Raw genomic sequence first — 55,702 nt, 5'->3', positions numbered from 1 at the left:
TCCAGGGCGTCGAGCCCGGCCTCCACTCCCGCCAGGTCGTTCGGGGTACCGGGCTCCGCGGCTGTCGTCGAGCCGGGCTTCTCGGCGTCGACGCCGCTGTCAGTGCCGGCCATGGCGGCGGATCTCCCCACGCAGTTCTTCGGTGATCTCGACGGACAGCGCGGCGACCGCGCTGTCCTCGATGCGGCGCGGCTGCGGAATGCGGACCGTCCACTCCCGGGCGATCCGCCCCGGACGGGAGGACAGCAGCACGACACGCTGGGCCAGCCGTACCGCCTCGCGGACGTTGTGTGTCACGAACAGCACCGACACCCCGGTCTCCTGCCAGATGCGGGTCAGTTCGTCGTGCAGGACGTCACGGGTGATCGCGTCCAGCGCGGCGAACGGCTCGTCCATCAGCAGCAGCCGGCTGTCCTGGGCGAGCGCGCGGGCCAGCGCGACGCGCTGGCGCATGCCGCCCGACAGCTCGTGCACCCGCTTGCGGTAGGCGTCCTCCAGCCGTACGAGTCCCAGCAACCGTTCCGCTTCCTGCCGGCGCTCCGGCTTGGCGACCCCGCGCAGCTTCAGGGCGAGTTCGATGTTCTTGCCCGCGGGCAGCCACGGGAACAGGGCGTGCTCCTGGAACATCAGGGCGGGCCGGCCGTCGGTGTCGATGGAGCCGGCGGACGGCAGGTCCAGTCCCGCGACCAGGTTGAGCAGGGTGGACTTGCCGCACCCGGACGCCCCCAGGAGGGTGACGAACTCGCCCGGTGCGACATCGAGTGTGATGTCGTCGAGGACGAGCTGCTGTCCGCCGGGTGTGCCCGGCGCGGGGAAGGACTTCGAGACGTGCTCGATACGGGCGGCGTACGCCACCGCCGCGGTGTCCTCGGCCGTTCCGGCGATCGTGGTGGCCATGGGTGTCACCTCCTGGGAACTCATCGGGTCCGGTCGCCGCTACTCGGCGCCGAGACCGGCGTCGTCGACCTCGTCCTTGCCCTCGGCCTTGAGGACCTTGTCGAGCAGCGTGAGGTCGTAGATGCCCTTCAGATCGGGCTTGTCCAGGAGACCGGCCTTGACCGCGTGCTCCGCCTCGGTGTTGAGCGTGGAGGCCAGCGGATCGTCGAGGAAGGTGATCGACTTCCAGGCCGGGTCGAGGACGCCGGCGGGAAGCGCCTTGCCCGACAGCTTCTCCAGGGCCGTGTTGGCGACGGCCTTCGCCTTCTCCGGGTTGGCGTTGATCCACTCGTTGGTCTTCACCGAGCCGCGCAGCACGGCCTCGACCACGTCCGGGTGTGCCGTGAGGAACTTCTGCGACACGATGATGTTCGTGATCACGAATTTCTTGTCCGGCCACAGCGAGGACTCGTCGAGCAGTTCCTTCGCGCCCTCGGCGACCAGCTTGGACGCGGTCGGCTCCGGCACCCAGGCGCCGTCGATGGAGCCGGACTTGTAGGCGTCCGGGGTGATCTTGTTGTCCGTGCGGACGACGGAGACGTCGCCCTTGCCGCTCTGCGCGTCGACCTTCCAGCCCTGGTCGGCGATCCAGTTGAGGAAGGCGACGTCCTGCGTGTTGCCGAGCTGCGGGGTCGCGATCTTCTTGCCCTTGACGTCCGCCAGGGTCTTGATCTTCTTGGGGTTGACCACGAGCTTCACGCCGCCGGACGCCGAACCGCCGATGATGCGCAGGCTCTTGCCCTCGGACTTGGTGTAGCCGTTGATGGCGGGGGAGGGGCCGATCCAGCCGATGTCGATGGACCCGGCGTTGAGCGCCTCGATCTCCGAGGGTCCGGCGTTGAAGGTCGAGGTCTTGATCTCGGTTCCGCCGAGTTCCTTCTGGAACAGGCCCTGCTGGACGCCCACGAGAGCGGTGGCGTGCGTGAGGTTGGGGAAGTAGCCGATCTTCACCTCGTCGGCGGAGAGCTTCTTGGCGTCGGCCGCGACCTCGGTCTTCTTGCCGTCGTCGGTGGCGTTGGAACCGTAGCCGCAGGCGGTGAGCAGGAGGGGGAGGGCGGCTGTGACGGCGATGACGCGCAGGCTGGTGAGCGGTCTTGCGGCAGACACGGAGGTGTCCTCTCAGGGGGTGGGTCGGTTGGGTCGGACGGGCCGGTCGGGGAGAGACGAGAACGTGAGGCGACCGGTTGCAGGCGCGCACCGGCACTCCACTCCTCGGCCGTGGGTGGCGGGCAAGCCGTCGCGGGACGAGGAGCGGAACGTGGGCGTGCTCAGCCGAGGGTGCCCGCTCCGTCGAAGGGGACGGCGCGGCGGGGAGGCGACGCCGGATGCGCTGAGAGCGTCAGATTCCGCGGCGTCGGAGGGGGCGACAGATGGCGCTGCTCGTACGGCCGAGGTCGATGTGACGACGTGAGGTCAGCAGGGGCAGCATCCGGCTCGTACGGTCGAGCGTACGCATGGCCACCCCCTGGGCTGATCCCTAGTTTTCCTACCTGGCTGATAGGGATCGTGGCAGAAGGTGGCGCTCATCCCAAGGGGATGTTCGTATTATGGACGAGGCTCTCTCGGAATATGAGACGACGCAGGAAGAGCGGACTGCGCGGTGCGTACCGCGCATGGTCGGACGGTCAGACCGGCAGGCCGAACGGAGGGTGCGCACCGTTGAGGAAGTAGTCCCCGACGTCGCGGAGTCGGTGGGCGACGGGCTCGTACAGGGTGTGGGTCCGCGCATTGCGCCAGAAGCGGTCGAAGCCCAGCCGCGAGGAGGCGGAGCGGGCGCCGAGGATGTCGAAGACCCGTGTGGTGGATTCCTGCACGGCCCGGGAAGCGGCGGATTCGGCCATGGTCACGAGGACCGAGGTCTCCGCGTACTCGTCGTAGGTGAGGTCGTCGCCGCGGGCCAGTGCGCCGTGCACGGCTTCCAGGGCCTGCTCGGCGAGTGCGGACGCGGAGCGGGCGAGGACGGTGAGTTCGCCGTAGGCGGCCAGCACGTGCGGGTCCTGGGGAGAGCCGGCCGGCCAGCCGGGACGCAGGGGTGAGTGGCCGGCCCTGCTGTACTCACGGGCCTCGGCGAGCGCTCCCTCGGCCATGCCGAGAAGGAGCTGGACGGAGAGGAGTCGACCGACCGGGGAGGCGAGAGCCGTCAGGGGGGACAGGGCGTCCTCGTCCGCGGACAGGGAGCCGAGCGTGTCCTGGGCGGTGACCGGTACGGCGTCGAACTCCACGCTGCCGCCGGCCGCGAGACGCTGGCCGAAGGAGTCGGTGTCGCCGTCGATCCGCACGCCGGGACGGGCGGGATCGACGACGACGGCGAGGGGTTCGCCGGTGTCGGCCCGCTCGGCCCGCACGGCGAGCCAGTCGGCGACCAGGACACCCGTGGAATACGTGTGCCGACCGTCGAGCACATAGCCCCTGGCCTTCCTGGTCAGCGTCAGGGGAAGTTCCTGCCGGGCGAAACCACCACCCCAGCACCACTGCCCCGTCGCGGACGCCCGCCCGATCCGAGCGGCGCGCACGGGCTCGGTGAAGAACCTGGTGCTCCAGGACAGGAAGTAGTGGGAGCTGAGCAGCTGTGCGATCGCGCCGTCGGCAGCGGCGATCTCCCGGACGACGGCGTAGGCCGTGGGCCAGTCCGCGCCGCCTCCCCCGAACTCGCCCGGTACGAGGAGCGTCAGCAGTCCTGCCTCACGCAACCGGGACACCTCGTCCAACGGGAGCTTGCCCGCCTGCTCCCGGGCCACCGCGTCCGTGGCGAGGTCTTCCGCCGTCTCGCGCGCCACGCGCAGCCAGTGCGCACGGTCGGGCCCGGTCCGGTCGGATTCCGGGGCGGGGGCGGGGGCGGACGGCGCGGCGGCAACGCCCATGACGGTGGGTCTCCTCAACTTCGACGGCAAGGTGCGGTGCGGGGGTTCTCTTGCCGGCCGGGCACGTACTGGTGAGCCGCGTGCCTTACATGTGACACCAGGCGGCGCTGACGACGTGACCAAGGTCGACATGCCGACGACGAACGAGTCGTTGCTGCGTGTGGGCCATGTCCATCATCTTGTGCACCTGCTGGGCGGGGCGTCAAGGCTTTCCTAGTAAACCGATAGGAAAAGTAGGGAAGGTGATACGGGTGAGCTCACGGGACGTCGGCCGCGGCGCGCTCCGCCGTGGCCGGAGAGCAGGGCCGCGAGCCCGCGGAGTACGCGGGCCGGTGATTGCTGACGGTGCGTCCGCTCCGGCGGTCGCGTGGCGCGGACGCTGTCGGCTGCCGTCAACCGGCCGGGACCCATGGCCCCGTGCTGCCGTCCGGAAGGCCGATCAAGCGGTCTCACCTGGTGGTCGCTGTCGTTGACATTCGTTTCGGGACATGCATAACTTGCGGCGCAGCTCAAGGAGCCCCAGGGCCCGGCGAAATGATGGTGACAGCGATGTACGCAGCTGACGGGACGGCCGCATGGCGGCGCCTCGGCCGCGTCGCGCTGTGCGAGGACCGCTCCGTCGACCTGCTGCGCGTCAGCAGCGCCCTGTGTACGGCCGCGTGTCGCGCCGTCCGGCAAGGCTGACCGCTCTCTGAGTATCTGAGCGGCCACCGCTGCCGTCGCCCTCGGGGCAACGCACGGGTGCACAGGTGAATCTCCGGGCAGTGCTGTGCCTTCCGGCTCGACAGCGCCTGCCGAGGTGGTCCCACCCCCCACACTCCCGTCACGCCGGACCCGCCGACGTACCGGTTCGCGCGTCCGACGGTCCTCGACGGCTCGCTCATCAGCCTCGAAGCCACCCCGTACAGCGGCCTGCCCGCACGGCGTGGGACCCGAAACACGAGCGGACCGGGGATTTCCTCGGCCAGGTCCGCTGACTTCGCCGTCCGCTCCGCAAGACGACCCGCGGGACTCCTCCCCAAGCCGGATGCCCGCCGGCCCCCCCACACACACGCTCATCGCACAACCGACAAGGACACCCATGCGCACCACCCTCAGTCTCCGCAGCAGACTCCTCCGCGGCGTCACCGCGTCCGCCGCCGTCGCCTCCCTCGCCACAGGACTCGCCGCCTGCGGGGGCGACAGCGACGCCGTCACCAGGACCGACGGCGCGTCGGCCGGGACGGTCACCATCGGCGCACTTTCCAACGGCGCCGCCAAGGAGACCGAGCTCAAGGTGCCCGAAGTGAAGTCGATCAGCGCCGAGTTGCCCAAGGCGGTCGCCGAGAGCGGCAAGCTGGTCGTCGGTGTCGGCGCGCTGCCCGCCGGGTTCCCGCCGCTGGCGTACGTGGGCCAGGACCAGAAGACCCTCACCGGTGCCGAACCCGATCTCGGCCGGCTGGTGGCCGCGGTTCTCGGACTGAAGCCGGAGGTGAAGAACTCCACCTGGGAGAACCTCTTCGTGGGGATCGACAGCGGCAAGGTCGACGTGGCGTTCTCGAACGTCACCGACACCGAGGAGCGCAAGAAGAAGTACGAGTTCGCCTCCTACCGGCAGGACAACCTCGCCTTCGAGGTGCCCGAGAAGAGTACGTGGAACTTCGACGGCGACTACGAGAACCTGGCCGGCAGGACGGTCTCCGTGGACGCCGGCACCAACCAGGAGAAGATCCTGCTGGAATGGAAGGCCAAGCTGGCCAAGGAGGGCAAGAAGCTCACCGTCAAGTACTACCAGGACAGCAACAGCGTCTACCTGGCGCTGTCCAGCGGGAAGATCGACGCCTACTTCGGTCCCAACCCCGGCATCTCGTACCACATCACCCAGGTTGCCAAGACGCCCCACCCGACGCGCAACGCGGGCAAGTTCTCCGGTGCGGGAGCGACGCTCCAGGGTCTCATCGCGGCCACCGCGAAGAAGGACAGCGGACTGGCCGAACCGGTCGCGGACGCGATCAACTACCTGATCCGGAACGGCCAGTACGCCAAGTGGCTCGACGCCTGGAACCTCTCCAACGAGGCCGTCACCAAGTCCGAGATCAACCCGCCCGGGCTGCCGCTCGACAACTCCTGATCGCCGCACGTGCCAGGGACTCCGCCACGCACGGCGGAGTCCCGGCCGCGCCCCGTCGCTTCCGAGATACGGAGACTCCGCACCGCCATGTCCACCAGCGTCCACCCCACCCCCACCCCCGCCCCGAGCCCGACGCAACCGCACATCCTGGACAACGCCGCGTGGGCCGCGCTGACGGGTCCGCACGCCCATCTCGCCGAACGGGTCGGCCGGGCCGCCCGCTATCCCGCGGACGTCTCCCCGTTCACCGCCCTGGAGCACCCCGCCGATCCCCGCGCCTGGGACGACCTGGCCGCACTGGTGGGACCCGGCACCGTCACCCCGGTCACCGCGGTCGGGACCGTGCCCGGCGGCTGGGAGATCGAGAACAGCGGTGACGGGGTCCAGATGATCGACACCGCGCTGCACGCCGAACCGGATCCCGAAGCGGTACGGCTCGGCCCCGCCGACGTATCCGAGATCCTCGGCCTGATCGCCCTGACCCGGCCGGGACCCTTCCTGCCCCGTACCATCGAGCTCGGCACCTATCTCGGCATCCGCGACCGTGGGCGGCTGGTCGCCCTGGCCGGCGAACGCCTCCGCCCGCCGGGCTGGACCGAGATCAGCGCCGTATGCACCCACCCGGACCACCGCGGCCGTGGCCTGGCCACCCGGCTGGTGCGCGCGGTCGCGGCGGGCATCAGGGAACGCGGCGACACTCCCTTCCTCCACGCGGCCGCGAGCAACACCCACGCGATCCGGCTCTACGAGTCGATCGGGTTCACCCTGCGCCGCCGTACACGGTTCACGCTGGTCCGCACGCCGGCGCAGCGGGGAGAAACGCGGGGCCGGGACGGACGGGAAGCCGGCCGGCCGCAGTCAGAGGCATAGCCGCGCTGTCGTGCTCGCTGTTGTGCTCGCCCACGCACTTTCCATCGCTTCCGTCCCCGCCGGGACACGCCGACCACAATTCGCGGGTCTCACCGTCTGCGCGGGATCATGGGAACGTACCGCTTCCCAAGGAGCGAGCATGAGACGGAACCGACTGCTCACAGCGGCTGCGGCAGTGTGCGCGGCCGCAGGACTCGGCCTCACGGCCCCCCGCACCGCCACAGCCGCCCCCGCGTCGGCCGCCTGTTCCTACGTGGCGTCGCACCTCCGCCCGACGCTCACCTACGGCGACACGGGAGCGGCCGTCAGACAGGCCCAGTGCCTCAGCAACGCGTGGGGAGGCCAGCCACCCAAGCTCGCCACCGACGGGGTCTACGACTCCGTCATGCTGACGAAGATCAAGTGGATCCAGGTCTGCCACGGCCTGCCCCAAAGCGGAGTCATCGAGGGCCGCACCTGGCAGGTGCTCTACCACCCGGCCCTGGACTGCTACGTGTCCTATCCCGTCTGAGGCGGGCTGTCCCGGTGCCGCCGCGCCCTCGGGGGCGGCGGGGCCCGTGCCCTGTCACGGCGCGTCCGCGCCGCCTGCACGCAGGAGAGCCAGGGGCGCACATCGCCGTGCTCGCCCACCCCGAACCCGGCATCGCCGATCAGGTCCCCCAGCAGATCCACGCGGTGGTGAGCCATGGCGTGGCCGACCCCGCCGTGCACCAGACGGCGCCCCGGTCCGCTCTTCGGTGGCCGGAACTCCACGACCAGCAGTCGCCCACCCGGTCGCAGGACGCGGTGCATCTCGCGCAGCACCGCAGGACGCAGCTCCTCCGGCAGATGATGCAGCACGGTTCTGTGCCGTGGTCGAGGCGCCGGAGTTGGCCGGCCCCGGCACGGACGCGATCCTGGCGGCGATATCGGCCCAGCAGGAACTGCGGGAGCGGCTCGGTGTGGTGTTCGTCGCGGACCGGACGACGATGCGCGCCGACCATCACGCCTGCTCGCCGTCACCACCCTCACCAGGAAGGACTTCGACGACGACGAGGGGTACGCGGCCATGCTCGAGTACGGACGTGAATTCCGCACGGTGCCGAGTGCCGTCCACTCGATCCATGCCAACCTCGAACTGGCCAACATGGACTTCGAGGACTTCTCGGCGGGTGCGCACGAAGACCCGGACGGGGTCTACCGTTGCTTCTGGGCGGCCGGCTGATCCGGTCCAGCCGGCCTCGGCGACACCGACCGGGACAAGCGCACCCGCTGACCTGACCCGTTGGGCGCAGCGGCAGACGCTACCGGCAGACTTTCCCTGTCGTAGTCCCTTCACCAAGGATGAACCACGCATGATTACGCTCACCAAAGAAGACGGTCCCGCGGATCTGGACGGAGTGACCCATCTGTCGATCGGTGTGTCCTGGGATCCCACCGGGGGTGCCAGCGGCGGCATCATGGGGGTGCTCCGCCGCAAGGCCGGGACCGACCTGGACCTGATCGCCATCGCCATGCAAGGTGCGGACCCGGTGCGCCTGGCCGGTCTGGACTCCGTCGACCCGATGGGAAACGGCTCGCTCGTGCACAGCGGCGACAACCAGACCGGCCGGGGGGACGGGGACGACGAGACGGTGACCGTGGAGTTCGCCCGCATCCCGAGCAACATCACCTCCATCGTCTTCGTCGCTGCCGCCTTCAAGAAGGGCAGTTCCTTCCAGAAGGCGCGCAACATCAGCTTCAAGGTGTACGACGCGACCGGCGGAAGTTCCCAGCAGGTCGCTGACATCTGGCCCAGCCTGCTCACCCAGGACAACGGCTGCGCCGTGGCCAAGGCCGTACGAGCGGGCGACACCTGGAAGTTGGAAGTGATCAACGCGACCGGGAAGATCAAGCAGGGCGACGAGCACGCCTTGATGCGTTTCGCGATCAGCAAGTAGCGCACTGACCGCCCGTCGGGCCGATCGGAAGAGCACGCGGGACCCGGCGAAGCACCGGTGGGGGACTGTGCACTTCAGCTCGTTCCGGCACCGCGGCCCGCCGGGCCGGTCGCTCGACGATCCGGCCCGGACCGGCCCTTCCTCTTGCTCCGGCGCGGCCGGGTTCAGGAGGTGGTGTCGTCGTGGGTGACGGTGACGACGATCTTGCCGACCTGTCCGTTGGCCTCCATGTAGCGGTGGGCTTCGGCGATGTCGGCCAGATCGAAGGTCTTGTCGACGACCGGGGTGAAGGAACCCGAGGCGAGTCCGGCGTTGACGAACGCGACGGCGCGGCGCAGTCGCTCGGGGTCGGAGGTGATCTCGAAGAGGGTGTAGGTGCTGCTGTTCAGCGCGGGGAATGACTGGGCGTTGGGCAGCGGGGTGGTGCGCGGGTCGAGGGCGCCGTAGACGACCAGGTGTCCGCCGGGGGCGATGCCCTGTGCGATGGTTTCGACGCCGGGGCCGGCGATCGGGTCGAAGGCCAGACGGACGCCTTCGCCGCCGGTGATCTCCTCGATGCGCGCGGGCAGGTCCTCGTCGTCGGTGACGATGACGTCGGCCGCGCCGGCGTCCAGGAGCCGCTGCTTCTTGCCCGCGCCGCGGGTGGTGGCGATCGGGATCGCGCCGATGTGGCGGGCGATCTGGATGGCCGCGAGGCCGACACTGCTCGAGGCCGCGGTGATCAGGACGTGGTCGCCCGGACGCACCCGCCCGCTCTCGACGAGAGGGCCGTAGGCGGTGGTGTAGGCCATCCACACGGCCGCCGCGGTGGTGGCGTCCACGTTCGCGGGACGGGGGACGACGGCTGAGGCCGGCAGGACGACGCTCTCGCCGTAGGTGCCGTACTCGGTCTGCAGGAACGCCGGCACGACAGCCACCAGGTCGCCCTCGGCGAGGTCGGTGACACCCTCACCGGTCGCCTCGACGACGCCCGCGGCCTCGTAGCCCAGTGTGGAGGGGAAGACCGGCTGGTAGAAATAGGCACCTTCCCGGTACATGATCTCGGCCCGGTTCAGGCCGATCGCGTCGACCCGGATGCGCACCTCTCCCGCGCCCGGAGCGCGCGACTCGACATCGCGCAGGGTGAGGACCTCGGGCCCGCCGAGCCGGTCGAACTGTACGAGCTTTGCCATGGTGCACCAGTCCCAGGGAGTGGAGGGAGATCGAGAGGACACCGGACCGTCCCGGCGCACCATCCACCCTGCCCCAGACTTCGACCACGGTCAAATTACGATCCACATCAAAATATGTACCTGGTGTGTGCTGTCCGCCGGCAGGCGGCTCACGTCCCGTCGGCCGCCTCCGTGGCCAGGGCGGCCAGAACGGCCGACGGCAGGCCGGGGAACCGTTTCTCCAGTTCCTCGGTGCGCAGTGCGTTCATCTTCGTCGTCCCCACGTAGTACTGGCGGATCACACCCGCCTCGCGCAGCACGTTGAAGTGATGCGTCAGCGTCGACGGCGACACCGGCGCGACGAAGGCCCCGCAGCTCAGGTCCTCACCGGCGCCGGCCAGCTGGGCCACCACCGTCCGGCGCACCGGGTCCACCAGCGCCTCCAGTACCTGCTGCAGAGAGACCTGCGCCAGGTCGGGATGCGCCACTGTTCGAGGTGCGGTACGGGGGCGGGGCACGGTGACTCCTTGAGGCGGCGAACGGCGCGGTCACCCCATATTACGACCACCATCGAAGCAAGGACCGGACTTCACGCCCGGCCTGCCGGCCCGCTGCACTCCCGGGCGGCTCTGGCGGGTGCTCCGGACGTGCGGCAGGTGCATGGTCTTCGTCCTCCGAGGAGCTGTGCCCTGGCCATGCCGGTGTCCCCGGGGAGCGACGCCGGGCGCCGCTCCCCGGGGACACGGCGTACCCCTCAGCTTCCCGTCAGCCGGGCGCGCAGCCCGATCCCGTAGGCGGTCGGCGTGCCGTTGTAGTCGGAGATGAGCGACGGACCGGAGGAGCAGTCCCAGGTGTTCCAGGTCCAGCCGAGATAGCTGATGTTCTTGGCGTCCAGCCAGTTCATGAGCGTGTCGATGTACCCGTGGGCGCAGTCGTTCTCGCCGATCTCGCCGACGACCAGCGGGTAGGCGGCGGCCACCGGCGCGATCTGGGAGTCCCAGCAGCTCTGCGTGTTGCAGTAGTTGAAGTTGTACGAGTGCCAGGAGGCCACGAGGTTGTTCGCCGAATCGGACGGCACGTGGCTCAGCCACTGGGACAGGTCGTTGGAGTAGCTGATGCCGCCGACCATGACCGGGTTGGTGGCGCCGGTGGAGCGCACCGCGTTGACCAGGGTCTGCATCCCGGCCACCGTGTACGAGAAGCCGGTGCAGGACGATCCGCCGTTGCGCCAGCAGTTCCACGAGGCGTTGTAGTCGGACATGACGCTGTTCGGGAACGGCTCGTTGAACAGGTCGAAGATCACCGACTGGTCGCTCTTGAAGGTGCCGGCCACCGACTTCCAGAAGGCCGGGGCGTGATCGTTGTCGGGCATCGGCTTCTGGCAGTTGGCACCGTACGTCGAGCAGTTGGAGCCCGAGCCGGTGTACACGCCGTCGCTCCAGTGGAGCTCGAGGATCACACTCTGGCCGTAACTGCGCAGCAGTGAGACGTAGTTGGAGATGGCCGTACGGTAGTTGCTGCCGGAGTAGGCCGAGTTGACGCCGTTTATGCCGAGCCAGCAGTCCTCGTTGAGCGGGACGCGGACGACGTTGGTCTTCCACTTGGCGATGGCCTGGACGGAGGCGGCGTCGACGGGACCGTCGAAGATGCCCCTGTTCTGCACGCACATGAACTCGGCCCCGGACCGGTTGACCCCGCGCAGCCGCTGGGGCAGCGCCGCGGAGGCGTCCTGCGGGGCGAGCCCGACGAGGAGGAGCAGGGCGGCCAGGAAAGCGCCCAGGGCGAGGGATGGGGAGGGGCGTAATACTGAGCGGCTCATGGAGAACTCCTGGGATGGGGGGAGACCAGGCTGTGGCGAGCGGGCGGATCCCGTGCCGCGGTCACGTCGCCACAGGTCTGGGGGGAGAACGGCACCGTACGCCGGGCCGCCGAACCGCGTGGGTGCACGCCGTCGTGGTCCGGTGGACGGGGCCGTCATCGAGGTGCGCGGCCGAGTGGGTGCGGCGTCGCGCGCAGTGGCTGACGACCTCTCCGTGTCTCGGTGGGCGGTGAGGTCTGTGGTCGCGCTGGAAATGGAAGCACTGGACCGGTCAAGCGGTCAATGCCTCTGCTGCCCCTGGATCTGATGACGGATGCCGCTCTCGCCCCTGTGAGACGTGATCCGGTGCGGGAGACGGAACGGATGGTGTCCAGCGGATTGACTAAACCGTTTTAGTTGCGTTGTCTGTTCTCTGGGTCGCTCGTCATGTCATGCAATCGTCAGAATGGAGCGAACGTGCCGATCAGAGCCTCGCACCGGCCGGTCGCCGGGCTGACAGGATCACGTCGGGGAAGGGAACCGGAGCGAAGACGGGCCGGCGGCCCGGGCGAGGAGAACGTGCTCCGGCCTCGGTGAGAAACGGTAGACGTGGCAGCGGCAGCCGGGGTGTCGCCGAGACACGCTGCACGATCGAAACCCGCCGGACCGCCCCGGCTTCTTTCACCGCGACAGCCCTGGCCCAAGCAGGTCGTGCGCTCCTGCGTCCGCCCTCGAAAGACTTCGAGAGCCCCTCACTGAGTTGATTCCCGGACCACCACCTGGGCGCCGTGGTGACCTGCGGCCGGCGTGGTGGCCCCTTCCCCGGCCGAGGCGGCGGCTGCTTCCTCCGCCAGCGGGGCCACCAGCTCGCGGGCCAGGGCGCGCATGTCCACGCGGACGGAGGTGAGCCGGGGTGAGACGAGGGAGGCCAGGGGAATGTCGTCGACGCCTATGACGGCGAGCTCGGAGGGGACGGCGGTGCCGGTCTCGCGGGCGCCGGCCAGTACCGCCAGGGCGGTCTCGTCGTTGTACGCGCACACTCCGGTGCCGCCCGCGCCGGCCCACCCGGCAACCGCCTGGCCGGCCGCGCCGGATTCCATCGGCACCACCTGCTCGACGGGCTCTGGCAGTCCCGCCCGTGCGCAGCACTCCCGGACCCCCACCAGACGGGGCTCGTAGAAGGCGCGTAGCCGGTCGTCGGACGGCAGTGCGTAGCCGAGACGGGTGTGGCCCCGGCCGAGGAGGTACTCGGCCTGCTTCCGCCCGACGTCCTCCTGGGGGTTGCTGATCTCGCCGGCCCGGCGGCGGGAGCGGACCAGCCCCATCACTTCCACCCGGATGCCCTGCCGCCGCAACTGCTCATGGTGCTTGCCCGTCTGATCCTCGGGCCGTGGCGCCTTCGCCTCGATTTGTGGGCCACCGGGCGCGCCGAGCTGCCCGGACACCCCCGTCTCACCACATGGCGCTGGGACGGCACACCGCGGGCATAGCTCACGCGGCCGGGAGGTGTCCCCGCCGCCGTCAGGTCATGTGTCGCAGCAGTGCGGCGACCGCCGGTGGTGGCTCGCCGGGGGGTCGTACCACCATGATCTTCCAGTGCGGTGCGTGCCGGTCGAACCGGTATTGGGGCAGATCGGGGAAGCGCTCCGCGATGGACCTGGGCATGATGCAGACGCCCAGGTCGTTGCGGACCAGTTCGGCTGCCGCGCCGATGTCGTTCACCTCGAACGTCGTGCTGCGGTCGACCCCCGCTGCGCGGAAGGCCCGGTCGACCGCGTAGCGGATGGCCCAGCCGGGTGTGAAGTCGACCAGGGGCACCTGGGCGATGTCGGCGAGCCGGATCTCGCCGTGCGGTGTCGCTCCGGAGAGCACTCGCCGGGGTGCCGCCAGCAGCACCATGTCCTCCTGGGACAGCAGCCGGGTCGCGAGCCCGCGTTGCTGCTGGCGGTCCAGCGCCACCACGGCCAGATCCACCGTGCCCTCACGCAGCGCCTGCCGGATGTCGGCGACGGCCGCCTGCCGAAGCCGCACCACCACGCCCGGATGCTCCGCGCGCAGCGCGGCCAAGGCGTGGTGCAGTCCCGCCCACACCCCCTGCATCGTGCCGACCGTCACCCGGCCGCGCAGCTGCCCCCGTACGGCGTCGACGGCCTCCCGGGCCAGTTCGGCAGCCCGCAGCGTCGCGCGGGCGGCGGGGAGGAACGCCTCGCCGGCCGGGGTGAGGGCGACGCGGTGGGTGGTGCGGTCGAACAAGGGGGTGCCCAGCTCGCGTTCGAGGGCACGGACCGTGCTGGACACGGCGGACTGGACCACGTGCAGCCGCCGTGCCGCCGCCGTGAAACCGCCGGCTTCCGCCACCGAGACGACGACCTCCATCTGCCGCAGATCCATCATCCGCTCCCGGTCCGGCAACGCTCCGTCCAGTGCGGAGGCGACGGTCTTCGATCTTCGCTGCATCGTATCCGGGCGGTGGCGTCACGGGCGTCGACCGGGACCTGCTTGCCCCAGATCTTCGAAGCTCGGCGCGGGGACGTGCCGGCTGGGCCGGCCACTGGTGGCCGGCCCCGGACCCCGCAGTCAGGGACGCGGAATGTTGCGGAGATTGGCCCGGGCCAGGTGGATCATGCGGCCGACACCGCCGGTCAGGACCGTCCGGCTCGCCGACAGCGCGAAGCCGCTGATCTGCTCGCCAGTGATCTTGGGGGGAACGGCCAGCGCGGCGGGATCGGTGACGACGTCGACCAGCGCGGGTCCCTCGTGGGCGAAGGCCTCGCGCAGCGCCTCACGCACCTCGCCGGGCTTCTCCACCCGGATGCCGCGCGCCCCGGCCGCGGTCGCGATGGCGGCGTAGTCGGTGTCCGCGCAGGTCGTGCCGTGCGGGGCCAGGCCGTCGACCATCATCTCCAGGTCGACCATGCCGAGGGAGGAGTTGTTGAAGACGACCACCTTCACCGGCAGGCCGTACTGGACGAGCGTCAGGAAGTCGCCCATGAGCATGGAGAACCCTCCGTCGCCGGAAAGGGAGACGACCTGACGGCCGCGATCGAGGAACTGGGCGCCGATGGCCTGGGGCAGCGCATTGGCCATCGAACCGTGCACGAACGAACCGAGGATCCGGCGGCGACCGTTCGGAGTCAGATAACGCGCTGCCCACACACAGCACATGCCGGTGTCCACGGTGAACACCGCGTCGTCGGCGGCCTCTTCGTCGAGCACCGATGCCACGTACTCGGGGTGGATCGGGGTGTGCTTGTCCACCTTGCGGGTGTAGGCGGTCACCGCGCCCTCGAGCGCGTGGGCGTGCCGTTCCAGCATGCGGTCGAGGAACCGGCGCGAGGACTTCTCCCGCACCGAGGGGGTGAGGCAGCGCAGGGTCTCGCGTACGTCTCCCCATACGGCGAGGTCGAGCTGGGTGCGCCGCCCCAGCCGCTCGGGCTGCACGTCCACCTGGACCGTCCGCACATGGCGGGGCAGGAAGTCCGTGTAGGGGAAGTCCGTGCCGAGGAGCAACAGCAGGTCGCACTCGTGCATGGCCTCGTACGCGGCTCCGTAGCCGAGCAGACCGGACATGCCGACGTCGTACGGGTTGTCGTACTGGATGTGCTCCTTGCCGCGCAGCGCATGGCCGACCGGTGCCTTGACCTTCTCGGCGAAGGCCATCACCTCCGCGTGGGCCCCGGCGGCGCCCCGGCCGCAGAAGACCATGACGCGTTTGGCGGCGTCCACCAGCTCGGTGAGCCGGGCACGTTCCGTCTCACTCGGGCGGATGGCCGGCAGATCCAGGGGAATGACGAGCTCGGGTGCCGAGTCAGGGGAGTCCTCGGCGGCGGTGTCGCCGGAGAGCGCCACGACCGAGACACCCCGCCGGCCGACGGCGTGCTGGATGGCCGTCTGCACCACGCGCGGCATCTGGCGGGGTGAGGAGATCAGCTCCGAGTAGTGGCTGCACTCGGCGAACAGCCGGTCGGGGTGGGTTTCCTGGAAGTAGCCGGTGCCGATCTCCCCGCTGGGGATGTGGGCGGCCAGCGCGAGCACGGGCGCCATCGAGCGGTGGGCGTCGTACAAGCCGTTGATCAAGTGGAGGTTGCCCGGGCCACAGGATCCCGCGCAGGCAGCCAGCCGGCCGGTCAGCTGGGCTTCGGCACCGGCGGCGAACGCCGCGACCTCCTCGTGGCGGACCTGGATCCACTCGAGGGCGCCGTGGCGTCTGACCGCGTCGACGACGGGGTTCAGACTGTCCCCGACCACGCCGTACATGCGCCGCACACCGGCACGGGCCATGAGATCGACGTACTGCTCGGCAATGGTCTGCTTGGCCATGGCGTTCCTCGCAATCAGGCTTGTCCGCGGGTGCCGCCCTGCGAGGGCACCGCACGCCCGCTTCAGGCTTGGAACACGTTAATGAGACGGGAGCGCCCCACTTGCCGGTGCGTGCACGAGCTCGGTCCCGACAGCGAACTGATCTCCGGGGGAACGCATGACGAGGTGCGCTGGACGCCGGTCCGGCGCACCGCACGCTGCCCGGCAGTGACCGCACGACCGCGTCGCGGACGAGCCGCCGGGTCGTGCCCGGACAGTCAACACCCGGAGCGCTGGGCGGACATCCGGTGCCCGACCCTGCGGGAAAATGGCGTTACCCCTGGGCATGGACGGCCCGGTCCATGCCCAGGGGCAGCTGCTCCTGGTGTCGCCGTGTGACGGAAGGCCGCACTGTGCCCGGGGTCACAGACCGGCTGCGCTCGGCTTCGCCACCGCTTGACGCCGGCCTTCGGTGGTCCAGTAGAGGAGGGCGAGCAGAGGCAGGGCGGCGCCGAGGGCGGTGAGGGCGATCCAGCCTCCGGCGTGGTACATGACGGAGCCGAGTTGGGAGCCGACAGCTCCACCCGCGAAGAACGTGGCGATGAAGGCGCTGTTGAGGCGGGCACGGGCAGCGGGGTCGAGCTGGTAGACGGTGTGCTGGCCGAGGATCAGGGTGGTCTGTACCGCCATGTCGACGAGGATCGCGGCCAGAGCGATCAGCACGACGCTGTGTCCGCCGAACCCGGCGAGCGCGAAGGCGAGCGCGGCAACCACGAAAGAGATGCCCGTCATGGGGCGTACGAGCCCACGGTCGGCCCAGTGCCCGGCGAACGGGGCGACAGCCGCTCCCGCCGCGCCGACGAGGGCGAACACACCGACCCCGACCGAGGAGTAGTGGAAGCGGGGGCCGGTGAGGACGAAGGAGACCGTGGTCCAGAAGGCACTGAAGGCGCCGAACATCGCCGCCTGGTAGAGGCCGCGGCGCATCAGGGCCGGGTGCGTGCGCACCAGCCGCACGGTGGAGCGCAGCACGTGGTGGTACGGGATGGTGGTGGTCGGCGCGTGCTCCGGCAGAGCGGCGCGCAGGGCCACGGCGAGCACGGCCATCAGAGCGGCAGAACCGAGGAACACCGCGCGCCAGCCCGCGAGGTCCGAGACGAGGCTGCTCAGCGTGCGGGAGAGCAGGATGCCGGTGAGCAGGCCGCTCATCACCCGGCCGACGATACGACCGCGGGCGTGGTCGGGCGCGAGACCGGCGGCGAAGGGCACGAGGATCTGGGCGACGACCGAGGTGGCGCCACTGACGAGTGAGGCGACCAGCAGCATGGAGAAGCTGGTGGCGAGTCCGGCCGCGAGGAGGGCGACAGTGGTGACCGTCAGCAGGACGGTGATCAGGTTGCGCTTCTCCAGGCGGTCACCGAGCGGAACCAGGAAGAGCATGCCGATCACGTAGCCGACCTGAGTCAGCGTGATCAGTGCCCCGGCGGTGGCCGTGCTGGTGTGGAAGACGCCGCTCAGCGAGGACAGCAGGGGCTGGGCGTAGTAGAGGTTCGCGATCGTCATGCCGGAGGCCACGGCCAGGAGTGCGACCAGCCAACCCGGCACGCCCTGAGGGACCTCGGCGGTCTCGAACCGGCGCGAGCGTCGGACGTCGGACGATACGGACATCGTGCACCTTCTTGACGGGATGAGCCGGGTAGGCGGCTCGGACGGACGTGTACGTGGTCGGCAACTTCATCGGTGCCGTCACGCAGGCATCAGCGTCGGTCCGCCCTCGGCTCTTCCCCATCCATCGCGATGGTTCGGAATGTCAGTCATCTCGATCGGAGATCAGCGACAGGGCTGCGCCCGTACATGACGTACCAGCCCCTCCTGCCGGAGGTGACCGCGGGATCGGTCGAGGCACGGCATGCCGCTGTGTCGCTGCGACGGCACCTGCGCGGCACCCGGCTGATCGCCGGGAGCGTGACGGACATCCGGCACGCGGCCACCGTGCGTCCAGGGACCTCGGGCGCCGGGGCGCAGCGCTTCGGTAAGGCGCTCGGCCAGCGGTTCCGCGGCCGTGTGGACCGCGGCGAAGAGGGCGAGTCCCTCGGGAGTGATCTCCACCGCCCGGCCCCGCCGGTCTCCGGGTACTGCTCTGCGGACGGCCAGGCCCTTGCGTTCCAGGTCGTCCACGATCCGCATGATCCCGGCCTTGTCCGTGCCGGTGGCGGCGGTCAGGTCCCGTTGCACCGTGGGTCCGCGGTCGACCAGCACGATCAGCACGGCGAACGGTGAGCTGTCCTTCGCGGCGCCTCCCGGCTCCGCGCGCGGCCTGCACGCCGCGCGCGGAACCCTCAGGCGTCGAGCGTCTCCACGTACGGCAGGAGCTTCGCCCGGTTCATGATCCACATGATGCGGTCGATGCCCTCGGCCGACACCTCGACGGACAGCAGGGCCACGGGGTTCCCGTCGTGCGAGATCAGGACGGCGGCACGGCCGTTGGCCTCCACCCACCGGATCTCCGCAGCAGGCCAGAAGCGCGGCGCGAAGACGACCAGGTAGCGAGAGACGTGCTGACGGCCCACGACCGGGATCTTGGACGCCCCACGGATCCCGCCGCCGTCGGAGTAGCTGACGACATCCTCGGCCAGCACGTCCTCCAGAACCGCGAGATTGCCCGTCTGCGCCGCGTCGAGGAACACCTCCAGCAGCCGCCGGTGAGCGGTCGGACTGGCCGGCTCCCTGCGCCCGTCGGCCAGATGCCTGCGCGCCCGGCTCACCAACTGGCGCGTGTTGGCCTCGCTGGTCTCGAGGATGTCCGCGATCCGCTTGTACGGATAGTCGAACGCTTCGCGCAGCACATAGGCGGCGCGCTCCACGGGGTTCAGCTTCTCCAGCAGCATGAGCACCGCGAGTTCCACGGCCTCACCGCGCTCCGCGCCCACCTGTGGGTCGTGGCTGGTGTCGACCGGCTCCGGCAGCCAGGGGCCGACGTACGACTCTCGCCGCACCCGGGCCGACTGGGCGAGATTGATGGCCAGCCGCGCCGTCACCGTGGTCAGGAACGCCGTCGGCTCACGTACGCCCGAGCGGTCGGTGTTCTGCCAGCGCAGCCACGCCTCCTGGACGATGTCCTCGGCCTCCACCGCACTGCCGAGCACCCGGTAGGCGATACCGAAGAGTTGTGAGCGCGCCGTGACGAAGTCCTTCGTCGCCCGATCGAGGGAAGATGTGTCGTTCTCGGCGTGCATCAGCATTCCTTCCCGCTCCGGGCCATGCTACAAGCCGCACGCACCTGGCGCGTGAGCGGGATTGTGGGACCCCACCGGCCGACGCGGCGCACCGCCGGAACAGCTCTGACACCCTTCCGCCCCGGACCGGCGGACGCGGCGACCCGTGTCACGGACCGGTGGGCTGTGCGGTCCGAATGAGGTGAACACACACCGGTCATGGAGGGGAGCACACCATGGATGCGCGTGAGGAGGCCGCACGCGGCCTCGAGGACATAGGGACCTTCCTGTACCGCGAGGCTCATCTCCAGGCGGCGCATCGGCGCGTGGCGGAGTTCACGGCCCGCGCGACAGGGCTCACCCGGGAGCAGAAGGGTGAGATCGAACGGTGGTACCTCGACGAGCAGCGTTACGTGGCCCGCATGGTGACCCAGCACATCGCCGACAGCATCAGCACGGCCGAGCAGCGACAGCACGCTCGCATCGGACGGTGGCTGACGGGCACGCTCACCGCCATGGCCCTCATCACCGCGGCGTTGATCGTGGTGAGCGTCGTCGTCATCCTGGGCGCGACACATTGAACGCGCCGTCACCCGACCACATGCACAGTGTCTTCCGCGCGACACCGGGTCTGGTGATCAGTGTGACAACGAAGCCCCGAGCGACTGCACAGCGTTCCGGACACTCGAGATACCCGTCCCCAAGCGCGCGTCGCGTCCAGGACCCGCGGCTTCCGGAAGCAGACGCGCACCACCTCCAACGGCGCCTCGAACGACAGCGACGCCCCCTGTCACACTCTCGCCCCACGAGCGGTCATACGGGTGGAACAGCGAGCAATCCAGACATCCGTCGGCCCGAACAGCGCGGCCGACCCGAACCCCTGCCGTGACACCTGTGCGCAGGAGCACCGGCGGGAATCCCTTGTCAGCGAGCGATGAACGGTGGTGTCGGCATGAGCGACGGGAGCCCGGAACAGCGGGACGTGCCGGAGAGAGGCAAGCGGGAGCGGATCGCGGGCTGGGCGGCCATCCGCCTCGGCGCGCGTGACCGACTCAGGGCGAGCATGCGCGGGGCCTTTCCGGACCACTGGTCGTTCATACTGGGCGAGATGTGCCTCTACAGCTTCCTCGTGCTCGTCGTCACCGGAGTTTATCTGACGCTGTACTTCCATCCGCGGCGGCATTGACAGTGCAGGTTGTCGCTCCCATAGTGGGAGCGCTCCCACCCGCCCTCCTGAGAGAGCTGTCATGGACGCGACATTATTGCGCGTACGCAGGCGCTGCCTGCCGCTCTGGGCGTTGGTGATGACCGTGCTGGCGGTGGCCGTCCCAGCCATCGCGGCACCGCATGCGCAGGGCGCGGCCGCGGGCTGCGCGGTCACCTACACCACCAACGAGTGGACCGGCGGCTTCACCGCTCAGATCCGCGTCACCAATCTCGGCGCCGCCCTGAACGGCTGGCGGCTGGAGTGGACGTACTCCGGCGACCAGCAGGTCACGTCCGCCTGGAACGCGGAGGTCACCCAGTCGGGCAGCGCGGTGACCGCCGTGAATGTCGCGCACAACGCCGTGCTCGACGCCGGCGCGTCCGCGGACTTCGGGCTCCAGGGCACCTGGCGCACCGCCGACCCGGCTCCCACCGTCTTCGCCCTCAACGGGACGCCGTGCGGCGGAACCGGCACCGCCACGCCGACGGCGACCCCGACCGCGTCGCCCACCGCCACGCCGACAGCGACCGCGACGGACCCGCCGCCGGCCGGATGTGCCGGAGCGACGATCTGCTCCGACTTCGAGGACCAGACCGGCACCGTGCCCTCGGGAGCCTGGCAGACGACGGCACCCGACTGCCAGGGCACGGGGAAGGTCAGCGTCGACACGTCCGTCGCCTACAGCGGCACCAGGTCGCTGCGCGTAGACGGCGGTGTCGGCTACTGCAACCACGTCTTCGCCGCCTCCACCCGCGACCTGTCCTCCGTCGGTCCCGTGGTGTACGTGCGCATGCGGGTCCGGCACACCACCGCCCTGCCCACCAGCCACGTCACCTTCGTGTCCATGCCGGACGCCTCCCAGGGCGGCAAGGCGCTGCGCGTCGGCGGACAGAACGGCGCGCTGCAGTGGAACCGTGAGACCGACGACGCGACGCTGCCGGAACAGAGCCCGGCGGGGGTCGCCCTCAGCACACCGCTGCCGACGGGCCGGTGGCTGTGCCTGCGGTTCCAGATCGACACCACCGTCCAGTCCATGCGCACGTGGGTCGACGACCAGGAGGTCGCCGGACTGCACGTGGACGGGGTGCCGACCCAGAATGTCGACGGGCAGTGGCTCGCCCGTACGACCCCTCCACGCCCCACCGGCCTGCGCTTGGGGTGGGAGAGCTACGGCACCGGAGACGACACGCTCTGGTTCGACGATGTCGCCCTCGGCTCCTCGCCGATCGGCTGCTGACACCCGCGTGGGCCGCCCTCGTCCCTCGATCCCCCACCCCCGGGGGACGAGGAGCTGCCCCGCCCCTCGGACGGGCTCCTCGCAAGATCCTCCCGGACGTAGGCGGCTCTCGCCTGGGCGGGGCCGCCCTGCACAAGGGCGCCCGCCTGCTGCCGAGGTGTGACACCAAGTGCTGAGCGCTTTTCAACCTGGCCAACAGGCGGCCGTACCGATGCGGATACAGGGCTGGTCCCTGACGACGTCGCGGGGCAGGCCCCCCAAGCGGCCGGGCTCGAGAACCCGACAGGTCAGGCCTTGCTCGTGTACGCCGACGTCGAACAATGGCGTTGCTCGCTCGCGCCGCAGAGTCGACCCGGCACTGCACCGCTCGGCGGCAGCTCAGCGTACGGCGTCAGCAGCAAGCCGAAGCGCCGGGCCTCCCGGCTTGCAAGCGGTCTTCGAGGCCGGCACACCGCTCACCCCTTGCGACGGTGGCAGACCATCCACGCCACGACAACCGCACCGGCGGCCGCCAGCAGCAGGCCGCGCTTGTCACGGGCGGTCTGCGCACCCTGGGCTGTCCTCTCCCGCAGCACCTCGGGCGCCTTCTCCTGCCACAACCGGCCGGCCTGGAAGGCCGCGGCCCGAGCCTGGCCGGCGGTCTCAACCACCTTGTCCCGCACCGGATCGGGCAGCTTGTCCTGCAGTTGAGAGGGAGCCTGCGCCGCCTTGTCCTTCAGCTCCCCGGCCCTGAGGACGGCCTGCTCCTTCAACTCGCCTGCCGTGGTGGCGACCTGTTCCCTGGCCTCTGTCACCTTCTCCTGGGCACGGGCCTTGACATCGGTCCTCGCCGCGAGGGCCTCCACCGTCCGGCCGAGTTCCTCGCGGGTCTGCTCGACCTGTTCGCGCAGTTCCTCGGGGCTGTCGGCGGTGGGCTCGTCGTGGGGCGGCTGGGTCATCGGTGTGCACTCTCCTTGATCTCGGCCACATCGGCCTTCACGTTCTCGACCGTCTGCTCCGGCACGGGCGGTGCGGCCTGGTCGACCTGCTTCTTCCCACTCATGGCCATCACCGCGGCGATCACACCCAGCACCGCCGTGACGATCAGTGCGGCGGCCCACACCGGTAGCACGAGCGTGAGCGCGGCGATCACGGTCGCTACCAGAGCCTGCGACATCAGGAAGCCGGCCAGTCCGGCTCCGCCGAACAGGCCACCGCCCTTGCCGTAGCGTTTGCCCTTCTCCTTCATCTCCGCCTGCGCCAGGCGCAGTTCCGCGCGGACCAGTTCCGTCAGCTGCTGCGACTGATCGGCGCCGACGACTACCTCACGAAGCCGTTCGAACTCCGCGAACTCGTGCTTCGTCTCAGGGCACTCGACCGCAGACGCGCCCACAGCAGGCCACCCGTGCGAGAGATCGCAGATCTGCGGTTGGACGCGTTCCGCAGAGAGGTCTACCGCGACGGCCGCTATGTCGCGCTCACCAGGAAGCAGTTCGCCGTGCTGGAAGTCCTCGTCGCCGCCGAAGGCGGCGTCGTCAGCGCCGAAGAACTCCTGGAACGCGCGTGGGACGAGAACGCCGACCCGTTCACCAACGCTGTGCGCATCACCGTCTCCGCTCTGCGCAAGCGGCTCGGCGAACCCTGGATCATCGCCACCGTGCCGGGCGTCGGCTACCGCATCGACACGCACCCGGAAACCGGGCACGAGGGAGGCGAGTGTGGATAGGGCATCCGGGTTGAGCGTCCGTGTCGGACTCACCCTCAGCTACGCCGGTTTCCTCATGCTCGCCCCCCTGACCCGCATCACCCACGCCACACGCATGGCCACGAACGGATCGCTCTCCCACCGGATCCGGCTGCCGGGCCGCAAGGACGAGTTCCGCGAACTCGCCGACGCCTTCGACACGATGCTCGCGGGGCTCGAAGCACACGTCGCCGAACAGCAGAGGTTCGCAGCCAACGCCTCCCACGAGTTGCGTACCCCGCCGGCGATCTCGAAGGCGCTTCTGGACGTGGCCCGCGCCGATCCGGACCACGACACCGGCGAACTCATCGACCGCCTGCACACCGTCAACGCCCGAGCGATCGACCTCACTGAGGCACTGCTCCTGGTCAGCCGCGCTGAGCAAACGATCCCAACCGCGCGCGGATGTCATCCGGCAGGGCGGCTACCGCAGCCAGACCGGGCTCAGCAGCATCGACCCGCAGGGGCTGTTCCCGCTGCCGACGTTGAACGGTGGTGACGGCAAAGGGCACATCCCGGCCAACGTCTTGCTGTGGATCACGCGCAGAAGTCGAACCTGCGGGAGGCCGAGGGCGGTTCGATTCCCGGCCAGATGGGCAACCCGCTGGCGGCCGTGGACGGCTACTACGGCCACAGGAGAGTGGACGGGATCCGGATTCCAACGGGCGGATCCACTGGGAGAAGTCGGAATGCGGCTACGGCGTCGGGCAGGTCACTGACGGCATGCGCCTGGCCGGGTACGAGAAGACCGGGGAGACAAGCCGGTCACCGGCCCGGAGACGGACCGGGACTACGGGAAGCGGACCTGGAACGCCTGTCACCGCGGCCAGGTGTCACCCTCGGCGTCCGCCGCCTGCTGAACCCGGCTCGCTCGGCGATCCCGTCGATCTTGGATTCGGTAGGGCGAGGGCAACCCTGTGGGCGGGTTGTGAGTCTTCTGATCGGATCACGTTGTGATCGGAGCCACGAGGAGACCATCATCAACGTCATACGCAAGACCCTGACCGCCACCGCCGTCGTCGGCGCCGTCCTCGCGGGATCCGCCGCCTGTGGAACGGTGGAGCAGTTGTCCGCCGGCAAGAAGCTCGACCGGGCCTTCGAAAAGCTCGGCAAGAAGAACACGCTCTCCTTCGAGCTCGGGCTGGACACCGACGTCGCGTCCCTGAAGGCGCTGGACGCCGGGTCCGACCCCGCACCCGGCGAGGAGATCCCGGACGAGGCCGCCGAACTGCTCAGCGGCGCGACGATCACTGTGACCGTGCAGTCGAAGAAGCCGCTCGAGGATTCCGGTGAGACGGACCTCGTCGGCACGGCCATGAAGGTCAGCACCGCGGACGGCGACCTCGCCGAGTACCGGGTGATCGGCGACTACACCTACATCCGTGCCGACATGGACGCGATGGGCAAGACGATGGGCAGCCCTCTGCCGGACGCTGAAGATTTGCCCCCGGAGGCCGGGGCGATGAAGGACGTCATCGAGGGCAAGTGGGTGAAGTTCAACACCAAGGAGATGGACAAGGCCGCCGCGGAGGGTCAGGAGGCCGGGGGAGGTGCCGCACCTTCCCTCGACGCCAAGACGCAGAAGCGGCTGGTGAACGCCCTCCGCGAGGTCATCGCCCGTGAGGTGGAGTTCAAGACGGCCGACGGCGGGGACGGCACCGAGCACGTCACCGCCACGGCCCCCTTCCGCACACTGCTCACCGAGCTGTTCGGCGAGATCCGGCCCCTGGTGAAGGACCTGCCGCCGGGCATGGAGCTGCCGACGGACAAGGACCTGAAGGACGCTCCCCGTGCCAAGGTGACGGCGGACTTCATGCTCAAGAACGGCGAGCTGGCCCAGGTGGACGTGGACCTCGCCAAGCTGGCCGAGAACGCCGAGGTGAAGAAGCTCGGCATGACACTGCGGATGCGCGAGGGCGCCAGGCCCACCGCTCCGGCCGGTGCCACGACGATCGACCTGGGTGACCTCATGAGCGGCTTTCTCGGCGGGCCGGCGATGGGTGACGCCGACTTCGACATGAGCGGTCTGGCCGGCGAGGACGTCCCGCAGGACCAGCTCTGATCGCACCGAGCGCGGTCCCCACGACTCTCCGGGGGGAGACGGACAGGACCCGTACGGGGAGGACCCCCGGCAGGCGTCGGCCTGGCAGGGGTCCTCCCCGATTCGGCTGCCGCCGTACACTCCCGGTCCCCACCCCGTCGAGTGCGTATCTCCAGCCGCCCGAACTCTTCGGGCTACGGTGTGCTGGGCGGCGAAGCGTCGGGAGGCCGTGAGCCGGGCGGCACGCGGCGCGTCTTGGCCCCGGTGGGCCATGAGCATGAGGATCAGGTCGTCGACGACGAAGCCGGGGCGGAGTTCACCGGTCTCCTGGGCTCGGCGGGCCAGTTCGGCGATCGCCCGCGAAGTCCGCTCCCGGTCGGCGGTGAAGTCCATGGCCTCGGGGAAGGCCGTCATGAAGGCGTCGGCACATCCCCATCAGGGAGTTCGTGGACGCCGGTCGAGGACGTCGCGGTGCTCGCTCAGGGTTTGTGCAATACGCTCCTGCTCCGAGTCAATCATCGAAGCCTTGCATGTCCTGGTCCTGAAGAAGCGCCGGGAGCGCTCGGCGAGCAGCGAGGAGAAGACCGGATGAGCGAGGGCGTGGACCGGCACGAACTGAGAGCCCGTCAGCTCCGCATCCTGGCGGGCCTGCATCGTAAACGCGCGGCCGAACTGGACAAGATGGCCGAGGCTGTACTGGCTACGCGCTCGATGCGCCGCCTCCTGGACGTCCTGACTGAGGCGGAAGTGCGCGAGTTGGCCGAGCATCCCGATCTCGCCGAGCTCGACGTGCAGTTGGACGGGTTCTACGGTGACAGCCCCGACAGCCCAGGCGACTCGGGGCCCGGGCCCGGTGCGCACTGACGGGGAGCCCACCACACGAGTGAGCCGGAGTGAAGGGCCGGCCTGCGGCCTTCAGGGCAAGAAGCACATTCTCCTTGCACTCTCAACGTATAGCGCGCTGGGGGGCTTGCGGCAAGACCCGGGTCGCGGCGCAGAATCGTCGTCCAAGGCCACAACCTGCGGAAATGAGGACACGACGTGCGTGTGCTGTTGTCGGCGTACGGGGGACGCGGTGACGTCGAACCAGCGGTGGGGCCCGCAGTGCAGTGGGGAAGGCAACCACGGACGAGGACGGTCTCGTCGGCGCGACGGGGCACGGCTGCTCTGGAGGTGTGGCGATGACCGGGCAGCGGTATGTGTTGGACCTTCAAGAGATCGACGAGACGCAGGGCTCGGTCGTCGGCGGCAAGGGCGCGCACCTGGGCGCGCTGTCGCGGATCGACGGCATCCGCGTGCCCGTCGGCTTCTGCGTGACGACTGACGCCTTCAGGCGGGTCATGGCGGATGCGCCGTCGTTGGACGAGCGGCTCGATCAGCTGTCGCGCTCGAACCCGGAGGACCACGAGGCGATCCGCACGCTCAGCGCGCAGATCCGCCGGACCATCGAGGACATCGCCGTCCCGGCCGATCTCGCGGCGGCGATCACCCGCGCGCTCGCCCGGTTCGGCGAGCAGGCCGCCTACGCCGTCCGATCGAGCGCGACGGCAGAGGACCTGCCTACGGCTTCCTTCGCCGGGCAGCAGGACACGTACCTGAACGTCGTCGGGTCGGCGGCGATCCTCCGGCACGTCAGCCGGTGCTGGGCCTCGCTGTTCACCGAGCGGGCCGTGAGCTACCGTCAGCGCAACCGCATCGACCACCGTAGGGTCCGCATGGCCGTGGTCGTGCAGCGGATGGTCTTCCCCCGTGCGGCCGGCGTCCTGTTCACGGCCGACCCCGTCACGGGCAACCGGAAGGTCGCCACCGTGGACGCCGGCTTCGGCCTCGGCGAGGCCCTGGTCTCCGGCCTGGTGAACCCCGACCTTTTCAAGGTGCGACACGGTGAAGTCGTCGCCAAGACGATCGCCGTCAAACAGCGTGCCGTTCACGCCCTGCCGGCCGGAGGCACGCGGGAAGTGGCGATCGACTCGCAGCGGCAGGAGCAACCGGCGCTGTCGGATGCGCAGGCCGTGCGGCTCGTGCAGCTGGGGCGCCGGATCGAAGCGCACTTCGGCCGCCCTCAGGACATCGAATGGTGCCTGGTCGACGACGGCTTTCACATCGTGCAGAGCCGGCCGATCACGACGCTGTTCCCCATCCCGGAGACCGCCGACCAGGAGAATCACGTCTACGTCTCGGTCGGTCATCAGCAGATGATGACCGACCCCATGAGACCCCTGGGGCTGTCCATATGGCAGCTGACGGCCATGGTGCCGATGCACGAGGCCGGCGGGAGACTGTTCGTCGACGTCACCCGGCGCCTGGCCTCGCCCGCGAGCCGCGCCGGCCTCCTGGACGTCATGGGGAGAGGCGATCCGCTGGTCAGGGACGCGCTGGAGACCGTTCTCGACCGCGACGATTTCGTCCCGTCGCTCCCGGACACCGGTCCCGGCAGGCCGTCGGCCGGCGGCGCGTCCGCTTCGATCGAGACCGACCCGGCCGTCGTCACCGAGCTGATCGAGTCCAGCCAGGCGTCCATCACCACCCTGGAGCGCGGCATCCGGACGAAGACCGGACCGGCGCTGTTCGACTTCCTGCTGGAGGCCTTCGAGGAGCACAAGCGAGTCCTCAGTGATCCGCTGAGCGTACAAGTGATCATGGCGGGGATGGAGGCCACGTGGTGGCTCAACGACAACCTGCGGGAGTGGCTGGGCGAGAAGAACGCCGCTGACACGCTCACGCTGTCCGCCCCCGGCAACGTCACCTCGGAGATGGGACTGGCGCTGCTCGACGTCGCGGACGTGATCCGCCCGCATCCAGAGGTGGTGGCGTTCCTGCGGGACGTCGAGGACGAGGGCTTCATGGACGAGCTGGCGAAGCTGGCGGGCGGGACCGAAGCGCGCGACGCCATTGAGGCCTACCTCGACCGGTACGGCATGCGCTGCGTCGGCGAGATCGACATCACGAGGCCTCGCTGGCGCGAGCGCCCCACCACGCTCGTGCCCGTGATCCTCGATCACGTCAGGAACTCCGAGCCGGGTGCCGCCGAGCGGCGCTTCGAGCAAGGACGGCAGAAGGCGCGGCAGAAGGAACAGGACGTGCTGTCACGCTTGCGGGCCCTGCCGGACGGGGACCGGAAAGCCGACGAGACCAAGCGGATGATCGACCGTGTCCGAACCTTCATCGGATACCGGGAGTACCCGAAGTTCGGCATCGTCAGCCGCTCCTTCGTCTACAAGCAGGCCCTGCTGGAGGAGGCCGAGCGCCTCGTGCAGGCCGACGTGCTTGCCGAGAAGGAGGACATCTTCTACCTCACGTTCCAGGAACTCCGCGACGTCGTGCGCTCCCATGAGGTGGATGACCGGCTCATCCAGCAGCGCAAGGACGCGTTCGAGTCTTACCACGCGCTCACACCGCCCAGGGTCCTCACCTCGGACGGCGAGGCCGTCACCGGTGCGTACCGGCGCGACGACGTGCCGGCCCGCGCCCTGGCCGGCCTGCCGGTCTCCGGCGGGACCGTCGAGGGAAGGGCCCGCGTCATCCTGGACGTGGCGAAGGCCGATCTCGAAGCGGGCGACATCCTGATCACGACCTTCACGGATCCCAGCTGGTCGCCGCTGTTCGTCGGAATCGCGGGCCTGGTGACGGAGGTGGGCGGCCTGATGACCCATGGCGCAGTGATCGCCCGGGAGTACGGCCTGCCGGCCGTCGTGGGCGTGGAGCAGGCCACCCGTCTGATCCGGGACGGACAGCGGATCCGCGTGCACGGAACCGACGGGTACGTCGAGATCCTGCCGCTGACCGACCAGACCGAGGAGGACCATTCGTAGCCTCCGGCCAGGACAACAGCCTCTGGGCTCACTTGCGCAGTCGGCGGCCGTCGCGGCCGGCGCCGACGGCTGCGGCTGGAACCCGTGAGGGCCGTGGCCGGCCCGGTGATGAACGTATGACGCGGCGGACCGGCCCTTCGGGGCTGTCAGCGGGCGATCGAGACGGCAAAGGGCGCGAATCCACTGGACCGGATCACATGGGGTACGAACAGGATCGCGGCCTCGGCAGCCCGCGCGGTCTCGATCCCGCCGAGGTCCGTGATCCACTCCTGGTGCCAGCCGAGGTCCGCGAGAAGCCCGCGGACGGCCCGCTTGGCCTCCGGGTCCTCGCCGGAGAGGAAGGCGGTCGGCGTCCGGGCGAGCGCGGCGGGCGCGGTCATCACGGTGAAGAGCATCGTGTTGAGCGTCTTGACGACGTGCGTACCGGAAAGCGCCTCCTGGAGTTGTTCGGCGAGGCTTGAGCCTGGGTAGAGCAGGTCGGCGGGCAGTCCGTCCGGTCCGTCGACGGTGGCGTTGGAGACGTCCATGAGGATCTTGCCCTGAAGCTCCTCGCGCAGCGCGGTGAGCCGCTCCAGCGAGCCGGCGCCCAGCGTGGCGTTGATGACGACCTGCGCCGTCCGGGCGGCGTCGGCGGCAGAGCCTGGCGAGCGGTCCGCCACGGTCACCTCGTGTCCGGCCCGGGCGAGGGCCGTGGCCAGGCCGCCGCCGACGCGGCCGTTTCCGAGTACGGCGATCTTGGTCATGCTGATCCGGTCCTTCCGGTACCCGTGGTCTTTGTGAGTGGTCAGAGGGAGAGCGTGACAACGGCCTCGGCGTGCACGCCGGGGGCGGCGGCCAAGAAGCTCTCGCTCCCGGGGCTCCAGGAGCTGCCCTCGGCGTCGGAGATCCGTCCGCCGGCCTCGGCGACGAGCAGAGCCCCGGGAAGCAGGTCCGCGCGGGCCCCGGCGAACTGCCAGAAGGCATCGATCCGGCTGGCGGCCACGTTCAGCAGGTGCAGGGTCGCGGGCACCGAGGTGCGCACCACCAGCGCGTCGAAGAGCATCGCGGTGATCGAGGAGCCGACGCGCCGCACGACCTCCTCGTCCTCGTCCGGCCTGGCCTGGCTCGTGGCCACCAGGCTGAGGCCGAGGTCCGTGGTCCGGGACACGCGCAGCGGCCGGCCGTCGAGGTGGGCGCCGCCGCCCGCGAGCGCGGTGTAGGTCTCACCGGTCAACGGCAGGTGGACCGCGGTCAGCACCGGCTGGTTGTCGCGCACGAGGGTGGCGGTGACCGCCCATTCCGGCAGGGCGTGCAGGTGGTTGACGTTGCCTTCGGCCGGATCCACGATCCACCACTCGCCCGGAGGCAGGGCCCCGCCCGCGAGTTCGTCCTCCACCCAGCCGGCGTCCGGGCGCAAGACGGCGAGGCGGGGGCGCAGGATGTCGAGGGCCGCGTCGTCGTTGGCGGCGAGTGCCCGCATCAGCTCTTCTCGGGTCTCGTGGCGAACCACGTCGCCGAAGCGCTCCCGCAGCGCCGAACCCGCCGCCCTCACCGCTAGCGCGGTCTGCGCGAGCAGGTCCGCGTCGCGAGCGGGGTCGGCGGATGCGGCGACACTCATGCGCTGGATCGATGCGGACATGGCAGTACTCCCGACTGAGTAGGTGTGAGGCGGACGACCCCGGTTGAACCGTGTGCGTGTGCGCCCGCATCTCGAAGGTAGGGAGACCACTCGTTAACATCAAGTGCATGTAAAGCACGGCTAGGATGACTCTCATGCAATTGGATTTGAACCTGCTCGCCGCGCTCGACGCTCTCCTGGAGGAAGGCAGCGTGGCCGCAGCGGCCGAGCGTCTGCACGTCACCGCGCCCGCGATGAGCCGAAGCCTCGGCCGGATCCGGCGTACGACGGGGGATCAGATCCTGGTGCGCACCGGGCGCACGATGACCCCGACGCCGTACGCGATCGCAGTCCGGGAACAGGTGCACGATCTGCTGCAGCAGGTCCAGAGCGTGCTGGCGCCGAGCCGTGAACTCGACCTCACCGCACTCGAGCGCGTTTTCACACTCCGCTGGCACGACGCGCTCGTCGCGCTCAGCGGCCCCGCGCTCCTCGCCGCCGTGCGCGAGCAGGCGCCGGGCGTGCGACTGCGCTTCATCGCGGAATCGCACATCGACACCCCCGAGCTGCGTCGCGGCGAGGTCGACCTCGCCGCGGACGCGAACCTCCCGACCGCACCCGAGATCCGCGCCGAGCAGGTGGCCGAGGCCCATTACGTCATCGTCGTGCGGCAGGGGCACCCGCTCACCCGCGTCAAGGCCGTCACCGCCGTGCGGTACGCCGCGGCCGAGCACCTCACCGTCTCCCGGCGTGGAAGGCTCGGCGACCCCCTCGACGACGCTCTCGCTCGGCTCGGCCTCACCCGCCATGTGGTGGCGACCGCGCCCACCGAAGCCGCCGCATTCGAGTTCGTGCGCGGCTCCGACCTCCTCGTCACAGCACCCGAAGCCACCACACGCTCGGCGGCCGCGGACCTCGGACTGGCCCTGCTCCCCCTGCCGCTCGACATGCCGCCGGCCCCGGTCTACCTGTCATGGCATCAGCGCTACGACACCGACCCCGCGCACATCTGGCTACGGGATCTGGCGCGCACCGCGCTCGTCGGCAAGACCGGCCGCAAGTCCGCATGATGACTTTCACGTATCCCACTCCTACGGTCGCACGGGTGACTTCGCGTCGGACCGGCAGACGTACGGCGCCTCCTACGACCATCCCGGTGTCGCGATCGTCGCCGCGAGCGGCGACAACGGCTACGGCGTCTCGTTCCCGGCCACCCCGTCCGCCGTGACGGCCGTCGGCGGCACGAATCTGAGCGCCGACCCGGACAGCCCGCGCGGCTGGGACGAGACCGTGTGGAAGCGGGGCTTCTACGGCCCGGGCTCGGGCTGTGCGTCGTACCGGACCAAACCGGAGTTCCAGAAGGACAGCGGCTGCCCGGGGCGCAGCGTCGCCGATGTGTCGGCGGTCGCCGACAACGTTGCGCTCTGTTCGACGTTCGGCTCCCCGGGCACCGGCCGGCAGCGCTACGGCGGCACGAGTGGGTGCCGTCGAGGACCGCGTACATCCCCTCCGGCTTTGCCCGGCACATGGACGGTGCGCCCGTGGACCGCGACCGACACCGAGCGGGACGGTGGTGGTCGCGTCCAGGGCCCGCCCGCGGGCCGGGAACCCGCTGCCCCCGCGGGAACCGTCGGATGTCCGGTTGACCGGGCATCCGGGGATGTGCGGTCACTGCCGTGCCGTGATGTCCATGCTCGTCGACTTCGCCCGGACCGGCAGGATCGGTCCGCTCCACTGCGGAATGCCCCGGGCCGAGGCCGAACACCTCCTCGGCCCGGGGCGGCCCCACCCGGCCATCCTCATGAAGGGGCCCGACATGGCCTGGACGGACTGGGGGAGTCTCTGACCCGCCACCGGCGTGACGGCCCGGCCGGTGCCCGTGGGCGGCAGATCCGCAGGTGATTGCCGGTAGGCTGCGGTGGTGCGCACGGTCGAGCTTCTCCTGGACGAGGAGGCGGATCTGGCGGTTCGGGAGGCCTGGCGGCGGCTCGCGGACGCGGGGCTGCCCAGTCAGGCACGTCACCGCTCACCGACCAACTGCCCGCACCTCACCCTGGCCGCCTGCCGGGAGCTGACCGCCCCGATTCGCTGGGAGCTGGCCGAGGTGGCCGCCGCCCTGCCGCTGCCCGTGCGGTTCACCGGCGTGGTCCGCTTCGAGCGGCCGACTTCGGTGTTGGCCTGGGGGCTGGACCTCGACTCCGTGCTGGTCGGCTTGCACCGCAGGGTGTGGGAGGCGGTGGCCTCGGACAGCCCGCCCGAGATCCTCAGCCCATTCCACGAACCTGGGCGCTGGAGCCCTCACGTCACCCTCGGCCGTACGCGGCGGGCCGGTGCCTTCTCCGGCCGGCGGGTCCCCGAGCTGCTGCCGGCACCGCCGCTGTCGGTCTGGCTCACCACCCTGCGCAGCTACGACACCGAAACCGGCGCGCTGGAGGTGCTGGAGCCCCGTTCCTGAGGCACCCCTCCGGCCGGAGGCACGCCCACCAGCGCCCTCCGCCTTCACTCGGCCGTAGACAGCGGCCGCGCTCTGGGGCGTTTCGCGCCCGGTGGCCGGCACCGGCTCGACGAGGTGGTCTGCGATGTCGGCCGAACGTGTTGGTGACCATGTGTAAGCGTCAGTGGCGTATCGGCTCCACGCCGGCCAGGGTGCCCTTGCGGGTCCGACGGTGGACATTCCGGAGAGTGAGAGTCCACTCCGCCTGTCTCACGTACTGTGGCTTCGCATGACCGACTCCGAGATCGAGATCACCGCAGAGCTGGTGCACGATCTTCTCAAGGACCAGCATCCCGACCTGGCAGGGCTGCCCATCCGCGAGGTGGCCGGCGGCTGGGGCAACCAGATGTGGCGCCTCGGGGACGAGTTGGCCGTGCGCATGCCGCGTATGGAGGGTGCTTCGGATCTCCTGCGCAAGGAGTGCAGATGGCTGCCTGTCCTGGCCCCGCGTCTTCCGCTCCCGGTTCCGACGCCTGTGCGGATCGGTGAACCGTCCGCGCGCTTTCCGAGGTTGTGGAGCATCATGACGTGGGTTCGCGGCGAGCCACTGGACTAAGCCTCGATCAGCCGCAGCGACCACGCGGCCGACACTCTGGCGGGTTTCCTGAGGGCGCTCCATGTGGAGGCGCCCGCTGAGGCGCCGGCCGGTTCCGACCGCGGCGCTCACCCCAAGGAGTGCACGGGCAGCTTCGAGGAGTTCTTGCAAGCCATCGCCCCTGGCGGCATCGCCGCAGATGTCCGGGCCGTCCGGGCCGTCTGGGACGACGCTGTTGCGGCCCCCGGGTGGGAGGGCCCGCCGGTATGGCTGCACGGTGACCTCCATCCCGCGAATGTCGTCGCCTCGGACGGGACGCTCTCGGGTGTGATTGATTTCGATGCCGTGTTCGCCGGTGATCCGGCGTGGGACCTGGCGGCCGCGTGGGTGCTGCTTCCCGCCGGCGCGAGCTCACGGTTCTTCGAGGTGTACGCGCATGCGGACGAGGCGACGATCCGGCGCGCCCGAGGGTTGGCTGCCATGAAGAGCCTCTTCCTCATCCTGATGGGCCAGAACGGGGAGCAGGGCCTTCCGGGCGGCAAGCCGACGTGGGGACCCGCAGGCCGGGCAGCGCTCGGTCGTGTTCTGACATCCAGTTCGGGCTGCCCCTCTCCTGCACAGGCCCCTCCACCTGTCCGGCCGTGACGGGAGGCGGCGTGACTCTGCGTCAGCAATCGGCTTCGGCCTCACCGTCCCGGCCCTGTCTACGTCATGCGGCACCACCGGTACGAACGAACGGCGTTGGCGCACTCCATTGACGTCCTGTAATGCTCATGCCAGTCTCATCTCATCCTTACCGTGGGAGCGCTCCCAAACCCCACAATCCCCTCTGGAGCCGCTCATGCCCGCATTCGCCTCCCTATGTCAGCGCGGCAGGTCCTTCGCCACCGCCCTGCTCGCGAGTTCCCTCCTCCTCGGCGGCCTGCTGGCCAGTCCCGCCGCCGCGGCGGGGACCACCGCCGTCCGCGTCAACCAGGTCGGCTACCTGCCGGACGGTCCCAAGCGCGCGACGGTCGTCACCTCCAGCACCCAATCCCTCACCTGGCAGTTGCGCAACGCCTCCGGCTCGGTGGTCGCCTCCGGCTCCACGGTCCCGCGCGGCGCGGACACGCCCTCCGGGCAGTCCGTCCAGCTGGCGGACTTCTCGTCGTACAAGGACACGGGTACGGGGTACGTCCTGTCGGTGAACGGCAGCGACAGCGACCCGTTCGACATCCGCGCGAACCTCTACGACGGGCTGCGAGCCGACTCGATGGCGTTCTTCTACCACCAGCGCAGCGGTATCGCCATCGACGCCTCCTTGGTCGGCTCCGCCTACGCTCGCCCGGCCGGGCACCTCGGCGTCTCGCCGAACAAGGGCGACACCTCCGTCCCCTGCCAGGCCGGGGTGTGCGACTACACCCGGGATGTCCGGGGCGGCTGGTACGACGCGGGCGACCAGGGCAAGTACGTGGTCAACGGCGGCATCTCCACCTGGCTGGTCGTCAACTCCTTCGAGCGGGCCAAGCGTGCGGGCACGAACGCGGCGCTGGGCGACTCGACGCTGCGCATCCCCGAGCGCGGCAACGGCGTTCCGGACGTCCTGGACGAGGCGCGCTGGGAAATCGAGTTCCTGATGCGGATGCAGGTCCCCGAGGGCAAACCGTACGCCGGGATGGCGTTCCACAAGATCCACGACGCGGCCTGGACCGGCATCCCCACCCGCCCCGACCAGGACGCCCAGCCCCGCGAACTGCACCGTCCGTCCACCGCTGCGACGCTCAACCTGGCGGCCACCGCCGCGCAGTGCGCTCGCGTCTTCCGGCCGTACGACTCCGCGTTCGCCGACCGCTGTCTGGCGTCCGCCCGCCGGGCCTGGACGGCGGCGCAGGCCAACCCCGCGATGTACGCGCCCGATTCGGACGGCACGGGCGGCGGCGCCTACGGTGACACCCAGGTGACCGACGAGTTCTACTGGGCGGCCGCCGAGCTCTACGCGACGACCGGCGAGAGCGCCTACCGGGACGCGGTCACCTCCTCGCCCTGGCACACCTCGGCCGGCGCCTTCACCCCCTACGGCTTCGGCTGGGCGGACACGGCCGCGCTCGGCCGGCTCACCCTGGCCACCGTCCCCAACGGGCTGCCCGCCTCCGACCTGGCCCGCATCCGCTCCTCGGTGGTCTCGGCCGCCGACGGCTATCTGTCCACGATGACCGGGCAGGGCTACGCGGTGCCCATCCCCGCAGACGGGTACTTCTGGGGCTCCAACAGCGAGGCCGCCGACAACGCGGTGGTCATGGCGGTAGCCGGGGAACTGACCGGCGACGCACGCTACCGGGCCGGGGTACTGGAGGCGATGGACTACCTGCTCGGCCGCAACGCCATCGGCCAGTCCTACGTGACCGGCTACGGCGAGACGTCCTCGCACAACCAGCACCACCGCTTCTGGGCCCACCAGTCGGACGCGTCGCTGCCCAATCCGCCGGCCGGCTCGCTCGCGGGTGGCCCCAACAGCGCGCTGCAGGATCCGGTGGCGCAGGCGAAGCTGGCCGGCTGCGCGCCCGCAGCCTGCTACATCGACGACATCGGCTCGTACTCCACCAACGAGGTGGCGATCAACTGGAACGCCCCGCTGGCCTGGCTCGCCGCCTACGCCGCCGAACGGACGTCCGACGGCGGCGGTTCGCAGCCCACGGCCTCCTGCTCGGTGACGTACAAGGTGGACAATGCCTGGAGCGACGGCTTCACCGCGACCGTGACCCTCAAGAACACGGGCTCCTCCGCGGTGGACGGATGGCAGCTGACCTGGAGCTACCCGGGCGGCCAGCGGGTCACCAGCGCCTGGAGCGCGACCGTCACCCAGAGCGGCGCCGACGTCGTCGCCCGCAACACCGACTGGAACCGTGCGATCGCGCCTGGTGCGACGGTGAGCTTCGGCATGCAGGGTTCGCTCAGCGGAAGCAACCCGTCCCCCACAGCCTTCGCCCTCAACGGAGGCGCCTGCGACTGACCCGGCACCGTCCCCGGCGCCGCACCCCCGCTCCCGCACCGGGGGTGCGGCGCTGTCAGATGACGACGGGTGCGACGGCGGCGCCCTGCATCTGGTCGGTCACCTCCTGACCGATTGCGGCCGGTGGGAAACCCCTTCCCCCGACACCCCACCTTCCCCGCGCACTGTCTGACAGGGCCCTCGAGCCGTGAACACCCTTGAGCAGCAGACGAGTCGGTGATTTCCGGAGCGCATGCACCACTGATTATGATCTTGATCATGACAGTGCAGAACTTCGACAGATCCCTTTCCCGCAAGCAGAGGCTCCAGGAGAAGCAGCGCCGCCAGTTGGCGGTGGTCGATGCCGAGGCCAAGGTCCGTAAGGCAGAGGTCGAACTGGCTGTGGCTGTCACCGAGGCAGTGCAGGTGTTCGGTGACGAACTGTCCGCGTCCGAGGGGCTCGACATGCCGGTCGAAGCGATCCGGCGCTTCCTCGCCATGGCTCAGGACGAAGCGAGCAGTGCCGACAAAGCCGCCGAGGACACCGCATCCTGAGGCCGATCGTCATCCGGGCGCTCAGCAACCTGGCCCGGCCTGATCGAGCACACGGCGCGTACCGCCCTTCATGCCGCGGTGGACATCGTTGCCCTGCCCGGCGAGACGCCGGCCCGGGCAACGGGTGTGCGGCCCGGGGCGGAAGCCGACCTTCACCGATCCACGGATCCGCGCGGCGCCACGGAGCAACGGAGTTCCGTCGTTTCCAGGCCGGCGCCACCCTGTTCGCGGGCCTGTTACTGTGCGCCGATGTCGTCGATCAAGAAGTTCCAAGTCACCTTTGACTGCGCAGAACCCGAGCGTCTGGCTCGCTTCTGGTGCGAGGTGCTGGGATGTGCGGGTCGGCACCGGTCTCGTGGGTGAAGCGCGCCTCGCCGCACTTGAGGCCGAATGTGCGCGGCTGGTTCCGCTCGGGGCGGTACACGTGCAAACGCTGTTCGACGGCAATGATGCGCGCACCCCGATGCCGGACATCGAGGGCAACGAGTTCTGTATCGACTGAGCATTGTTCTCGACGCGGACTGCACGGACGAGACCAACGCTCCTGCTGCCGTCGCCGCATGGTAACAAGTGTTACCATGCGGGCATGGCGAAGACACAACTGGGCGCACGCGTGGACGAAGATGTGGCGGAACTCGCCAAGAAGCGCGCCGCCGACCTCGGGCTGAGCGTCGGGGACTACCTCGCCCGGCTCGTGCAGGACGACACCAGCGGACTGCGCGCCCGGGCGGTGGACGCGGCCGCCCGCTTCCTGGCCGAACACCAGCGCGTCTTCGACGACGCCGAACAGGCCGAGCAGACGACGCCGGGAGCGCGCGCAGCCTGATGCACCTGCACATCGAGGTTCCCTGGATCCTGCAGGTCGCCGAAGCCGCCGGAGCGGACGACCCGGCCCCCGACGACTACGGCGTCCCCGTCTCGGCGGTCGCACGCCACCGGGCCGAAGTGTTCGAGCAGCCCGTCTACGGCGGCCCCTACGCCAAAGCCGCCGCGCTGGTGCACACGCTGGGCCGGTGCCGCTGGCTGGAGCGTTCCAACCTGGCCGTCGCCGCGGCCACCGGCGTCATGTACCTCGAGGCCGCCGGGATCACCGTCAAACCCGCCCGCGAGGACGCCATCGCTCTCAAGGACCTGCTTCTCGACCCCGCCTGCACGGCCGGGAAGATCGCTGCTCTGCTGCGGACCTGGCCCGCCACCACCTGACGCCCGCACGCCCGGCACCACATCCCACGACGCCGACAGCAGTGCCGTTCAGCGGGGGTCACGTGTCTCGTCGGCGGACTGCCCGGCACCCCGGGGCCGCGGTGCGCGGCCGGTGCCGCCACGAATGAGCACGTGATCCGGGGTCCGGCCTGTGCCGGGGATCTCCTTCGCCGAGCCGCCGAACCGTGCCCACGCCGGGGAGGCGCCGCCGTACGCGGCGAAGGGGCCGTGGATCATGCCGAGCACCCGGCCGGCGAGCCGTGTGCGGCAGGCGGCACGCCTGCCCGGTCCCGCCACCGCCCGTGTACCGAAGACCGATTCGGCAGCACGAAGCGCACCCGCGCGGCGGCTCACACGGTTGGCGCCCTCCCCCCTGGCACTGCAGCGCTGCCACGATGCCCGATCCGGCTGACCGCCCTACGGTGGTGGCATGGCGGTGATCAACGGCAGGAGGCGGGGAGCGCGGGCCGGGACCGGTGTGCTGGAGGTGCTGGGCCCGGCCGGCCTGTTCGTGCTGTCCGTCATGGCCGCTTCCATCCAACCGCACGAGCACCGGTTTTCGTTGCGGTGGTCCGCCGTGGTGCTGGCGGGCCTCGGCTGCTGCGCCCTGGTCTGGCGGCGTCGCCATCCTTTCGGCGTACTGGCCTGCGCAGTCGGCTGCGGAGTGGGGTTTCTGGCGCTCGGCTTCCGGGAGAGCCCGCTGGTGATCAGCCCGGTTCTGGTGTCCGTCTACACCGTGTCCGTGCTGACCGACCGCCGTACCGCCTGGACCGCCGCGTCCGCCTCGGCCGCCGTTCTGGTCGGCACCGCCGTCGCATGCGCCCCGCACGCATGGCTGGACCCGGACAACGCGGCGATGCTGGCGTGGACGGCGCTGCCCGCCGCCGTCGGGGACGGTGTGCGCTCACGCCGCGCTTACGTGGCAGCCGTGGAGGAACGGGCGGAGCACGCGGAACGCACCCGTGAGCAGGAGGCGCGGCAGCGGGTGGCGGCCGAACGGGTCCGGATCGCACGCGAGTTGCACGACATCGTCGCGCACCACATCGCGCTGATCAACGCTCAGGCAGGCGTGGCCGCGCATCTGGTGGAACGGCGACCGGAACAGATCCTGGCCGCCTTGGAGGACATCCGGGACACCAGCCGGTCCGCGCTGGACGAACTACGGGTGACCGTGGGGCTGCTGCGGCAGTCCGGCGATCCGGTGGCCTCGCGGGATCCGGTACCGGGTCTTGCGCAGGTGCCGGCGCTGCTGGCGTCGTTCGAACGCGTCGGCCTGACCGTCAGCCACTCCCGGCGCGGCATCGCCGTACCGCTGGCTCCGGCGGTCGGTCTGGCCGCGTACCGCATCGTGCAGGAGGCCCTGACCAACGTCCGCAAGCACGCCGGTGCCGCGCACGCGCGGCTGATCATGCACTACCAGCCTGAGCGGCTGACGATCCTCGTCGAGGACGACGGGCGAACCGGGGGCCTGCCCCCTCCCGCGGGTACGGGGCACGGGCTGATCGGGATGCGGGAGCGGGCGGCCACGGTCGGGGGCCGGCTGCACGCGGGACCACGCCCCGGCGGTGGCTTCACCGTGCGGGCCGACCTGCCGCTGCGCCCCGGCCATATGTTCGACGAAACTCCGAGGAGAGACGGGCATGACGATTCGCGTGCTCCTTGCCGATGACCAGGCCCTGCTGCGGGGCACTTTCACCATGCTGTTCGACTCCACGGACGACATGGAGACAGTCGGCGAGGCGTCCAACGGGCAGGAAGCAGTGGAACTGGCGCGGGACCTGCGCCCGGACGTCGTCCTGATGGACATCCGTATGCCGGAGATGGACGGCCTCGACGCCACCCGGCTCATCAGCGAGTCGGAGGACCTCGCGGCAGTACGGGTCCTCATCCTGACGACCTTCGAGGACGACGAACACGTCGCCGAGGCGCTGCGCGCGGGTGCGAGCGGCTTCCTCGGCAAAGGCGCGCGACCCGAGGAGTTGCTTGAGGCCGTCCGCACGGTCGCCGCCGGCGAAGCGCTGCTGTCGCCGACGGCCACCCGGGCGCTGATCAGACGCTTCCTGTCGCAGCCGGAACCGTGCCGGACGGGGGTGCACGAGCGGCTGGAGCGGCTGACGCGGCGGGAACGCGATGTCATGGGGCTGGTGGCGCTGGGCCTCTCGAACGACGAAATTGCCGAACGTTTGTTCGTCAGTCCGCTGACCGTGAAGACCCACGTCAACCGGGCCATGGCCAAACTGGCGGCCCGCGACCGCGCCCAGCTCGTGGTCATCGCCTACCAGTGCGGACTGGTCGGACCCGCGGCCGAACCGGAGTGTCCACACGTGTCCGGGTAAGGGGCGTGGCGCCGGTGCTGCGTCCGTGTCTGTCCCGGCGGTAGACCGGCGGGCCGGGTACTGCGGCTGTGGTAGCCGCGAATCACTCCGGCAGGACGACGCGCGAGGGGCCGTTCCCGGGCGATGGTGGGATGGCGAACGGAGGTCTCACCATGACTGAAGCCCACGGTTCGGCCGAGACGTACGACATGACGGCCGTAGACGATCTGTCCTTCACCGCCGCAAGGAAGGGAACGGCCGCCCTGAACGGGCAGGACCGCTGTGCGGCCGTGGCGCCGCACCTGTCCCTCCTCCGCGACTCCCTGGCACGCGACGCCGGCCGAGACCAGTACGGGTACCGGTACGCCGGAGCCCCGCGCGGCTCCGTGCCGGCCCGTCGGGGCCGACCGGCCCGTACGGCGGCAACGGGTGGCCTGACGCTTGCCCAGTGGATGAGCAGGACCACGAGCGTCCGATGACCGGGCTGCCCCGGCGGAGAGGGGCCGTCCCGCCATCCACGATGACTGCTCGCTCGAGCACGGTGAGCCGCAGACAGCGCTGGGCGCGGGCCGGACCGCTTTCGACCAGGCGTTGCACGCCGTCGTCAACGCCTGGACCACCGCCCTCAGCCGCCTCCGCCTCGGCTGACCGCGGCACCCGTGCCCGTGAGCAGTGCACCCGCCGCACGCCTGACAGGTTTCCCGATGGCACTGCGCGGTTCTGACGTCCGTGTCACCGTGGAGTGCCGGGCCCGTCGCCTTCCCCCGTGGCGACGGGCCCGGCCTTGCCGCCGTGCCGGCGATGCTTGGCAACGGCTCTGTCCGCGGTCCCGTGGGTGATGTCGAAGTGGTGGCAGGCTGCGGCCGAATCGTCAGGGGTGCGGCGGGAGTGATCAAGAAGTCTGTCGGGTGGAGACGTCGGTCCCGCTTTGAAGCGATCAGTCACGACACCGGGCACCCGTCCTTGTCACGTCCCGGCGAGGACGGCCCGCAGTTCGTCGGCCACCGCGTCCAGGCAGCTGCCGAACCTCGCACGCCCCCTTGGCCCCGGTCCAGCGCCGGAAGGCGTTGTCGCAGGCCACCGTGGCGAGCTGCGCGACCGGTTCGGCCGTCCCGGCGTGGACCTGACGCTGTATCAGGACGTCACGGATCGCCTCGGTGATCGCGGCCGCCCTGGTCCGTTCACGCTCCTGCAGCTCCGGGCCGGCGTCGATCACCGCCCGGCGCTCCGTCGCGCCGTCCACGTGCGCGGCGAGCCGGGTGCCGACTCGCGCCGGCGCGTCGAGGGCGGCGGTGAGCGGAGCCGCGTTCGGGTCTGCCGTCAGAGCTGCCTCCGCCAGTGCCCGGGGCAGGTGCTCTGAGCCGGCGAACAGGACCTCGCGCTTGTCCGGGAAGCAGCGGAAGCAGGAGCGCCGGGTGGGTGGTCCCGCCCGCTCGGCGATGTGGGTCACCGTCACGTTGTCATAGCCGCCCTCCAGGTACAGCTCCAGAGCCGCCCGCTTCAGGCGCTGCTCGGCGCCCGGGTCCCACCGTGCCGCCTTGGCGGCCGGCATCGTGGACGTGCTCACCGTCGGCGGGCGCCGGTACGGCAACGGTCGGCTGACGACGGCGCGCCTCGGCGCGGACCCGCAGCGACTCGCCCTCCGGACGGGGAGTCGGCGAAATCGGCAGGTGGGGTTGTCCCGGGCCCCGTCGGCGACCGCCTGGAACGACAGCGACGGCTTTTTACCGTACAGTCACCGGGATTTCTTCTTTTCCGAGGTTTACCGGCGTCTTTCGCATCGGTTATGGGTCGTTGGCGCGCCGCCGTACGAAACAGCGCTTCTGTTTCCCGGCTGCTTTTCCTGGAAGGGAAACCCGCCGACAGAGGGGCCGGGGGTGACTGGAATAGGCCATGAAGAGTGATGAATCGGCCATTCCGTAGAACGGAGCAGTCCGTTCCCGAGGGGCGCTGAAATGCGGGATGGTCCGCACCCGGGTATCCCTAAATATCCGAATTATTTTCACGTAACGAGCGCGGGGTGGGCGCCGGTCCATGGTTGACATGATTGTGGAGGCGCTATGACCATGCAGTGGCGATCATGTCGATGATCCACCCGGTCCCGAAGCCGGGCATCGGCGGCTTTCGCCCTTGCCCGCCCGTCACGTCCGCCTGCGAGACATCTCCAGGCCCGAGGAAGGAACCTGCCGGCGCTCCGCGTTCACCTGCGGCTTTCGGCGAATGAAGAGTTGTGTCCGCCTGTGCGGTCCCGTGCGGACCCCGGGCCGGAGGCCTTCATTCGGCCGCCACATCCGTCATCCCACCGTGACACCCGCGATTCCGGCTTCCCGGAGGCGGGTGACGAAGGAGTGTGCACATGACGTTCAACGCCCTGCTGGGCACATCCCCGAACGGCGACCGACTGTTGCCGGCCGGTGCCACCGCGCGGCTCCACGCCGTGATCAACGGACACTGGCCGTCGGACGTCCTGCTGCGTCTGAGCCTGCGGCAATGGCCGGACCCGGCGGAACCGCCGTTGGAAGGCCATGAGGTGGTCGCCCTCGACGACGGCGGCTACGCGCACACCGTGGACACCGGAGCGGGCTTCGTCACGGTGCAGTTCACACCCGAGCCCGACTCCGTGCCGCACGCCCTGGAGCACAGCGATCCCCCCACCCCGCGCTGGCGCGCCGCCGTGCTGACGGAGTGCGTCCAGCCGGACGCTTTGCGGCCCGCCGCCGTCGCACAGGCCCTGACCGAGGCCCTGCGGAGCGAGGGCGCCGCCTTCAGCGACACCGAGGTGGCGACCTTATGGGAGGCGATGCCGCTGCTGCGCCGGTACGCCACCGAGGACAGCGCGTTCACCGACTGGGCCCTGATATTCCGCGACCACTACGTGGAGAACAGCGTCGGCTTCCTGCTGGCGGCCGAACGCGCCGGATTCTCCCCCCAGTGGATCTACGCCCTGGACAAGGGTGACAAGACGTTGCGCCGGGACCGCGTGCACGGATGGTTCCTGTCCCGCGGCTACCGCAGCGCCACGCTCGACAACTCCGTCGTGAACGGCACCGCCACCGACGAGGAGGTGGCCCACGCGCGCCATGTGGGCTCCGACGTCGACGCCTTCATCCGGAGGGCACATGCCGAGGGCAGGCGCGTACTGATGGTCGACGACGGCGGCATCATCGCCCTCGGCTCCGCGCGCGACCGTCTGGTCACCGAACGGGTCGACGCCGCACTGGAGTTGACCGTCAGCGGTCTCAAACGTATCTCGGCGGCCGACGACATGCGTCTTCCCGTCTTCAACATGGCACGCTCCCAGGTCAAGACACACCTGGCCTACAACGAGATCGCCGACTCCTGCGTCCGCCGGCTGCGCGCCATCGTGCCGGGGGAGAAGTTCGTAGGACGACGGGTGCTGTCCCTGGGCTTCGGCACCCTCGGTGCCCGCATCGCCAGGGCCCTGCGCGCGACCGGATGCCGCGTCACCGTCGTCGACACCGACACGCTCGCACTCGTACGCGCCGCGGAAGAGGGGTTCGACACCAGCCGCTCGGCCCGGGAGGCGCTGCTGCGCGCCCGCCCCTTCCTCGTCCTCGGCACCACCGGCGAGGACGCCCTCACCGAGGCCGACCTCGCACTGCTGCCCGACGGTGTGCTCCTGGCCGGATTCGCCACCCGGGACTTCAGCCTGCTCAGTGAGCGCCGCGTCGCCACGACGACGTCGGACGTCCCGGGCGTGGGCGTCCGCCACACCCTGCCGGGAGGCCACTCGGCGACCCTCCTCGGCGACGGCCGGTCACTGAACCTCTACACCTACGAGGGCATCCCCAACCGCGGCTACGACGCCTACCGCGCCGCCACGCTGATCGCCGCCAAGCACCTGTGCCGTTCCGCGACAACGCTGTCGTCCGGGGTCCATCTGGAGACCGTGGACCGGGTGGTGCGGGACGCGGGGCTGTTCGACGCCTACTACGACACGTACCTCGCCGACAGCGCCGGGCCCGCCGCGCGCGCAGAGGACGGTGACGACGCCGATGCATGACCTGCCCCGCGTCTGCGTCGTCGGGTACGGAGTGGCCGGCCGGCTGCACCACCGGCTGCTGGAGGCCGCAGGACTGCGCGTCTGCACCGTCGACCCGGCACTGACCGGTGTGCCCGCCGGTGCTTACAGCCACCGTCCGGTCGAGCACCGGAGCGACGTGGCGGACGTGTCCGCTCCCGTGGACCTCTGGTCGCTCTGCACACCCACACACACGCACGTCGACACGCTGGCGGCGATCCTGACCCGCGATCCGCGGGCCCGGGTCATCATGGAGAAGCCGGCCTGCCGGGCGCAGGACGTCCCCCGGCTCCGCGCACTGCTGGAGCAGCATCCCGAGGCGCGCGTGGTGGTGATGAACCAGTACCGGCACGCCCACGCGCTGCGCCTGCTGGACGACCTGCGCCGCCGGCACATGCCCTCCCAGCCGGTGACGGCGGTGCGCGTCGCCTTCAGCAAGGACCGGCGCTCCGACATGGAGGCGGGCCGGTTCGTCGACCGGGACCACGGTGTCTTCGGTTACGAATGGCCGCACATGCTGGCGGTGGTGAGCCGGCTGCTGCCCGCCGACGCCTACCGCGCCTACGTCGAGAGCCCGGTCCAGGACGTGCGTGGCGTCGTCCATCCCGATTACTTCGTCACGGCCGCCCGGGAACGGGCCACGGTGGCGGACGGCGTGGCGCTGGAGCTGTACTCCTCGGTCGTCGGTGACCCACCGGGTGACGCCGACGTCCCCGACTGGACCCGCGGCTTCGGACACTCCACCGGCGGCCGCAGGCGACTCGCCCAGATCCAGGCCGGCCCCGCGCTGTTCACGGCCGAGATGGACCCGGTCGCCCTGCCGGACGGCGACCGGCTGCCCGGCAACACCCACCGTCTGACCGCCCACCTGCCCACCGGCCGCCAGGAGACACTGGTGAACGACTCCCCGATGGACAACGCCCTGCGCACCGCGGTCGCGCAGCTGCTCGGCGACCTGCCCCTGCCCCCGGTCGACCTGCGGCCCGTACACCGCATCAGCGCCCTCGCCGGGCACTTCGAGCGTGGCCGTGCCACCGCCGCGGCCGGACATCCGGGCGGAGGCGCGGTATGAGCGGGCTCCGCTTCGGAGTCGTCGGCTGCGGTGTGATCGGTGGTCTGCACGCCCGCGTGCTCAGCGCCTATCCGCCCCTCGCCGCACGGGCACGACTCGTCGCCGTCGCCTCGCCCTCACCGGAGCGCGCCCACCGGCTGGCGGCGGAGACCGGCAGCGAGGCGACGGATGTCGCCACTCTGCTCGACCGTGGCGATATCGATGTCATCAGCGTGTGCACACCCAGCGGACTCCACGCCGAAATCGGACAACGGGCCCTGGCCGCAGGCAAGCACGTCATCGTGGAGAAGCCCGTCGAGGTGACCGCCGAGGCGGCGGACCGGCTCATCGACTGCGCGCGGAAGGCCGACCGCACCCTCGCCGTCATCAGCCAGCGCCGCTTCGACCCCGCCTCGCGCATGCTGCGTTCCGCCCTCGACGCGGGAGAACTGGGCACGCTGACGTCCGGACTCGTCGAGGTCCCCCTGTGGCGTGGCCAGGCGTACTACGACTCGGGTGACTGGCGGGGCAGCCGTGCCCTGGACGGCGGCGGCGCCCTGCTCAACCAGGGCGTGCACGCCGTCGACCTCGTCCAGTGGCTGATGGGCCCGGTCGTGGAGGTCGCCGCGCACACCGCCCTGCGGGGGCACCACGGCATCGAGGTCGAGGACGTCGTCACCGCCACCCTGCGGCACGCCGACGGCGCCCTGACGTCACTGCTGGCGACCACCGCCGCGTACCCGGGACGCACCACACGCCTCGCGGTGCACGGCGACCGGGGCAGTGCCGTGATCGACAACGACGAACTCACCTACTTCCATGCCGCGGGGCCGGCGGACGACACCTCCGCCTACGGCGCCTACGGGGCGGGCAACCAGGCGGCCGAGCGACGCCCGGCCGCCCCCGCACAACAGCGGGACGCCAGCGGCCTGCTCCCCTCGCCGCACGGGGACCAGCTCGTCGACTTCTGCGACGCGGTCACCGAGGGCCGGGCGCCCAGCGTCGACGGCGAGGAGGGCCGCAGGGCCCTGCTGACCGTCCTCGCCGTGTACGAGGCGGCACGCACCGGCACCGTCACCCGTGTGCCGTCGGCCCCCGCATCTGCCGCTGCCACGTCCAGCACCTCCTCCGCATCGTCCGCCCCCGTCACCCCGGAGCCGGCATGACCACTGTCACCTTCGTCGTCGCCGACGACGAATTCGAACGCGACTTCCTGCAGCTTCCCCTGGACGTCGCCAACGCGGCCGCGCTGCTGCGGCAGGACGGGATCCGCGTCGCCGTCTGGGACCGCCGCCTCAGTCCCGTGGCACCCGGGGTCGACGCGGTGGACGTGGCCGTCGTCGTCACGGCGATCGCGGACCGCGCCCAGTGCTATCCGCTCGATCTGCACCCGGTGCGCACCGCCGTGGAACAGGTGCGCCGGACCTGGCCGGGTGCCACGGTCCTCGCCGTCGGCCCGCACGCCACCCAACTGCCCGCGGCCACCCGGCGCGAGCTGGGCGTGGACCACGTGGCGCGCGGTGAGGCGGACGCGGCGGCTGTGCACGGCGTCCGGGACCTGCTGAGCGGCAGACCCGTGCTCGGCGAGCTCCCGCTGAGCGGCACCTACCCGCCACTGGTCTTCGACGACGCGGCGCCTCTGCCCGCCTACGACCTGCTGGACCTGACCTCCTACACCGCCGAGACGTTCAGCGGCGGCCGGGTCAGGCGCGGACCGTGCGGTATGGCGCTCGGGGTGCGCGGCTGCACCTACGGCTGCACGTTCTGCCACCTGCCGTTCGGTACCCGGATGCGTCCCCAGGCCGTCGGCCGCACCCTCGCGGAGATCGACGCGATGCGCGAACGCGGCGTGGACTCGCTGTTCTTCCTCGACTACGTCTTCGGTCTGCACCCGAGCTTCTACAAGGACCTGTGCACCGGCCTCGCCGCCCGGGGCGGCATCGCCTGGAGTGGTCAGAGCAGGGCCGAGGTGGTGCTGCGCCAGGACGTCGACCTGTGGGCCGCCGCAGGCTGCAACGGCATGTGGCTGGGTGCCGAATCACCGACCGTCGCCGAGACCGGCGTCGGCAAACGGGTCCCGGCGGAGAAGATCGACGCGGCGATCCGCAGGCTCTCGACGGCCGGCATCACGCCCTTCGCCTTCATCCTGCTGGGCCTGCCCGGGGACCCGGCCTGCCTGAGCGGCGAAGTGGTCGACTGGGCCGCCTCGCTGCCCGGGTACTTCGGACTCAACCAGCTCTTCCTGCGCCCGGGCACCCCGCTGTACGACGAACTGGCGGCCGACTACAACGACGGTGCCGAGCCGGCCACATGGGCCGAGGTGGAGGCGGTCACCCGACGCTACCGGGAGCGCTACCCGGTCAGTCTGGACGACCTGTGGGACCGGCTCGTCAGGCTGCCGAACTACATCGGCAACGCGATGGCCGCCGTAGCCGAACGATGACCACCGGCGCCCGGAGCGCGGCGCGCGAGGCGGCCGACCCGAGGCCGGCGCTGCCGCGCGCGTTCTGGTGGCTGTGGACCGCCACGCTCGTCAACCGGCTCGGCGGCTTCGTGGTCGTCTTCCTGTCGCTGTACGTGACCCTGGAGCGGGGCTACTCGGCGTCGTTCGCCGGTCTCGTGGCCACACTCTACGGAGCCGGCGGCGCGGTCGGCGCGGTCGGCGGCGGCATGCTCGCGGACCGTCTGGGCAGACGGGTGACCCTGCTGGGCGCCCAACTGCTGAGCGCCGTCACCACCGGGGCGCTGGCTTTCGCCCAGGGCCGGGTGGCGCTCGCGGTCACCGCGTGCCTGGCCGGCCTGGCGGGCAACGCCTCCAGGCCGGTCGTCCAGGCCGTGGTGACGGAGGTGGTCGCCGCGAAGGCACGGGTCAGGGCGTTCTCCCTCATCTACTGGGCCGTCAACATCGGTGTCGCCGTCTCCGCCGCGCTCGCCGGGATGCTGGCGCAGCACGGCTACCTCCCGCTCTTCCTCGGCGAGGCGGCGGTGACGGCGCTGTGCGCGCTGGTGGTGTACCTCACCGTCCCCGAGACCCGCCCCGGCCCGGCACCTCGGGGCAGTGCCGACCCGCCCGCGCAGACCCCGCACGTGCCGCGGCGGCGCCGGTTCCTGGCCTTCGTGGCCGTGACCTTCCTGGTCGGGCTGCTGATGCAGGAAGTCAGTACCGCGCTTCCGCTCACCATGGCGGGGGCGGGGCACACCGCCCGGGACTACGGTCTGGTCATCAGCCTCAACGGCCTGCTCGTCGTGGCGCTGCAACTTCCCGCCGGCCGGGTCCTTGCGCGGTACCGCCCCGCGGGCCCGCTGGTGGTCGGGGCGCTGCTGCTGGGCGGGGGGCTGGGGCTGACCGCCGTGGCCGGATCCCTCGCGGCGTACGCCCTGACCGTGGTCATCTGGACGGTCGGCGAGATCGTTCTGGCACCGACCTCCATGGCCACCGTGGCCGAGCTCGTACCGGACCACAGCCAGGGGCGTCACCAGGGCCTGTACAGCTTCGCCTGGGCGGCGGCGGCCTGCGTGGCCCCGGCGGTCTCGGGATTCGCGCTGGACACCATGGGCCCGGCCGCCCTGTGGGGTGCGAGCGCGACGCTGGGCGTGCTGGCGGCGGTGGGCTACTTCCTCATCCTGTACGGAACGGCGGGCGCGGACGGGCGCCATGACCGACGAGCGAACTGACGAGCAGAGAGAACCAAAGGATGGCCGATGGCCGATGACATCACGTTCTGGGACTACTCGAGGTCGCAGGTGCTCAGCCGCTACAACGGTTCGAGGATCGGCGTGCGGGAGATCGTGGCACTGTGCGGTATCCGCAAGGAGGCGGAATCGGTCGACCTGCAGCTCCCTTCCCCGGACGAGATGGCGGGAATCCATCCGCTGGCGCTCAGACGGCCGCGCCGGTGGGAGGCGGCGATCGCCGCGACCATCTACGCCTTCAGCGGCCAGATCGCCGCGCGACAGGAAGTAATCAAGGCGAGGGAGCTTCTGGACCGGCTTCCCAGGACCGACCGAAGTGCCCTCACCGTGCCGCGCATGCTGGCACTGGTCCCCACCATGATCGCCGGATTCCGTTTCAGCCGGCAGAGCGAGACGTTCAACCCGGAGGCGAACCGTTACCTGGAAGGCGCGCGCTTCCTTTCGGCGCTGCTGGCGCAACGACCGTCCCTGGACGTGGAGATCGGTCTGTGCGCGCACCGGGCCGGTGTGAGCGATCCGGTTCTTCCCGAGCACGTCAGCCCGGCCGGCGCGAGCCGCATGGTGGCGTTCGTCGGTTCGCTGATGGACAACTCGCTCGCCAGGAAGCGGACGGTCAGCGTGTCCCAGCAGACGGCGACCGACCGGGCCGCCGGCACGGTGAACTCCCTCGTCTTCACCCACTACGCCCTCGAAGGCAGAGTGGAGTACCTCCTGCGCACGCTCGACCGGCATGCCGACGACATACGGACCCTGCTGGCACGGCACAACGCCGTCTCGGACACCGTGTTCCGGTTCGCCCCGCTCGACCCCTTCAGCGATGCGGTCGAGCGTGACATGACAGAGGTGTTCGGCCCGGACTGGTCCGGCGCCCCCGCCGATCCGCGATGGAGAAGCGGGGGAACACTGCACTCGGCCGTCGAGGAGGCCAAGGGAAAGATGGCGCGGTTCATGCGGCACGAGCCGCTCGGCCTCGACCGTCTGCTCAGGCTCCACAAGAACTCCGACCACCCCACCGAGCGTGGCGTGTCGGCGCTCCAGTGGTTCGACCGGCACCAGCGGCAACCCCTGGAGGTCCGCGCCCGCTACGACGTCGCCTTCCACCATCGCCTGGCCCTGACCACCTTGCGGAAGGACGGCGTGGGAATCGGCATGGAGCGGGGCTGGGACGCGTACCAGTGGCTCGCGTGGAGCGCGGCCTACGACCAGGCCCGGACGGGGATGCCACTGCTCTACGCCAGGAGTTCGACCGAGCCCGCGAGCCATGTCTCCTTGAGGTCCTTCAACCTCCGGCAGTTCTGGTGAACTTCACGCACCAGCCGCGGCGTTGCTGTCGACGGAGAACCTGTTCGCCCACTTCGACGACCGGGACGGCGGGAAAGCGCCCGGAGAGGATCGTCACGGACACCGCCTCGTGCAGTGACGTCGTCTTCGGCCTGCTCACCCTTCTGCGCGTGCGCGGACGGCTCCGGTGTCCGCGACGAACAACGAGGTGCGGCGGGCACGTTCGGCCGTGCCCGCCGCTCATGCCGTCGCGGAAGCCCGTCGATCGGCTACCCACTGGGTGGGTTCACGCGCGGCCCGTCTCGGCCTGCACGGTCCGGGCCCGGATCACGAAGGGCCGGGAGAAGACGGTGACGGCGACGGAGATTGCGGCCGCAGCGGTGATGGCCGTGCCGGGGGTGAAGTGCTGGGCAACACCGCCGGCGATCGCGGCGCCGATACCCTGCCACGTCATCCGGCCGGCGGACTCGACTCCCTGGACCTGGCCACGGACCGAGTCGGGGGTCAACTCCAGAAGCTGCTCCTGGAGCGGCAGGGTGGCGGCGAACCCGGCACTGGCGACGAACACCGCGGCAATCGCCACCAGCACTGGCGGGTGGACGGCGAACAGCAGGTAAGGGACGGCGAGCAGCAGTCGCAGGGCGAACGCACGGCGGCGGCGCTGCTCGGCGGTGAGCAGCCGCCCGACAGTCAGGTCACCGAGGAGCATGCCTGCCGATCCGGCGGCCAGCAAGTCGCCGGCGTGATGCGGTGCGTAGGAGATGAACAGAGCCTCGCAACCGACGATCAGGCCGTTGGGCACCCAGAGGTTCAGCAGCAGCGCGCGTTGGCCGGAGTGGGAGAAGAGCGCGATGTTCGTCGTCCAGGTCTGGCGCAGTCCGGGGCGGCGGGTCAGACGGATGGAGCGTTCCCGGACCGTCACCGCCACAACGATCAACCCGGCTCCGGTCAGGGCCGACGCGGCGACGAAGACCTCTTGCGGGCTCAGGTACCGCAGGAGTACGGCGCCGATGGCGTAGCCGAGGACGGCCATGCCACCCGAGGTGATGTTCATCAGCGAACGTGCCAGTGCATACGTGGAGGTCGGCACCACCTCGGCGAGCAGCCCCATCCGCGTTCCGGTACCCAGAGACTGGAAGAACCCCGGCACAAGGAGCAGACCGAACCTGGCAGTGAGCGGCAGCCCTGGAACCGCCTGTGCGGCAACACCGAGGAGCGAGAGGCACTCGAGCGCGACGAGGGTCCGGCGCGGACGGCTTCCGTCCGCGACCGACATCAGCGTCAACGCGCCGAGCACCGTCGCGAACGTGGCGCCGTACATGCTCACGGCCGTCAGGAACGGAGATCCGGTCTGCTGGTCGACCAGCGTACCGAGTGCGAAACCCGACAGGGTGCTCGCGGCGGTCGTCAGGGTGAAGCCGGCATACAGCCCGGCGAACTCGCGGTTGCGGAGCAGGGCACGGTAGCTGGTGGTGGGAGGCGTGCTGGACGCAGATGTGTCAGAAGGCATGAAAAAAGCCTTCGAGCACACCCGTCGGGGCGCCGAAGGCCAACGCGTGCATTGTAGCAGCCGGCCCACGAGAGAAGCGTCCGGGCCTCACCGCCCCGTGGCATCGAGCGGCTGTCCGGCAGGGGTGTCCGCAAGGTCGGTGCGCCGAGCCTGCCGCCACGGCACAAGCTGTACGACGCCGAACGCCACCTCGACGACAAGGAACAGCCACAGCCGGCCCGGGGCACCGTGCGCCGGCGCGTACGCCTGCCACGCGGCGAAGAGCACGCGCGCCACGCCGTCGAACAGCCCGTGCGCCGGCAATGGCGTGACGATCCGGAGCAGCGCCCGGACGAACGCCTCAGGGCCGGGCCGGGCCCTGAGGCTTCCCGTCGTCCGCGTCGAACACCTTGGTGAAGGTGGCCCCGCACCGGCAGCGGGAGTGCTCGATCAATTCTCCTTCGGCCGACACGCTCAGCCTCTGGCTGAGACGCACGTGCACATGATCACCCATGAAGAGCCGCCTTCCTTGGCCTCGTCCGATCCGGTCATCGTGGAGGCCGACCGCGTGGACCGACAAGGTCGCAGCTCACACGTGAGCGTCGCTCGTGTCCAGCGCCGCGGCCGTGCCCGCCCCGGACGCGGAGGACGGGCGCTCCGCTGCTCCGAGCAGCTCGGTGCCCCGCACGAGCCGGAGCCCGGCCGCGTGTGAGCAGCACGGCTGAGGTGCGATGGTCACGGCCTGGGGACGGGATCCGCACGGACCCAGCGGTGGTAGGCGTCCATGTCGACGTTGCTGCCGCACACGATGGTGGCCACGTGCCGGCCGGCGAAGCGGTCACGGTCTTCGAGGACCGCCGCGACACCGAGTGCGGCCGACGGTTCGACGACGAGGCCGGCGTGATCGAGGAGCATCCGCATGCCGGCGATGATCGACGCCTCCCGGACCAGGACGGCGTCGTCGGCGACCACGAGGAGGTCGTCCAGGACGACCGGGATGGGACACCGGCCGGCCACGCCGTCGGCGATGGTGTCGGTCGAGCCGGTGGTGACGACCCGCCGCCGGCGCCACGAGTGTGTCATCGCCGGTGCGCCCAGCGGCTGGACGCAGATCACCTCGACCCCGGGCGCCAGAGCCTTCACCACATGCCCCACACCGGTGGCCAGCGCCCCGCCGCCGAGAGCGACCAGGACGGCGTCGAACGCCGGCCCGGTGTCCACCAGTTCCAGGCCGATGGTCGCCGCGCCCTCGCAGGTCTCGATGTCCAGGCTGTCCTCGAGCAGCCGGATGCCGTCGTGGCGCGCGATGGCCGCGGCCCGCTCGCGGGCCGTCTCGTGGTCGCCGTCGACCAGTTCCAGGCCGGCGCCCAACGCGCGGATGCGATCGAGTTTGGCACGGGTCGCGAAGCGGGACGCGACGACGGTGACGTCGAGCCCCCGGGTGCGACCGGACCAGGCGAGGGCCTGGCCCAGGTTGCCCGCGCTCGCGCACACCACGGCTCGCGAGCCGTGTTCGGCCAGTCGACTCGCGACGACCTCGGTGCCGCGGGCCTTGAAGCTGCGGACCGGGTTCGCCGTTTCGAGCTTGATGCTCACGGTGCACCCGAGGCCGGACTCCAGCGCCTCGCAGCGGTACAGGGGAGTGTCGAGAAAGACCGGATCGATCACCCGGCGAGCTGCCCGGATCCGGGCGGTGTCGAGACGCGTCTCCTGCATGACACGGCAGTGTAGGGCTGCCGGACGCTGTTCCGTCGGTCCACCGTACCGGTCTCGTCGGCAGCCCATCTGTGAGGTGGTGTGCGAGGTGCAGCAGAACTGCCAGGTGCATCCAGCCCGGAGTACGCCACTCATGGTGGTGCGCAGGGCCCGCCTGCGGCGGATGATCCCGCCTCGCACCGACGGCTGCGTGGCCCTGTCTCCCGGCCCGGCCCACCGGCCCACCGGACCGTCGACGGCGAACGCGTCCCGTCTACGGAGGTGAGCCCCCTGAGAGCGAGAGTGTCACTGCTCGGGTCCTTCGACAGGCAGGACGGGGGCCTCGAGAACTTCGTCGCGATCGCACACGAGGGTGCCTGCGCCCGCCCGCAGGCGGGCGACCTGGATCGAGCTGCGCCGGTCGTCGTAGCCGCTGTGGTGCGCGGTGCCCTCGGCGGATCGCCCCGGGTGGGTGAAGTAGAAGACGAAGGCGCCGAGCCGGCTGGTGACGACGTCGGCGTGGAAGCCGTATGACGTGTCGTCCGCACGCTGCCCGGGGCGGTCGAGGACGAGTCCCTGCCGTTCCCATGTCCGCAGGTCCCGTGAGTGAAGAACCCTCAGGCCGTGCCATTCGTCGACGAGCATCCAGTAGGCGGCGAAGGCGAAGACGTTCGGGCCTTCGTGCGCGGCGCCCTCGACAGCGGGTCCTCGCACGGTCCACCGCGTCAGGTCGTCGCTGTCGGCGGCGTAGGTGTACTGGTGATGGGCCTCGTCCTTCTACCACATGCGGTAGCCGCCCGTCGGCAGCGGCAGGACGCAGGCGTCGATCACTCTCTCCGACGAGAGCGACAGGGTGGAACGGTAGGTCCACGACAGGAGATCGTGGCTCGTGTAGTGCCGTATGACCCGTGCGTGGCCTTCCCACCGGGCCGGGACACCCTGGATGACGCTGACGAACATGTGGTATTGGGTTCCGTCGTCGACGATCTCGGGTGCCCAGTACGTGTGCCGCCCCGGCTCGATGTCCAGTCCTTCGGCGATTCCCCGGTACAGCCAGGTGGCTCCGCCGTCCGTGGAGGACGCGATCCCGATGTCGGTGCCGTGCACCCAGCTGACGTCGTTCGACGGGGGCGCGTCGGCGCGGCGGCTCGTGTACAGCATCCACCATTGGCGGGTGTGCCGGTGCCAGATGACGGTGGGATCGGTCGCGCCGTCGTGCACGGGGTCCCGGAACGGGTCTGTACGGTGAGCGGTGTAACTCCCAAGCTGGAAGCGACAGTTGATGACTGACGTGATGAGTCACATCGAGGCCGGGGAGGCCGCTGTGAGTGGGACGAGCGCCGTGGACGACGGGCTGGTCGCCGAGCTGGTTGCCCGGGCTCAGGCCGGCGGGGTGAAGCTCACCGGGGAGGGCGGCCTGCTGCAGCAGCTGACCAAGCGGGTGCTGGAGTCCGCGCTGGAGGGCGAGCTCACCGATCATCTGGGGCACCAGCCTGGCGAGCGGGCCGAGGGCGGCCGGGACAACTACCGCAACGGGCACCGCTCCAAGACGGTGATCACCGAGTCGGGGCCGGTCGAGATCGCGGTGCCGCGGGACCGGGCAGG

52 protein-coding genes and 8 pseudogenes (1 of these 60 cut by a window edge) are annotated in these 55,702 nt (G+C 70.4%); 33 read left to right on the top strand and 27 right to left on the bottom strand.

Features of this window, described 5'->3' with window-relative positions; translation table 11 throughout:
• From ABZX30_RS19830 to ABZX30_RS19810, 5 genes are all read right to left on the bottom strand, one after another.
• A protein-coding gene (locus tag ABZX30_RS19830; protein ID WP_355935064.1) for an ABC transporter permease crosses the window boundary here: on the bottom strand, nt 1-113 show its 5' portion. 814 nt of this gene lie to the left of the window's left edge; only the first 113 of its 927 coding nucleotides appear in the window; its start codon is at nt 111-113; its stop codon lies beyond the left edge, outside the window.
• Nucleotides 100-897, bottom strand: a complete 798-nt coding sequence (locus ABZX30_RS19825) for an ABC transporter ATP-binding protein (protein ID WP_355935063.1) — start codon at nt 895-897, stop codon at nt 100-102. The genes ABZX30_RS19830 and ABZX30_RS19825 overlap by 14 nt, the downstream gene beginning before the upstream one ends.
• 39 nt (nt 898-936) lie before the next feature.
• Complete coding sequence (locus tag ABZX30_RS19820) at nt 937-2,043, bottom strand: aliphatic sulfonate ABC transporter substrate-binding protein (RefSeq protein ID WP_355935061.1); 1,107 nt, start codon at nt 2,041-2,043, stop codon at nt 937-939.
• Between the two features lie 232 nt (nt 2,044-2,275).
• Nucleotides 2,276-2,365 (bottom strand): putative leader peptide, encoded by a 90-nt coding sequence (locus tag ABZX30_RS19815; protein WP_355935107.1) that lies wholly within the window; start codon nt 2,363-2,365, stop codon nt 2,276-2,278.
• Nucleotides 2,366-2,561: 196 nt separating this feature from the next.
• Complete coding sequence (locus ABZX30_RS19810; RefSeq protein ID WP_355935060.1) at nt 2,562-3,797, bottom strand: acyl-CoA dehydrogenase family protein; 1,236 nt, start codon at nt 3,795-3,797, stop codon at nt 2,562-2,564.
• Between the two features lie 549 nt (nt 3,798-4,346).
• Between ABZX30_RS19810 and ABZX30_RS19805 the strand changes: the two genes are divergently transcribed.
• From ABZX30_RS19805 to ABZX30_RS19790, 4 genes are all read left to right on the top strand, one after another.
• The gene (locus tag ABZX30_RS19805) at nt 4,347-4,481 is read left to right on the top strand and encodes a hypothetical protein (protein WP_355935059.1); all 135 of its coding nucleotides are present in this window, start codon (nt 4,347-4,349) and stop codon (nt 4,479-4,481) included.
• 397 nt (nt 4,482-4,878) lie between these two features.
• The gene (locus ABZX30_RS19800; protein ID WP_355935058.1) at nt 4,879-5,907 is read left to right on the top strand and encodes an ABC transporter substrate-binding protein; all 1,029 of its coding nucleotides are present in this window, start codon (nt 4,879-4,881) and stop codon (nt 5,905-5,907) included.
• Nucleotides 5,908-5,994: 87 nt separating this feature from the next.
• Nucleotides 5,995-6,777 carry a GNAT family N-acetyltransferase gene (locus ABZX30_RS19795; RefSeq protein ID WP_355935057.1) on the top strand — a complete coding sequence of 261 codons (783 nt, stop codon included), beginning with the start codon at nt 5,995-5,997 and terminating at the stop codon, nt 6,775-6,777.
• 139 nt (nt 6,778-6,916) lie between these two features.
• Nucleotides 6,917-7,288 (top strand): peptidoglycan-binding domain-containing protein, encoded by a 372-nt coding sequence (locus tag ABZX30_RS19790; protein WP_355935056.1) that lies wholly within the window; start codon nt 6,917-6,919, stop codon nt 7,286-7,288.
• Here the strand turns inward: ABZX30_RS19790 and ABZX30_RS19785 are convergent.
• Complete coding sequence (locus tag ABZX30_RS19785; RefSeq protein ID WP_355935054.1) at nt 7,276-7,617, bottom strand: methyltransferase domain-containing protein; 342 nt, start codon at nt 7,615-7,617, stop codon at nt 7,276-7,278. The two genes, ABZX30_RS19790 and ABZX30_RS19785, sit on opposite strands and share 13 nt — an antisense overlap.
• A gap of 208 nt (nt 7,618-7,825) precedes the next feature.
• Between ABZX30_RS19785 and ABZX30_RS19780 the strand changes: the two genes are divergently transcribed.
• Both ABZX30_RS19780 and ABZX30_RS19775 read left to right on the top strand, forming a co-directional pair.
• Nucleotides 7,826-7,981: a hypothetical protein gene (locus ABZX30_RS19780; protein WP_355935052.1), complete on the top strand. Its 156-nt coding sequence runs from the start codon at nt 7,826-7,828 to the stop codon at nt 7,979-7,981.
• Nucleotides 7,982-8,111: 130 nt separating this feature from the next.
• A complete protein-coding gene (locus ABZX30_RS19775) occupies nt 8,112-8,696 on the top strand; it encodes a TerD family protein (protein WP_355935050.1) in 585 nt (194 codons plus the stop codon).
• A gap of 164 nt (nt 8,697-8,860) precedes the next feature.
• Here ABZX30_RS19775 and ABZX30_RS19770 read toward each other — a convergent pair whose 3' ends face one another.
• The 7 genes from ABZX30_RS19770 to ABZX30_RS19740 all read right to left on the bottom strand — a co-directional run bounded on the left by ABZX30_RS19770 (nt 8,861) and on the right by ABZX30_RS19740 (nt 17,612).
• A complete protein-coding gene (locus ABZX30_RS19770; protein ID WP_355935048.1) occupies nt 8,861-9,868 on the bottom strand; it encodes a zinc-dependent alcohol dehydrogenase family protein in 1,008 nt (335 codons plus the stop codon).
• A gap of 149 nt (nt 9,869-10,017) precedes the next feature.
• Nucleotides 10,018-10,365: an ArsR family transcriptional regulator gene (locus ABZX30_RS19765; RefSeq protein WP_355935047.1), complete on the bottom strand. Its 348-nt coding sequence runs from the start codon at nt 10,363-10,365 to the stop codon at nt 10,018-10,020.
• 236 nt (nt 10,366-10,601) lie between these two features.
• Nucleotides 10,602-11,666 (bottom strand): cellulase family glycosylhydrolase, encoded by a 1,065-nt coding sequence (locus tag ABZX30_RS19760; protein WP_355935046.1) that lies wholly within the window; start codon nt 11,664-11,666, stop codon nt 10,602-10,604.
• A gap of 731 nt (nt 11,667-12,397) precedes the next feature.
• A complete protein-coding gene (locus tag ABZX30_RS19755) occupies nt 12,398-12,970 on the bottom strand; it encodes a substrate-binding domain-containing protein (protein ID WP_355935105.1) in 573 nt (190 codons plus the stop codon).
• 196 nt (nt 12,971-13,166) lie between these two features.
• Complete coding sequence (locus ABZX30_RS19750; protein ID WP_355935044.1) at nt 13,167-14,102, bottom strand: LysR family transcriptional regulator; 936 nt, start codon at nt 14,100-14,102, stop codon at nt 13,167-13,169.
• A 120-nt stretch (nt 14,103-14,222) separates the two neighbouring features.
• Nucleotides 14,223-15,965: a pyruvate dehydrogenase gene (locus tag ABZX30_RS19745; protein WP_355935042.1), complete on the bottom strand. Its 1,743-nt coding sequence runs from the start codon at nt 15,963-15,965 to the stop codon at nt 14,223-14,225.
• A gap of 402 nt (nt 15,966-16,367) precedes the next feature.
• Nucleotides 16,368-17,612 (bottom strand): MFS transporter, encoded by a 1,245-nt coding sequence (locus ABZX30_RS19740; RefSeq protein WP_355935040.1) that lies wholly within the window; start codon nt 17,610-17,612, stop codon nt 16,368-16,370.
• A gap of 177 nt (nt 17,613-17,789) precedes the next feature.
• On the opposite strand from ABZX30_RS19740, the pseudogene ABZX30_RS19735 reads away from it, so the two are divergent.
• Nucleotides 17,790-17,945: pseudogene (locus ABZX30_RS19735) on the top strand (NAD(P)/FAD-dependent oxidoreductase); the annotation flags it as partial.
• Between the two features lie 129 nt (nt 17,946-18,074).
• Here the strand turns inward: ABZX30_RS19735 and ABZX30_RS19730 are convergent.
• Both ABZX30_RS19730 and ABZX30_RS19725 read right to left on the bottom strand, forming a co-directional pair.
• Nucleotides 18,075-18,212: pseudogene (locus ABZX30_RS19730) on the bottom strand (helix-turn-helix domain-containing protein); the annotation flags it as partial.
• Nucleotides 18,213-18,283: 71 nt separating this feature from the next.
• Nucleotides 18,284-19,180 (bottom strand): RNA polymerase sigma-70 factor, encoded by an 897-nt coding sequence (locus tag ABZX30_RS19725; RefSeq protein ID WP_355935038.1) that lies wholly within the window; start codon nt 19,178-19,180, stop codon nt 18,284-18,286.
• A 215-nt stretch (nt 19,181-19,395) separates the two neighbouring features.
• Here ABZX30_RS19725 and ABZX30_RS19720 point away from each other — a divergent pair, with 215 nt between their 5' ends.
• The 3 genes from ABZX30_RS19720 (at nt 19,396) to ABZX30_RS19710 (ending at nt 21,603) form a co-directional block, all read left to right on the top strand.
• The gene (locus ABZX30_RS19720) at nt 19,396-19,740 is read left to right on the top strand and encodes a hypothetical protein (RefSeq protein ID WP_355935036.1); all 345 of its coding nucleotides are present in this window, start codon (nt 19,396-19,398) and stop codon (nt 19,738-19,740) included.
• Between the two features lie 371 nt (nt 19,741-20,111).
• Nucleotides 20,112-20,345, top strand: coding sequence for a hypothetical protein (locus ABZX30_RS19715; RefSeq protein ID WP_355935035.1), 234 nt, complete (start codon nt 20,112-20,114; stop codon nt 20,343-20,345).
• A 61-nt stretch (nt 20,346-20,406) separates the two neighbouring features.
• The gene (locus tag ABZX30_RS19710) at nt 20,407-21,603 is read left to right on the top strand and encodes a cellulose binding domain-containing protein (RefSeq protein WP_355935033.1); all 1,197 of its coding nucleotides are present in this window, start codon (nt 20,407-20,409) and stop codon (nt 21,601-21,603) included.
• 455 nt (nt 21,604-22,058) lie between these two features.
• On the opposite strand, the gene ABZX30_RS19705 is transcribed toward ABZX30_RS19710, so the two are convergent.
• Together ABZX30_RS19705 and ABZX30_RS19700 are read right to left on the bottom strand one after the other, a co-directional pair.
• A complete protein-coding gene (locus ABZX30_RS19705; protein ID WP_355935032.1) occupies nt 22,059-22,541 on the bottom strand; it encodes a DUF3618 domain-containing protein in 483 nt (160 codons plus the stop codon).
• Nucleotides 22,538-22,975 (bottom strand): phage holin family protein, encoded by a 438-nt coding sequence (locus tag ABZX30_RS19700; RefSeq protein WP_355935030.1) that lies wholly within the window; start codon nt 22,973-22,975, stop codon nt 22,538-22,540. The genes ABZX30_RS19705 and ABZX30_RS19700 overlap by 4 nt, the downstream gene beginning before the upstream one ends.
• Between ABZX30_RS19700 and ABZX30_RS19695 the strand changes: the two are divergent.
• The 3 genes and pseudogenes from ABZX30_RS19695 to ABZX30_RS19685 form a co-directional block, all read left to right on the top strand.
• A pseudogene (locus tag ABZX30_RS19695) lies at nt 22,889-23,308 on the top strand (response regulator transcription factor); the annotation flags it as partial. The gene ABZX30_RS19700 and the pseudogene ABZX30_RS19695 overlap by 87 nt on opposite strands.
• Nucleotides 23,301-23,711 (top strand): annotated as a pseudogene (locus tag ABZX30_RS19690) (HAMP domain-containing protein); the annotation flags it as partial. The pseudogenes ABZX30_RS19695 and ABZX30_RS19690, both read left to right, overlap by 8 nt.
• 672 nt (nt 23,712-24,383) lie before the next feature.
• Nucleotides 24,384-25,388 (top strand): hypothetical protein, encoded by a 1,005-nt coding sequence (locus ABZX30_RS19685; protein WP_355935103.1) that lies wholly within the window; start codon nt 24,384-24,386, stop codon nt 25,386-25,388.
• A 186-nt stretch (nt 25,389-25,574) separates the two neighbouring features.
• On the opposite strand, the pseudogene ABZX30_RS19680 reads toward ABZX30_RS19685, so the two are convergent.
• Nucleotides 25,575-25,793 (bottom strand): annotated as a pseudogene (locus tag ABZX30_RS19680) (TetR/AcrR family transcriptional regulator); the annotation flags it as partial.
• 755 nt (nt 25,794-26,548) lie between these two features.
• Here ABZX30_RS19680 and rph point away from each other — a divergent pair.
• Entirely contained in the window at nt 26,549-29,179 is a 2,631-nt protein-coding gene (gene rph, locus ABZX30_RS19675) for a rifamycin-inactivating phosphotransferase (protein WP_355935028.1), read from the top strand.
• Nucleotides 29,180-29,325: 146 nt separating this feature from the next.
• Here rph and ABZX30_RS19670 read toward each other — a convergent pair whose 3' ends face one another.
• Nucleotides 29,326-29,922: an NAD(P)-binding domain-containing protein gene (locus tag ABZX30_RS19670; RefSeq protein WP_355935026.1), complete on the bottom strand. Its 597-nt coding sequence runs from the start codon at nt 29,920-29,922 to the stop codon at nt 29,326-29,328.
• 41 nt (nt 29,923-29,963) lie between these two features.
• Entirely contained in the window at nt 29,964-30,797 is an 834-nt protein-coding gene (locus ABZX30_RS19665) for an inositol monophosphatase family protein (protein ID WP_355935025.1), read from the bottom strand.
• Nucleotides 30,798-30,931: 134 nt separating this feature from the next.
• Between ABZX30_RS19665 and ABZX30_RS19660 the strand changes: the two genes are divergently transcribed.
• The 12 genes and pseudogenes from ABZX30_RS19660 (at nt 30,932) to ABZX30_RS19605 (ending at nt 41,325) form a co-directional block, all read left to right on the top strand.
• The gene (locus ABZX30_RS19660) at nt 30,932-31,846 is read left to right on the top strand and encodes a LysR family transcriptional regulator (protein ID WP_355935023.1); all 915 of its coding nucleotides are present in this window, start codon (nt 30,932-30,934) and stop codon (nt 31,844-31,846) included.
• Between the two features lie 614 nt (nt 31,847-32,460).
• A complete protein-coding gene (locus ABZX30_RS19655; protein ID WP_355935021.1) occupies nt 32,461-32,622 on the top strand; it encodes a hypothetical protein in 162 nt (53 codons plus the stop codon).
• 75 nt (nt 32,623-32,697) lie between these two features.
• Nucleotides 32,698-33,231, top strand: coding sequence for a 2'-5' RNA ligase family protein (locus tag ABZX30_RS19650; RefSeq protein WP_355935020.1), 534 nt, complete (start codon nt 32,698-32,700; stop codon nt 33,229-33,231).
• A 268-nt stretch (nt 33,232-33,499) separates the two neighbouring features.
• A pseudogene (locus ABZX30_RS19645) lies at nt 33,500-34,450 on the top strand (aminoglycoside phosphotransferase family protein).
• 196 nt (nt 34,451-34,646) lie between these two features.
• Nucleotides 34,647-36,794, top strand: a complete 2,148-nt coding sequence (locus tag ABZX30_RS19640; protein ID WP_355935018.1) for a glycoside hydrolase family 9 protein — start codon at nt 34,647-34,649, stop codon at nt 36,792-36,794.
• 258 nt (nt 36,795-37,052) lie between these two features.
• The gene (locus ABZX30_RS19635; protein WP_355935016.1) at nt 37,053-37,328 is read left to right on the top strand and encodes a hypothetical protein; all 276 of its coding nucleotides are present in this window, start codon (nt 37,053-37,055) and stop codon (nt 37,326-37,328) included.
• A gap of 249 nt (nt 37,329-37,577) precedes the next feature.
• Nucleotides 37,578-37,830 (top strand): annotated as a pseudogene (locus ABZX30_RS19630) (VOC family protein).
• 84 nt (nt 37,831-37,914) lie between these two features.
• Nucleotides 37,915-38,154 (top strand): hypothetical protein, encoded by a 240-nt coding sequence (locus tag ABZX30_RS19625; protein ID WP_355935014.1) that lies wholly within the window; start codon nt 37,915-37,917, stop codon nt 38,152-38,154.
• Complete coding sequence (locus tag ABZX30_RS19620) at nt 38,154-38,531, top strand: fic family toxin-antitoxin system, toxin component (RefSeq protein WP_355935013.1); 378 nt, start codon at nt 38,154-38,156, stop codon at nt 38,529-38,531. The genes ABZX30_RS19625 and ABZX30_RS19620 overlap by 1 nt, the downstream gene beginning before the upstream one ends.
• Before the next feature lie 430 nt (nt 38,532-38,961).
• Nucleotides 38,962-40,200 carry a sensor histidine kinase gene (locus ABZX30_RS19615; protein WP_355935011.1) on the top strand — a complete coding sequence of 413 codons (1,239 nt, stop codon included), beginning with the start codon at nt 38,962-38,964 and terminating at the stop codon, nt 40,198-40,200.
• Nucleotides 40,172-40,867, top strand: a complete 696-nt coding sequence (locus tag ABZX30_RS19610; protein WP_355935010.1) for a response regulator transcription factor — start codon at nt 40,172-40,174, stop codon at nt 40,865-40,867. The genes ABZX30_RS19615 and ABZX30_RS19610 overlap by 29 nt, the downstream gene beginning before the upstream one ends.
• 152 nt (nt 40,868-41,019) lie before the next feature.
• Nucleotides 41,020-41,325 (top strand): hypothetical protein, encoded by a 306-nt coding sequence (locus tag ABZX30_RS19605; RefSeq protein WP_355935009.1) that lies wholly within the window; start codon nt 41,020-41,022, stop codon nt 41,323-41,325.
• Nucleotides 41,326-41,783: 458 nt separating this feature from the next.
• Here ABZX30_RS19605 and ABZX30_RS19600 read toward each other — a convergent pair whose 3' ends face one another.
• Complete coding sequence (locus tag ABZX30_RS19600; RefSeq protein ID WP_355935007.1) at nt 41,784-42,413, bottom strand: TetR/AcrR family transcriptional regulator; 630 nt, start codon at nt 42,411-42,413, stop codon at nt 41,784-41,786.
• A 789-nt stretch (nt 42,414-43,202) separates the two neighbouring features.
• On the opposite strand from ABZX30_RS19600, the gene ABZX30_RS19595 reads away from it, so the two are divergent.
• From ABZX30_RS19595 to ABZX30_RS19570, 6 genes are read left to right on the top strand one after another with little or no spacing between them, the layout of a single operon-like run.
• A complete protein-coding gene (locus tag ABZX30_RS19595; RefSeq protein WP_355935005.1) occupies nt 43,203-44,870 on the top strand; it encodes a hypothetical protein in 1,668 nt (555 codons plus the stop codon).
• On the top strand, nt 44,863-45,960 hold the full coding sequence (locus ABZX30_RS19590) for a Gfo/Idh/MocA family oxidoreductase (RefSeq protein ID WP_355935003.1): 1,098 nt from the start codon (nt 44,863-44,865) through the stop codon (nt 45,958-45,960). Before ABZX30_RS19595 ends, ABZX30_RS19590 begins: the two co-directional genes overlap by 8 nt.
• A complete protein-coding gene (locus ABZX30_RS19585) occupies nt 45,957-47,105 on the top strand; it encodes a Gfo/Idh/MocA family oxidoreductase (RefSeq protein ID WP_355935002.1) in 1,149 nt (382 codons plus the stop codon). Before ABZX30_RS19590 ends, ABZX30_RS19585 begins: the two co-directional genes overlap by 4 nt.
• Nucleotides 47,102-48,382, top strand: coding sequence for a radical SAM protein (locus ABZX30_RS19580; RefSeq protein WP_355935000.1), 1,281 nt, complete (start codon nt 47,102-47,104; stop codon nt 48,380-48,382). The genes ABZX30_RS19585 and ABZX30_RS19580 overlap by 4 nt, the downstream gene beginning before the upstream one ends.
• Nucleotides 48,379-49,614 carry an MFS transporter gene (locus ABZX30_RS19575; protein WP_355934999.1) on the top strand — a complete coding sequence of 412 codons (1,236 nt, stop codon included), beginning with the start codon at nt 48,379-48,381 and terminating at the stop codon, nt 49,612-49,614. The genes ABZX30_RS19580 and ABZX30_RS19575 overlap by 4 nt, the downstream gene beginning before the upstream one ends.
• Nucleotides 49,615-49,641: 27 nt before the next feature.
• Complete coding sequence (locus ABZX30_RS19570; protein WP_355934997.1) at nt 49,642-50,934, top strand: hypothetical protein; 1,293 nt, start codon at nt 49,642-49,644, stop codon at nt 50,932-50,934.
• A 265-nt stretch (nt 50,935-51,199) separates the two neighbouring features.
• Here ABZX30_RS19570 and ABZX30_RS19565 read toward each other — a convergent pair whose 3' ends face one another.
• The 6 genes and pseudogenes from ABZX30_RS19565 to ABZX30_RS19540 all read right to left on the bottom strand — a co-directional run bounded on the left by ABZX30_RS19565 (nt 51,200) and on the right by ABZX30_RS19540 (nt 55,318).
• Nucleotides 51,200-52,423: a hypothetical protein gene (locus tag ABZX30_RS19565; RefSeq protein WP_355935102.1), complete on the bottom strand. Its 1,224-nt coding sequence runs from the start codon at nt 52,421-52,423 to the stop codon at nt 51,200-51,202.
• Between the two features lie 87 nt (nt 52,424-52,510).
• Nucleotides 52,511-52,756: pseudogene (locus ABZX30_RS19560) on the bottom strand (hypothetical protein); the annotation flags it as partial.
• 7 nt (nt 52,757-52,763) lie between these two features.
• A complete protein-coding gene (locus tag ABZX30_RS19555; protein ID WP_355934995.1) occupies nt 52,764-52,898 on the bottom strand; it encodes a hypothetical protein in 135 nt (44 codons plus the stop codon).
• 239 nt (nt 52,899-53,137) lie between these two features.
• Nucleotides 53,138-54,118, bottom strand: a complete 981-nt coding sequence (locus tag ABZX30_RS19550) for a pyridoxal-phosphate dependent enzyme (protein WP_355934993.1) — start codon at nt 54,116-54,118, stop codon at nt 53,138-53,140.
• 285 nt (nt 54,119-54,403) lie between these two features.
• A complete protein-coding gene (locus ABZX30_RS19545) occupies nt 54,404-54,811 on the bottom strand; it encodes a hypothetical protein (protein ID WP_355934991.1) in 408 nt (135 codons plus the stop codon).
• A gap of 63 nt (nt 54,812-54,874) precedes the next feature.
• Nucleotides 54,875-55,318, bottom strand: coding sequence for a hypothetical protein (locus ABZX30_RS19540; protein WP_355934990.1), 444 nt, complete (start codon nt 55,316-55,318; stop codon nt 54,875-54,877).
• A gap of 103 nt (nt 55,319-55,421) precedes the next feature.
• Here ABZX30_RS19540 and ABZX30_RS19535 point away from each other — a divergent pair.
• A partial coding sequence (locus ABZX30_RS19535) for a transposase (protein ID WP_355934988.1) occupies nt 55,422-55,702 on the top strand: 281 nt, incomplete at its 3' end.

It is taken from the genome of Streptomyces sp. NPDC004542 (genome assembly GCF_040610035.1).
Classification (GTDB): domain Bacteria; phylum Actinomycetota; class Actinomycetes; order Streptomycetales; family Streptomycetaceae; genus Streptomyces.
This window is presented reverse-complemented; position numbering and strand designations above follow the sequence as displayed.

What these genes read in the sequence shown, in the direction of transcription:
- ABZX30_RS19825 (WP_355935063.1), bottom strand. Translation starts at nt 897, where the DNA reads ATGGCCACCACGATCGCCGGAACGGCCGAGGACACCGCGGCGGTGGCG.
- ABZX30_RS19815 (WP_355935107.1), bottom strand. Translation starts at nt 2,365, where the DNA reads ATGCTGCCCCTGCTGACCTCACGTCGTCACATCGACCTCGGCCGTACG.
- ABZX30_RS19810 (WP_355935060.1), bottom strand. Translation starts at nt 3,797, where the DNA reads ATGGGCGTTGCCGCCGCGCCGTCCGCCCCCGCCCCCGCCCCGGAATCC.
- ABZX30_RS19805 (WP_355935059.1), top strand. Translation starts at nt 4,347, where the DNA reads ATGTACGCAGCTGACGGGACGGCCGCATGGCGGCGCCTCGGCCGCGTC.
- ABZX30_RS19800 (WP_355935058.1), top strand. Translation starts at nt 4,879, where the DNA reads ATGCGCACCACCCTCAGTCTCCGCAGCAGACTCCTCCGCGGCGTCACC.
- ABZX30_RS19795 (WP_355935057.1), top strand. Translation starts at nt 5,995, where the DNA reads ATGTCCACCAGCGTCCACCCCACCCCCACCCCCGCCCCGAGCCCGACG.
- ABZX30_RS19790 (WP_355935056.1), top strand. Translation starts at nt 6,917, where the DNA reads ATGAGACGGAACCGACTGCTCACAGCGGCTGCGGCAGTGTGCGCGGCC.
- ABZX30_RS19780 (WP_355935052.1), top strand. Translation starts at nt 7,826, where the DNA reads ATGCTCGAGTACGGACGTGAATTCCGCACGGTGCCGAGTGCCGTCCAC.
- ABZX30_RS19775 (WP_355935050.1), top strand. Translation starts at nt 8,112, where the DNA reads ATGATTACGCTCACCAAAGAAGACGGTCCCGCGGATCTGGACGGAGTG.
- ABZX30_RS19770 (WP_355935048.1), bottom strand. Translation starts at nt 9,868, where the DNA reads ATGGCAAAGCTCGTACAGTTCGACCGGCTCGGCGGGCCCGAGGTCCTC.
- ABZX30_RS19760 (WP_355935046.1), bottom strand. Translation starts at nt 11,666, where the DNA reads ATGAGCCGCTCAGTATTACGCCCCTCCCCATCCCTCGCCCTGGGCGCT.
- ABZX30_RS19755 (WP_355935105.1), bottom strand. Translation starts at nt 12,970, where the DNA reads ATGGGGCTGGTCCGCTCCCGCCGCCGGGCCGGCGAGATCAGCAACCCC.
- ABZX30_RS19750 (WP_355935044.1), bottom strand. Translation starts at nt 14,102, where the DNA reads ATGCAGCGAAGATCGAAGACCGTCGCCTCCGCACTGGACGGAGCGTTG.
- ABZX30_RS19745 (WP_355935042.1), bottom strand. Translation starts at nt 15,965, where the DNA reads ATGGCCAAGCAGACCATTGCCGAGCAGTACGTCGATCTCATGGCCCGT.
- ABZX30_RS19740 (WP_355935040.1), bottom strand. Translation starts at nt 17,612, where the DNA reads ATGTCCGTATCGTCCGACGTCCGACGCTCGCGCCGGTTCGAGACCGCC.
- ABZX30_RS19725 (WP_355935038.1), bottom strand. Translation starts at nt 19,180, where the DNA reads ATGCACGCCGAGAACGACACATCTTCCCTCGATCGGGCGACGAAGGAC.
- ABZX30_RS19720 (WP_355935036.1), top strand. Translation starts at nt 19,396, where the DNA reads ATGGATGCGCGTGAGGAGGCCGCACGCGGCCTCGAGGACATAGGGACC.
- ABZX30_RS19715 (WP_355935035.1), top strand. Translation starts at nt 20,112, where the DNA reads ATGAGCGACGGGAGCCCGGAACAGCGGGACGTGCCGGAGAGAGGCAAG.
- ABZX30_RS19710 (WP_355935033.1), top strand. Translation starts at nt 20,407, where the DNA reads ATGGACGCGACATTATTGCGCGTACGCAGGCGCTGCCTGCCGCTCTGG.
- ABZX30_RS19705 (WP_355935032.1), bottom strand. Translation starts at nt 22,541, where the DNA reads ATGACCCAGCCGCCCCACGACGAGCCCACCGCCGACAGCCCCGAGGAA.
- rph (WP_355935028.1), top strand. Translation starts at nt 26,549, where the DNA reads ATGACCGGGCAGCGGTATGTGTTGGACCTTCAAGAGATCGACGAGACG.
- ABZX30_RS19670 (WP_355935026.1), bottom strand. Translation starts at nt 29,922, where the DNA reads ATGACCAAGATCGCCGTACTCGGAAACGGCCGCGTCGGCGGCGGCCTG.
- ABZX30_RS19665 (WP_355935025.1), bottom strand. Translation starts at nt 30,797, where the DNA reads ATGTCCGCATCGATCCAGCGCATGAGTGTCGCCGCATCCGCCGACCCC.
- ABZX30_RS19660 (WP_355935023.1), top strand. Translation starts at nt 30,932, where the DNA reads ATGCAATTGGATTTGAACCTGCTCGCCGCGCTCGACGCTCTCCTGGAG.
- ABZX30_RS19655 (WP_355935021.1), top strand. Translation starts at nt 32,461, where the DNA reads ATGTCCATGCTCGTCGACTTCGCCCGGACCGGCAGGATCGGTCCGCTC.
- ABZX30_RS19640 (WP_355935018.1), top strand. Translation starts at nt 34,647, where the DNA reads ATGCCCGCATTCGCCTCCCTATGTCAGCGCGGCAGGTCCTTCGCCACC.
- ABZX30_RS19635 (WP_355935016.1), top strand. Translation starts at nt 37,053, where the DNA reads ATGACAGTGCAGAACTTCGACAGATCCCTTTCCCGCAAGCAGAGGCTC.
- ABZX30_RS19625 (WP_355935014.1), top strand. Translation starts at nt 37,915, where the DNA reads ATGGCGAAGACACAACTGGGCGCACGCGTGGACGAAGATGTGGCGGAA.
- ABZX30_RS19620 (WP_355935013.1), top strand. Translation starts at nt 38,154, where the DNA reads ATGCACCTGCACATCGAGGTTCCCTGGATCCTGCAGGTCGCCGAAGCC.
- ABZX30_RS19615 (WP_355935011.1), top strand. Translation starts at nt 38,962, where the DNA reads ATGGCGGTGATCAACGGCAGGAGGCGGGGAGCGCGGGCCGGGACCGGT.
- ABZX30_RS19610 (WP_355935010.1), top strand. Translation starts at nt 40,172, where the DNA reads ATGACGATTCGCGTGCTCCTTGCCGATGACCAGGCCCTGCTGCGGGGC.
- ABZX30_RS19605 (WP_355935009.1), top strand. Translation starts at nt 41,020, where the DNA reads ATGACTGAAGCCCACGGTTCGGCCGAGACGTACGACATGACGGCCGTA.
- ABZX30_RS19595 (WP_355935005.1), top strand. Translation starts at nt 43,203, where the DNA reads ATGACGTTCAACGCCCTGCTGGGCACATCCCCGAACGGCGACCGACTG.
- ABZX30_RS19590 (WP_355935003.1), top strand. Translation starts at nt 44,863, where the DNA reads ATGCATGACCTGCCCCGCGTCTGCGTCGTCGGGTACGGAGTGGCCGGC.
- ABZX30_RS19585 (WP_355935002.1), top strand. Translation starts at nt 45,957, where the DNA reads ATGAGCGGGCTCCGCTTCGGAGTCGTCGGCTGCGGTGTGATCGGTGGT.
- ABZX30_RS19580 (WP_355935000.1), top strand. Translation starts at nt 47,102, where the DNA reads ATGACCACTGTCACCTTCGTCGTCGCCGACGACGAATTCGAACGCGAC.
- ABZX30_RS19575 (WP_355934999.1), top strand. Translation starts at nt 48,379, where the DNA reads ATGACCACCGGCGCCCGGAGCGCGGCGCGCGAGGCGGCCGACCCGAGG.
- ABZX30_RS19570 (WP_355934997.1), top strand. Translation starts at nt 49,642, where the DNA reads ATGGCCGATGACATCACGTTCTGGGACTACTCGAGGTCGCAGGTGCTC.
- ABZX30_RS19565 (WP_355935102.1), bottom strand. Translation starts at nt 52,423, where the DNA reads ATGCCTTCTGACACATCTGCGTCCAGCACGCCTCCCACCACCAGCTAC.
- ABZX30_RS19550 (WP_355934993.1), bottom strand. Translation starts at nt 54,118, where the DNA reads ATGCAGGAGACGCGTCTCGACACCGCCCGGATCCGGGCAGCTCGCCGG.